The organism is Streptomyces sp. NPDC058773, assembly GCF_042746015.1.
In the GTDB taxonomy this organism is placed as follows: Bacteria; Actinomycetota; Actinomycetes; order Streptomycetales; family Streptomycetaceae; genus Streptomyces.
Genome location: NZ_JBHYPE010000045.1, coordinates 1 through 55,565, shown reverse-complemented (window position 1 = coordinate 55,565; position 55,565 = coordinate 1). Strand labels below are relative to the sequence as shown.

Here is a 55,565-nt window from a genome sequence, read left to right as displayed (position 1 = left end):
CCCGTCGTTGGTCTTCTGTGCTGTTTTTCACCCGGTGTGGGTTCCCTGGGGCGGCCCCGGGTTCGTACAGCGTCTCGTACGAACCGGGGCCGGCCCCTTTGCGCGGCCGCGTCCCGGATAATGGCCCCCTTACCACCCCCCGCTCTGAAGGAGCCACTTCATGACCCCACCGGTCGTCCATTCGCTGCGCGAGCAGATCCGCGAGCACATCCTCGAGGGGATCGTCAGCGGCCGCTGGCAGCCGGGTGAGCGGATCGTGGAGCGGCGGATCGCGGTGGAGCTGGAGGTCAGCCAGACGCCCGTACGGGAGGCGCTGCGCGAGCTGGAGTCGCTCCAGCTGATCGAGTCGGCGCCGAACAAGGGCGTACGGGTGCGGAATCTGACCGCCGACGACCTCAAGGAGAGCTACCCGGTGCGGGCCGGGCTGGAGCAGGTCGCCGCCGAGCTGGCCGCGGGGCGGCTGGCCGAGGACACCGCGGCGCTGGAGCGCGAGGTGGCGGCGCTGCGCGAGGCGGACCGGGCCGGTGACGGGGAGGCACAGGTGCGGCACACGGTCGCCTTCCACCGGGAGATCGTGCGGGCGGCCGGCAACTCCGTGCTGCTGCACACCTGGGAGTCGCTGGGTATCGAGGTCTGGACGACGCTGTCGATCCGCTGGTTCAGCCCGGAGCCGCGCTCGCACGCCCAGGATCACCAGGAGATCGTGGACGCGTTCCGGCGGCGCGATCCGAAGATCGGCGCCCTGCTCAAGTCGCATGTGCTGAGCTGCGCACCCCGGGTCTGAGGCGGCGCCGGGAGGGGCCGGCGGAAGCCCTTTGGAAGCTGGCACGGGGTGCCCAGAAACGCGGCACCCCGTGCCGACCTGCGGTTTTTCTTTGATTGAGCGTTGATCGATCATCGATCAGGGGCGTATCGTCCTCCCTCGGGGCGCGACAACCCTGCCTGCCGAACTTGTGGGGGGTGTCGTCGCGGGCCCGTCCACCCTGAGGACGGCCCGGCCACGACGGCACCCCCGAGCTACCCTCCCGTCCGGAAAGGGGCCACCCATGCCCGATCCCGTGCGTTTGCCGTACAGCCAGCTCGACCAGCTCCCGGACCGCGACCCCGAGGAGACCACCGAGTGGCGCGAGTCGCTCGACGCCGTCACCAAGGCAGCGGGCCCGCAGCGTGCCGCGTACCTGATGCGCCGCGCCCTGGAGCACACCGCGCGCACCGAGGGCACGGCCCTGCCGTCCCTCCTGGAGACGGACTACGTCAACACCATCCCGACCTCCGCCGAGCCCGGCTTCCCGGGTGACGAGGCGATGGAGGCCCGGATCACCGCCTGGAACCGCTGGAACGCCGCCGCGATGGTCACCCGCGGCTCCGCGCTGGGCCTGGGCGGCCACATCGCCACCTTCGCCTCCGCCGCCTGGCTCTACGAGACCGGCTTCCAGCACTTCTTCCGCGGCAAGGAGGGCGACGGCAGCGGCGACCAGCTCTACATCCAGGGCCACGCCTCCCCCGGCATCTACGCCCGCGCCTTCCTCGAAGGCCGCCTCACCGAGGACCACCTCGACCGCTTCCGCCAGGAGGCCGACGGCGAGGGCCTGCCCTCCTACCCGCACCCCCGGCGGCTGCCCTGGCTGTGGGAGTTCCCCACCGTCTCTATGGGGCTCGGCCCGCTCTCCGCGATCTACCAGGCGCGCTTCAACCGCTACCTGGAGCACCGCGGCATCAAGGACACCGCCAACTCCCACGTCTGGGCCTTCCTGGGCGACGGCGAGATGGACGAGCCCGAGTCGACCGCCGCCCTGGCGCTGGCCGGCCGTGAGGGCCTGGACAACCTGACCTTCGTCATCAACTGCAACCTGCAGCGTCTCGACGGTCCGGTCCGCCCCAACTTCAAGATCGTGCAGGAGCTGGAGGCGCAGTTCCGCGCGGCCGGCTGGAACGTCGTCAAGTCGCTGTGGGGCCGGGCCTGGGACGAGGTCTTCGCGCTCGACACCGACGGTGCGCTGATCCGGCGCCTGGGTGAGACCCCCGACGCGCAGTTCCAGACCTACGCCACCCGCGACGCCGCCTACCTGCGCGAGCACTTCTTCGGCGCGAACGAGTCGCTGCAGGCCATCGCCCGCACGCTGTCCGACGCCAAGCTGCTGGAGCTGTTCCAGACCTCCCGGGCCGGCCACGAGCCGCGCAAGGTCTACGCCGCCTACCGTGCCGCCGTCGAGCACAAGGGCGCGCCGACCGTCATCCTGGCGCAGACCGTCAAGGGCTACACCCTCGGCGCGGGCTTCGAGTCCCGTAACGCCAACCACCAGATGAAGAAGCTCACCATGGCGGAGTTCCGCACCATGCGTGACGTCCTCGAACTCCCCATCCCGGACAGCGCGCTGGAGGGCGACCAGGTGCCGTACTGGCGCCCGGCCGACGACGCCCCCGAGATGGTCTACCTGCGCAAGCAGCGCGCCGCCCTCGACGGCCCGGCCCCCGCGCGCAAGGTCGTCGCCAAGCCGCTGCCGATGCCCGCCGACAAGACCTTCGACGCGCTGAAGAAGGGCTCCGGCAGCCAGGAGATCGCCACCACCATGGCGTTCGTCCGGCTGATCAAGGACCTGATGCGGGACAAGGAGACCGGCAAGCGCTGGGTGCCGATCGTCCCCGACGAGGCCCGTACCTTCGGCATGGAGTCCCTCTTCCCGACGGCCGGCCTCTACTCCCCCAAGGGCGCGACCTACGACCCGGTCGACCGCGATCAGCTGCTCTGGTACAAGGAAGCCAAGGACGGCCAGATCCTCAACGAGGGCATCACCGAGGCGGGTTCGCTCGCCGACTTCACCGCCGCCGCGACCTCGTACGCGACGCACGGCGAGCCGATGATCCCCTTCTACATCTTCTACTCGATGTTCGGCTGGCAGCGCACCGCCGACCAGTTCTGGGCGCTCGCCGACCAGCTGGGCCGCGGCTTCGTCATCGGCGCGACCGCCGGCCGTACGACGATGACCGGCGAGGGCCTCCAGCACGCCGACGGCCACTCGCACCTGATCGCCTCCACCAACCCGGCGGCGCTCTCCTACGACCCGGCCTTCGCCTACGAGGTCGCGGTCATCGTCAAGGAGGGCCTGCGCCGGATGTACGGCCCGGACGCCGAGGACGTCTTCTACTACCTCACGGTCTACAACGAGACCAAGGTCCAGCCGGCCATGCCGGAGGGCGTCGAGGAGGGCATTCTCAAGGGCCTGTACCGCTTCAACGAGGGCACCCGGCCCGAGGCCGACAGCCCGCAGCTCCAGCTGCTGGCGTCCGGCACCGCCATCCACTGGGCCCTGGAGGCGCAGCAGTTGCTGGCCGCCGACTGGGGCGTGGCCGCGGACGTCTGGTCGGCCCCGTCCTGGACGGAGCTGCGCCGCGACGCCCTGGAGTGCGACGCCGCCCGTATGGACGGCGAGGACCGGATCCCGTACGTCACCCGTGCCCTGGCCGGCGCCCCCGGCCCGGTCGTCGCGGTGAGCGACTGGATGCGCGCGGTCCCCGACCAGATCGCCCCCTGGGTCGAGCAGGACTGGACCTCCATCGGCACCGACGGCTTCGGCCTCTCCGACACCCGCGAGGCGGCCCGCCGGCACTTCGGCGTCGACCCGCAGTCGGTCGTCGTCCAGGCCCTGGCCGCGCTCGCCCGCCGCGGCGAGATCAAGTCGGCGACCGTCAAGGAGGCCAAGGAGCGATACGGCCTCTGAGCCCACGGACCGCACGGCGGCCTGAAGGGGCGGCGGCCGGCCGCCCCTTCCGCCCCCTCGGGGGCACCCCGATCTCCCGTGCGGAGGCCACCTTCCCGCGCCCGGGGCCTCCGCACGGGAACCCACCACCGGCCCGGCCGTCCATGCCCTGACCGGCCGGGCCGGGATTTCTTCGGCCGGGCGCGGGCCGGCCCGAGTCCACCGCGCGACGCCCGGCCCCACGGGCCTTGTCAGTGCCCCCCGGCATGATGGGGACATGCGTGCTGCCCGGCTGATCAAGATGGTGCTGCTGCTCCAGACGCGGCCGTCGATGACGGCCGCCGAGCTGGCGCGGGAGCTGGAGGTCTCCGAGCGTACGGTCGCCCGGGACGTCCTCTCGCTGTCCGAGGCGGGGGTGCCCGTCTACGCGCACCGTGGCCGGGCGGGCGGCTACCGCCTCATCGGCGGCTACCGTACCCGCCTCACCGGCCTCGGCCGCAGCGAGGCGGAGGCGCTCTTCCTGTCCGGCGTGCCCTCCGCCCTCCGCGAGATGGGGCTCGCGGACGCCGCGTCCGCGGCCCGGCTGAAGGTGTCCGCCGCCCTGCTGCCGGAGCTGCGGAACGCCGCCGCGGGCGCCGCCCAGCGCTTCCATCTCGACGCGCCCGCCTGGTACCAGGAGCCCGAGACCCCCGCTCTGCTGCCCGAGATCGCCGACGCGGTCTGGGACGACCGCCGGATCGCCGCCCGCTACCTCCGCAAGGACACCGAGGTGCGGCGGGAGCTGGAGCCGTACGGCCTCGTGCTGAAGGCGGGCGTCTGGTATCTGGCGGCCCGTACGGAGGGGGACTACCGCGTCTACCGGGTGGACCGGTTCACCGCCGTGGAGCCCACGGCGGGCGGCCGGGGCGCCGGTACCGGAGACGGCGGGGGACGGTTCGACCGCGAGGAGTCGTTCGACCTCCCGGCGTTCTGGGCGGAGCGGGCGGCGCAGTTCGCCCGGTCGATCCTGCGGGAGGAGGTCGTGCTGCGGCTCTCCCCGCGCGGCGTCCGTCAACTGCCGTACGTCACCGAGCGGTCCGCGGCCCGCGAGGCGATCGCACGGGCACAGGCCGCCGGCGGCCCCGACGAGCAAGGCCGGCTGACCGTCACCCTCGCCGTGGAGTCCGACGAGGTCGCCTACGCCCAACTACTGGCGCTCGGCCCGGAGGGCGAGATACTCGCGCCCTCCGGGCTGCGTGCACGGTTCACCTCGGCCGCCCGGCGGACGGCCGCGCTGTACCCGTGCCCGGAGGGCACCGGCTGAACGCGCCCCGCGAGGACCTCGCTAGCGGTAGTCGGCCGCGCTGCCGTCCTTCCCGCCGAAGACCACGTCCTCGAAGTAGCCGAAGGCGTCGGGCCGGGAGCCGTCGGTGTCGGTGAAGCCGTACTCCTTCGCCAACTGTCCGCTGGAGAGCGACTGGCCGCTCCAGCGGCCCTTGTCGGGGTCGGCGGCCAGCGCGCGCAGGCCACGGCCGATCAGGGCCGGTGACTCGGCGATGGCGAAGTGCGGCTCCTGGGCCACCGCGTCGCGCCAGGTCTCCTCCGTCACCCCGAAGTGGTCCAGCATCTCCTCGGACCGCAGAAAGCCGGGGGTCAGCGAGACCGCCGTGCCGCCGTATTCCTTCAGCTCGGCGGCGAGGCCGAAGGCGATCCGGTGCGGGACGTTCTTGGTGACGTCGAAGCAGAGGCTGTCGCGGTAGCGGCGGTTGAACGCGTCGGTGCCGTCGGTGACTTCGACGACCAGGCCGCCGGGCCGCCGGATCATCAGCGGCAGGGCGTAATGGCTGGTGATGATGTGGGTGTCGATGCCGAGGCGGAACATCCGCAGCCCGTTCTCCAGATCGAGGTCCCACAGCCTGGTGTCGAACTCGATCAGCCGGTCACCGCCCCAGACGCTGTTGACCAGTACGTCCAGCCGCCCCTGCTCCCGGTCGATGCGCGCGGTCAGCGCCTTGACCTGCGCGGGATCGAGGTGATCGGTCGGTACGGCGATGCCGGTGCCGCCCGCCGCGGAGACCAGCTCCGCGGTCTGCTCGATCGTCTCCGTGGGCCGGCCCACCTCGCTGGTCCGCTCCCTGGTCGTCCGCCCCGTCACATAGACCAGGGCGCCGGCCCGGCCCAACTCCACGGCCATCGCCCGGCCCGCGCCCCGGGTCGCCCCGGCGACCAGTGCCACCCGTCCCGCCAGTTCCTGCTGTCCGGTCACGTACGCCACTCCTCCGTCAGGTGCCTTGTCTCTGCACGGCGACCCTGACAGCGATACCCGACACCTTCTGTCCGGATTCCGTACGCGCGGCACAGCGATCCGTTCGCCGGCCACCGACACCGGCCACCGACACCGACTCCGGCCGTGGGCACCCGTCATGGGCACCGGCCACGGACACCGGGCCGCGCCCCCACCACGGCCCCGGGCACGCCGGCACACCTACGGCCGCAGCGCCCGCACACTCCCCCCGCTCCGCAGCCGCCCCACGACCTCCGCCGGGGTGTCCGGCCCGGCCGGGGCGGCGAGGGTGCCCTCCTCCGCCGTGGCGCGGACGCCGCCCGTGGCGTCGAGTCCGCCGACCTCCTGGCTGCCGGCCGCGAGCAGGTACCACTTCCCGGACTTGGCCTGCCAGTGGATGTCCCCGACCACATGGGGCCCGAAGCGGCTGCAGGCGGCGGTGTTCACGGCCCGGCCGGCGGTCCGCCCGGGGTCGGCCGGGCGGGCGGCGGGCGGCAGGAACCGGAGGGTCACCCGGCCGGGCCCGCGCCAGGTGTCGGCGCGGGTGCATGCCCAGGTCGCGCTGCCGCCGTCCTCCGGGAGCTGCTGGCGGGCGAACTCCCACATGTTGACGGACCGTACGCCGGCGCCCCGCAGCCCGCCGAGCGAGCAGGCCGTACGGGCCCAGCTCCGCAGCGCGGGCACATCGGTCGCCTCGCCGGGCGCGCCCGCCGGGACGCCGGACGGCGGGGGCCCGGCGGTGAGGTGGACGGGGACGAGGTCGTCGAGGTCGGCCACCAGGAAGGGGGTGTTCGGGCCGGCCGTCACGATCCGGGTCGAGGTGCGGAACCGGGCCACCGGCCAGCGCCCGCAGCCGGCGCCCGCCGGGGACGGGATCGGGATGCGGTCGGTGACGCCGTCGGGCGCGACGTGCAGCCCGTGCGGCGCGGCGGCCGGCGTCAGCAGGTCGCGGGTCGTGATCTCGGAGATCCACGGCGCGAGCAGATAGCGCATCCAGCCGTTGCCGCGCCCGATCACCAGCGCGGAGGCGCCGGCCAGGTCGGCGTTGTCGACCCGGGCGAAGTGCAGTGTGGGCGTGGCGTCTTCGGGTTCGGCGTAGCGGACCAGGCGCTCGCCGTCGTGCAGGACCACCACCATGACGTTGTCGATCAGGCCCGCGTACAGCAGCTGCGGCGGGTGGCCGGGCGGCCGGGTGGAGGCGCCTGCGGCCGCCGTGATGCGGGTGTCGGGGGGCGGCGCCGCCCAGACCCGCAGCGCCCGCGCCAGCAGCTTCCGGTCACCGGCCTGCCGGCCACGGACGGGCCAGGCGGTGAAGTCGACCCGGGAGGTGTCCGCCCACTGCTCGTTGGGGGTGCGCTCCAGCCGGTCCGGGTTCAGGGCCCGCTGGGCGGCGGTCTCGACGCGCTCCGCCGGGTCCGCCGGGCCGGGCCAGGCCGCGGCGACCGCGGCGCCCAGGGTGAGCACGGCCGCCACCGCGGCCACCGCCCGGACCCGCTGCCGGCGGCGCAGCAGATCCGTCGGCCGGGTCTGCACCGTGCACGGGTCGAACTCCCCGGAGTTCAGCAGGGCCGCGGTACCCGCCTCCGTCTCCCGGTCCAGCTGCGCCGCCGCCCGCTGCGCCGCGTCCGGGTCCTCGGCCCCGGCCCGTGCCAGTACGGCGCGCGCGGTGTCCTCGTCCAGCCCTTCCAGATGCTCCAGCCCGAGGGCGGCCCGTACGGCGGCCGGGACGGTGGACAGCGCCTGGTCCAGGGCGAGTTCCTCGGCGCCGCCGGCCCGCGGGAAGAGCCGCAGGCCCCAGACCAGGGGCAGCGCCGGCAGCCACCGGCCCGGCTGTCCCTCGTGGGCCAGCGCCAGCCGCAGGGCCCGTTGCCGGACCAGGTCGTAGCCGGACTCGGGGGCCGGGCCGCGCTGCGCCGGCAGCCCGCCGTCGGGGCGGCGCAGCCGGGTGCGGGGCAGCGCGCGCTGGACCAGTCCGTGCGCGGTCAGCACGCGGCGGTGGCGGCCCATCGACGGGGGCAGTACGAGGTAGGTGAGGCGGACGAGCCGTGGATAGTGCTCGACGATGGCCGCCTCGGCCCGTTCGACATCGGCCCGGGTGCGTTCGTCCATGGGCATGGCCTGGAACAGCCCTTCGCGGAATGGGGGATATACGGTCGTTTGCCGTTGCACGCCTTCCAACGAGTGATTCTTGGGACGGTCACAAGACGGATCACCGACCGGGGTGCGCGAGCCGCGGTCCGAACACCCCGTCACCCTTCCGGACGGCCCGTCACCATTCCGGATAGCGCCCCGCCGCATCCGGGGTACTCCGCATGCGCCGGGCCCCGGCAGGGCAGATCCTGGAGCGGTGATGGACGAGACGGAGTTCTGGGAGCTGATCGACGGCTCCCGCGAGGCGGCCGAGGGCGACCCCGAGGAGCAGGCCGACGCACTGGTCGAGCGGCTGCTCGGGCTCGATCCGGACTCCGTCGTGGACTTCGCCCGCCACTTCGAGGCCCGCTACAACCGGGCGTACACCTGGGACCTGTGGGCCGCCGCTTCCCTGATGCTGGGCGGCGCCGGCGACGACGCCTTCGACTACTTCCGCTGCTGGCTGATCGCCCAGGGCCGGGAGGTCTTCGAGGGCGCACTGCACGACCCGGACCAGCTGGCCGAGCTGGTGGCCGACTTCGACGAGGCGGTGGACGGCGACGCCGAGGAGCTGGGTTACGCGGCCGACGAGGCCTACGAGCAGCTGACCGGCGGGGTGATGCCGGACCTGGAGCTGCCCCCGCCGCCCCGTGAACCGCTGGGCGGCTACCTCGACTTCGACGACGAACGGACCATGGCGGAGCGCCTCCCCAGGCTGTGGGACCGCTTCCGGTCCTAGGGCGGGTGTCCCGGGCCGCCGGGCGCCGCGTCCGGGCCCGGTGCGTCCGCCGGTCCGCCACTGCGGGCAGTATGGCTCCATGCGGATCGCGATCACCGGCTCGGCCGGACTCATCGGCACGGCGCTCGTACGCTCCCTGCGCGCCGGGGACACCTCCCGGGCCGGCGGACCGGGGGACGGCCACGAGATCGTCCGGCTCGTACGGCGGGCGCCCGCGGCCCCCGGCGAGGTGCGCTGGGACCCCAAGCGGCAGCAGATCGACACCGCCGGGCTGGCCGGCTGTGACGCGGTGGTCCACCTGGCCGGTGCCGGGGTCGGCGACCACCGCTGGACGGCCGCCTACAAGCAGGAGATCCGCGACAGCCGGGTCCTGGGCACCCGGGCCCTCGCCACCGCCCTCGCCGCGATGGACGCCCCGCCGCGCGTCTTCGTGTGCGGCAGCGCGATCGGCTACTACGGCGACACCGGGGACCGGCGTACGGACGAGAGCGCGCCGGCCGGTTCCGGATTCCTGCCGGAGGTCTGTACGGCCTGGGAGGCCGCCGCGAAACCGGCCCAGGAGGCGGGTATCCGTACCGTCTTCGCCCGCACCGGTCTGGTCGTGGCCCGCTCGGGCGGCGCCTGGGGCCGGCTCTTCCCGGTCTTCCGGCTCGGCCTGGGCGGGCGGCTCGGCGACGGCAGCCAGTACTGGAGCTTCATCTCGCTGGACGACCACATCGCGGCGCTCCGCCATCTCCTCGACACCGAGGACCTGAGCGGGCCGGTCAACCTCACGGCCCCGGAGCCGGTCACCAACCGGGAAGTCACCGCCGTGATGGGCCGGGTGCTGAACCGCCCCACGCCGTTCCCGGTCCCGGCGCCGGTGCTGCGGGTCGCGCTCGGCGAGTTCGCCGGTGACGTACTGGGCAGCCAGCGGGTCATTCCGCGGCGGCTGCTGGACTCCGGGTTCGTCTTCCGCCACCCCGGCATCACGGAAGCGGTCCGGGCCGCTCTCTGAGGGGCCACCGGCGCGGCGAGACCTCCGGCGGGCCCCGGCCGGGGCCCGCCGCGCGCCCCCGGACACCCCGCCGCACGGGCCTCCCCCTCTCTGCCGTCTCCTGTTACCCACGACGTGGCATCTCTCGCAGCTGTACCGGGCATGACACTCGGTGCCGCCATTTGGGACCGACCTCGGGAGGGGCAAGTGCTGCGCACCGTATCGGCCGTGGACGTCGTCATCGTGGGAGCCGGCCCGGCCGGTCTCGCCGCCGCCCGCCATCTGACCGGCGCAGGGGTGTCGGTCACCGTTCTGGAGGCCGCGCCACGAATCGGCGGCCGGTCCGTCACCGACCCTCTCGACGGCTACCGGCTGGACCGCTGCGCGCGGCCGCTGGCCGTCTCCGCCGCCGAGCTGCGCCGTACGCCGGGGCTCGGCGAGCTGACCCTGCGGCCGTTCGCCCCGGGGCTGAGCCTCCACAACGGCCAGCGGACGCAGCGCATCAGCGCCCCCCGGAGCACCCGGGCCGCACTCGCCGCGGCCCGCGTCCTCTCCCGCGCCGACCGCCGTTCGGAGCGCCGGACGGACCGTCAGGCCGGGCGTCAGGCGAGCCGTCAGACGGTCCGCCACGTGAGCCGCCAGGTGGGCCGCCCCGCCGACCGGCGCACCGGACAGGACACGGACCGCCGCACCGACCGCGCCGCCGTCCCCGCCATCGCTCCCGCCGCCTCCGCCACCCACGCCCCGGCCGCCGACCGCCCGGTCCGCGACACCCTGGCCGGCCGTCCCGCCTTCCCGCCGCGCAGCCATGACGCGCTGCTGCGGCCCCTGCTGGGCGCGCTGCTGGGCGATCCGCAGCTGCGCGGCTCCAGCCGGGGTGCCGCGGCGGCGCTGCGCGGCTACGCGGAGGACCGGCTGTGGCTGCCGGCCGGCGGCGCCGCGGCCGTCCCCGAACTGCTCGCCGCCGCCCTGCCACCCGGCACGATCCGTACGTCCGTGCAGGTCACCGCCGTCTCCACGACCGGTGTCAGCACCGCGGAGCACGGGCCCATCCCGTGCCGGGCGGTGCTGGTGGCGACCGGCGCACGGGAGGCGGCCGAGCTGCTGCCGGGGCTGCGGGTGCCCGCCTTCCACCCGGTGGCCGTGCTGCACCACACCGCGGCGGTGCCCTCCGGGAGCCGGGGCGCGGCGCTGCGCGACACCACGCTGATCCTGCCGACGGACGGCCCGGTCGCGTACACCTACGTCGCCGGCGCGATCGACCCGTCCCGTACGCCGCCGGGCCGGACCCTGATCACCACGGCGGTGCTGGGCGCCGCGGCCGCGCTGCCGCCGTCCGTGCTCGACCGGACGGTCCGGCCCCGGCTCGACCGGATCTACGGCGCGCACACCGAGGACCGGCAGCTGCTGACCGCCCATCACACCCCGTACGCGGTCCCCGCGATGCCGGCCCCGTACGACCCGGAGCGCCCGGTGCGGGTGCTCGCCGGCCTCTATGTGTGCGGCGACCACCGCGACACCAGCACGCTCCAGGGCGCCCTGAACTCGGGACGGCGCGCGGCCCGCGCCGTCCTCCAGGACTTCGGCCTGCCCGGCCTCACGACGGAACCGGACGCCCTGCCCACGGCGGCCTGACCTCCGGGCCGGGGGTCACCCGAGCGCCGCCACCCGTTCCCGGTACCCGCGGACCGCCGCCGCGTCCCGGTACGGCTCCAGGCGGCGCTCGAATTCCCTGACGTACTCATGGGCGCGTACGGACCGCATCTCGGAGGCCTGCAGCGCCGCCTCGGCACCCAGCGTGCAGGCCTGCTCCAGCTCGCCCAGGCCGAGCCGCGCGGTCGCCAGCACCACCCGGCAGAAGAGCCGGCTGCGGGCGAAACCGGCCGCGCGCAGCTGGAGGGAGCGCTCGGCGTGCTGGGAGGCCGCGCGGTACTGCTGGAGGTCGCGGTGGCAGTGCGCCAGCTCGTCGGCGAGCTGCGCCTCGTCGAAGAAGCGCGCCCAGTACGGGGTGTCGTCGCCGGGGCGGACGGTCTCCAGCGCCCGTTCGGCGCGGGCCAGCGCGGCGGTGCAGGCCCGGACCTCGCCGAGGACGCCGTGACCGCGGGCCTCCGCGGAGTGCAGCAGCGCCTGCACCGTGGGCGGCGCACTGCTGCCGACGCCCTGCTGGGCGACGCGCGCCAGCTGGACGGCCTCTCTGCCGTGTCCCAGATAGACGGCCTGCCGGCTCATCGTCACCAGGACGTAGGACCCGTACGCCCGGTCGCCGGCCGCCTGGGCCAGCCGCAGGGCCTGGACGAAGTACCGCTGCGCCAGGCCGTGGGCCGCGATGTCGTACGAGGTCCAGCCCGCCAGCCGGGTCAGATCCGCCGCGGCGGCGAACAGCCGGCGGCCGATGGCCTCGCCGTAGCTGCCGCGCAGCATCGGCTCGGCCTCGTGCTCCAGATAGCGCACCAGGGCCTGCCGGGCGTGGCCGCCGCCGTAGGCGTGGTCCAGCGCCCGGAACAGCTCGCCGACCGAGCGCAGCGCCGCGATGTCGCCGGAGGTCACCCGGGAGCCCTGGGTCCGGTCGACCTGGTCGTTGCGGCGCTGCCGCGGCACCGTGACCCGGCCCTGGGCGGGCACCCGGCCCGCGCCCTCGGGGACGGTCTCGCCGCGGGCGACGCGTTCGTCGGCGCGGCCGATCAGCCAGTCCCGGCTGGGCACCACGAGCCCGGCCGGGGTGAAGGCGATCTTGCGGAGCTCGGCGTGGCTGCCGGAGTCCTTGCGCCACAGGCCGCTGACGATGTCCACCGCCTCGCTGGGGGTCGCGGCGAACTCCAGCCCGGCGTACACCGGCGCACAGGCGTCCAGGCCGAGGTCCTGGGCGGACAGCCGGCGCCCCAGCCGGCGGGTGAACACCTCCGCGATGAGCGCGGGGGTGGTGCCCCGGGGCTGCTGGCCGCGCAGCCAGCGGGTCACCGAGGTCTTGTCGTAGCGCAGGTCGAGGCCGTGCTCGATGCCGAGCTGATCGACGCGTCTGGCCAGTCCGGCATTGGAGAAGCCGGCCTCGGCGATGAGTGCGGCGAGCTGGCGGTTGGGCGTGTGGTGCGGGGGTCGTTCCGTCATCAGCTTTACCGGTCTCCTGCCTTCCGGGCCGCACTGCCGGGTCCGGCGGACCCTGCTCCGGCATGCTCATCGCCCTTGTGGAACGGCGTGAATGTAACGGCCTTCGGAGGCCCGTTACCGGCCTGTGAGCCGCGTTCATCCGATCGTGTGAGCAGGGCGGGAGCGGGCGGGACACCGGCCGCCTGCGGGGACGGGAGACGGCGGCCGTACAGTGGCATGGGCGCGAAGTGGCATCAACGTTGCAGCAAAGTGCAACGAAGGTTCGAAGAGGAGCTGCCGTGACTGCGATCTCTCGGGGGGAGACCCCCGTACCCGAGGGGCTGCGCTTTGTGCATCTGGGCTTCGGCGCCGACGCCGTGGAGTACGAATCCGCCTGGCAGGAGCAGCGCCGGGTGCATGCCGCCCGGTTCGCCGACGAGGTCCCCGACACCTGTCTGCTGCTGGAACACCAGGCCGTCTACACCGCGGGGCGGCGTACCTCCGACGACGAGCGGCCGCTGGACGGGACCCCGGTCGTGGACGTGGACCGCGGCGGGAAGATCACCTGGCACGGGCCCGGCCAGCTGGTGGGCTACCCGATCCAGAAGTTGCCGCGCCCGGTTGACGTCGTCGCGCATGTCCGCCGTCTCGAAGAGGCGCTGATCCGGGTCTGCGCGGAGTTCGGGGTGACCGGCACCCGGGTCGAGGGCCGCAGCGGGGTGTGGGTGCTGGGCGACCCGGTGGAGGAGCGGGCGGCCCTGGGCGGGCTGAACCTCGACTTCGACCCGCGGGTCACGGACGAGCTGTTCGACCCGCGGCTGAACGGCCCGGAGTACGCGCCGTCCAACGCCGGCCAGCGCCGGGAGGACCGCAAGCTCGCCGCGATCGGCATCCGCGTCGCCAAGGGCGTCACGATGCACGGCTTCGCGCTCAATGTGAATCCGGACAACACCTCCTTCGACAAGATCGTCCCGTGCGGCATCCGGGACGCCGGGGTCGCCTCGCTGGCCAACGAACTCGGCCGGGAGCTCACCATCGCCGAGGTGCTGCCGGTCGCCGAGAAGCATCTGCGGGACGTCCTCGAAGGCGCCGAGCTGCTCCCCCGCGCGGTCTGAGCGGGATGGCACCGGTCATGCACTCCAAGGACCAGGGGGAATGCGGCCCCTCCATACGGGGTTGCACCGCGCGTAAAGACGTGCGAATCAACGGGCGTACCCTGGTGTACGCCGAAGAAACGAAGTTGTAGGGAGCCGGTCGTGTCCGCAGTCGCACCCGACGGACGCAAGATGTTGCGTCTGGAGGTCCGGAACAGCCAGACCCCCATCGAGCGCAAGCCCGAGTGGATCAAGACCCGGGCGAAAATGGGTCCCGAGTACAACCACCTCCAGGGCCTGGTCAAGAGCGAGGGTCTGCACACGGTCTGCCAGGAGGCGGGCTGTCCCAACATCTTCGAGTGCTGGGAGGACCGCGAGGCGACCTTCCTCATCGGCGGTGAGCAGTGCACCCGCCGCTGCGACTTCTGCCTGATCGACACCGGCAAGCCGCAGCCGCTGGACCGTGACGAGCCCCGCCGGGTCGCCGAGTCCGTGCAGACCATGGGCCTGAAGTACGCCACGATCACCGGCGTCGCGCGCGACGACCTGGAGGACGGCGGCGCCTGGCTCTACGCCGAGACGGTCCGGCAGATCCACGCGCTGATGCCGGACACCGGCGTCGAGCTGCTGATCCCCGACTTCAACGCGGTCCCCGAGCAGCTGGCCGAGGTCTTCTCCTCCCGCCCGCAGGTCCTGGCCCACAACGTCGAGACGGTCCCGCGGATCTTCAAGCGGATCCGCCCCGGCTTCCGCTACGAGCGTTCCCTGGAGGTCATCACCAAGGCCCGCGAGGCCGGACTGGTGACCAAGTCCAACCTGATCCTGGGCATGGGCGAGGAGCGCGAGGAGATCAGCCAGGCGCTGCAGGACCTCTACGACGCGGGCTGCGAGCTGATCACGATCACCCAATACCTGCGCCCGACCGTGCGCCACCACCCCATCGACCGCTGGGTCAAGCCCGCCGAGTTCGTGGAGCTCAAGGAAGAAGCCGAGGAGATCGGCTACGCGGGCGTCATGTCCGGCCCGCTGGTCCGCTCCTCCTACCGCGCCGGCCGCCTTTACCAGCAGGCCGTCGAACGGCGCGAGGTCGAGGCGTCCAGTCAGGCGGTTTGACACTCCCGGCGCGCCTTCTTGTGAAACGTGGCACATGCTGAGGACGCGGCCCGCACTCCCCCAGGACGGAGGGCGTGGGGGCCGCGTCAACGTTTCATTGGTGTTTGACCGGCAGGTCATCCGTTGGTAACACCTTTCCGTGACGATGGATGCACGCACCGCTCCCGCACCTACCCCTGCTTCTCCGAACAGATCAGAGGGAGTCACCACCATGCAGGCCGCGCCGCTCCGCGCCACCCCCGCCGCCCCCGCTCTTCCGCGCCCCTCCGTGACCGGCGCGCTGCGTGCCGTCGAGGCCGTCCTGATGCGTGGCGGACAGCGCACCGCCCGTCGTAACGCCTGGACGTCGGTCCTGGAGGACCGCCGCCGCGCCAAGGACCGCCACGAGGCCGAGTACGTACTGGAGGCCGCGGCCACCCCTCGCCCACAGGCCACGTAGACTGCGCTGTATGGCGAGGAAGGTAAACGCTGAGGGCGCTGCCGGCGCTGCCGGCGCTGAGAACACCGGGCGGCTGAAGCAGATCGCCCTGACCTACAAGATGACCCGTCGGGTCGACTCCAAGGTCGGTCTAGTCGTCGCTGGTGTAGGCATCGTCGTATTCGGCGTTCTCCTTGCCATCGGCTTCGCGATCGGCCACCCCGTCTACGCGGGAATCCTGGGCTTCGTCCTGGCATTCCTCGCGATGGCGATCATCTTCGGCCGGCGCGCCGAGCGGGCCGCCTTCGGGCAGATGGAGGGCCAGCCCGGTGCGGCGGCCGCCGTGCTGGAGAACGTCGGCCGCGGCTGGACGGTCACCCCGGCGGTGGCGATGAACCGCAGCCAGGACGTGGTCCACCGGGCCGTCGGCAAGCCCGGCATCGTGCTGGTGGGCGAGGGCAACCCGAACCGGCTCCGCGGCCTGCTGGCCGCCGAGAAGAAGCGGATGGCGCGCACCGTAGCCGACGCCCCCGTCCACGACATCGTGGTGGGCGACGGCGAGGACCAGGTGCCGCTGAAGAAGCTCCGCACGACCCTGCTCAAGCTGCCGCGGGTACTCCCCGGTGCCCAGGTCACCGCCGTCAACGACCGGCTGCGCGCACTGGGCGACCTGATGAGCAACATGCCGGTCCCGAAGGGCCCGATGCCGAAGGGCATGCGGATGCCCAAGGGCGGCGGCAAGATGCGCTGACCGCCGGCCGGCCGGCCACACCGGCCGCCGGACCGATATCCGACCGATACGAAACGCCCCGGGGCTCTGGCTCCGGGGCGTTTCGTATGGGTTCGTATGCGATGGGGGTGCCGGGGGGCGTGGGGGTGCTTTCGGCCGGACCGCTACAGACGGACCTGTACGGCGCGCGCGAGGCGGTCGTGCAGCCCGCGCCCGTCCCGGTCCCACACCACGGCCGGGATGACGACCACCAGCAGCACCGTGCGCAGCACCACCCGCGGCACCGAGAGCCGGCCGCCGCCCTCGGCGACCACCCGCAGGCCCAGCAGCCGCTTACCCGGCGTGAAGCCGACCGTGCCGACCGTCAGGACACTCAGCACCGCGAAGACCAGCAGCGCCCAGTTGCTCGCCGACTGCGCCTTACCGCCGCTGAGCAGCCCGTACGCGATGAGCAGGCACAGCGCCCAGTCGATGAAGAGCGCCGCGAAGCGCCGGCCGGGGCGGGCGATCGCGCCCGGCCCCTCCTCCGGCAGCCCGAGCTGCTGCCCGCGGTATCCGAACTCGACACCCATGTCCTCGGCTGCCGCGCGGGGCCCGGAGATCCACGTACCGATTGCTCGCCTGTTGTCCACCCGACCACGGTACTGCGACCGCATACGTTCCCTTCGCGGAGGTCCGGTAAGGGCGAGCGGCCGGCTGACCGTACGGGCGGGCCGCCGGGGCGGACGGAGGGTGGGCGCACCGGCCGCGGGAGGCGCTCCGGCCGGGCGCCGGACGCCCCGGCGGGCCGTCGGGCGGGACGGCGGCAGCGGATGCCCGGAACGCCCCTCTTTGGCGCACACTGGGAGGTAAGTGCGGCCGCTGCCGGTTAACCTCGGCGAAACAAATGGGTCATGCTTGGGAAATCCCGCCTGCCTATGGTCGGGCATCGCGCCACCGCAACAGGGTCGCGTTCCGAGTAGCAATCCCGCGTCCGCCGACCGGTGACCGGGCTAGGAGGAGTTGGATGTTCCAGAACGCCGACGAGGCCAAGAAGTTCATCGCTGACGAGGACGTGAAGTTCATCGATGTCAGGTTCTGCGACCTGCCCGGTGTGATGCAGCACTTCACCATCCCGGCAAAGGCGTTCGACCCGGCCGAGGAACTCGCGTTCGACGGCTCCTCGATCCGCGGCTTCCAGGCCATCCACGAGTCCGACATGGCGCTGCGTGCCGACCTGTCGACGGCTCGCGTGGACCCGTTCCGCCGCGACAAGACCGTCAACGTCAACTTCTTCATCCACGACCCGATCACGGGCGAGCAGTACAGCCGTGACCCGCGCAACATCGCCAAGAAGGCCGAGGCCTACCTCGCCTCCACCGGCATCGCGGACACCGCGTTCTTCGGTCCCGAGGCCGAGTTCTACGTCTTCGACAACGTCCGGTTCGAGACGAAGTCGAACGAGTCCTTCTACCACATCGACTCCGAGGCCGGCGCCTGGAACACCGGCTCGGAGGAGAACAACCGCGGTTACAAGGTCCGCTACAAGGGCGGCTACTTCCCGGCCCCGCCGGTCGACCACTTCGCCGACCTGCGCGCCGAGATCTCCCTGGAGCTGGAGAAGGCCGGCCTGGAGGTCGAGCGCCAGCACCACGAGGTCGGCACGGCCGGCCAGGCGGAGATCAACTACAAGTTCAACACGCTGCTCGCCGCCGCCGACGACCTGATGCTCTTCAAGTACATCGTGAAGAACGTCGCCTGGCGCAACGGCAAGACCGCGACCTTCATGCCCAAGCCGATCTTCGGTGACAACGGCTCCGGCATGCACGTCCACCAGTCCCTGTGGCAGGGCGGCAGCCCCCTCTTCTACGACGAGCAGGGCTACGCGGGCCTCTCGGACACCGCCCGCTACTACATCGGCGGCATCCTCAAGCACGCCCCGTCGCTGCTGGCCTTCACCAACCCGACGGTGAACTCCTACCACCGCCTGGTCCCCGGCTTCGAGGCCCCGGTCAACCTGGTCTACTCGCAGCGCAACCGCTCCGCGGCCATGCGTATCCCGATCACGGGCTCGAACCCGAAGGCCAAGCGCGTCGAGTTCCGCGCCCCGGACCCGTCCTCGAACCCGTACCTCGCCTTCTCGGCCCTCCTCCTCGCGGGCCTGGACGGCGTCAAGAACAAGATCGAGCCGGCCGAGCCGATCGACAAGGACCTCTACGAGCTCGCCCCCGAGGAGCACGCGGGCGTCCCCCAGGTCCCGACCTCCCTCCCGGCCGTCCTCGACGCCCTCGAGGCCGACAACGAGTACCTCCAGCAGGGCGGCGTCTTCACCTCCGACCTGATCGAAACCTGGATCGACTACAAGCGCACCAACGAAATCGCGCCGATCCAGCTGCGTCCGCACCCGCATGAGTTCGAGCTTTACTACGACATCTAAAGAGCATGATCGGCCGACCTGGGCGGAAGCCCTGGAAACAGGCTGTGACCTGCGGAAACTCTTCTCGTGAGTTCTCGTGGTTCCCAGCTGTTTTCCACCGCCTTGTGCACCGCGTGTGCACCGCCCGGCCAGTTCTCTGACGTGATGTCAGGTTGACCAGTGAGGGTAGTTACCCGGATCCGGGTAACTACCCTCACTGGTTTGGCAATGCTTCGAGGCCGTTGCATATCAGCTGGTCAAGCCGACGGACACCCTCGCGAATCGTTGCCTTCTTGGCCCACTAGTAATGGGGCGGTCAGTGATCTGCGGAGATCTCCGCTGCAGCTCACTGTCCCGCCCTATGATTCAGTGATCCAAGTGGAGTGCATAGCGGCTGGCTGGCGCTAAGACGTGCCATCGTCGGCACGTACGGCCATCAGTACCCGTTGCAGCGCGATGATGCGCGGATCTCCATCTGGTCGGGCTTCCAGAGCGCCGTCCAGTAGCGCTTCGAGCTCGGCCTGCGCTGTACGCGGCTGTCCGGCCTCCCACAACAGCTGGGCTCGTCGGTAGCGCAAGTCCCAGACCGAGTCGTGGTCCGCGCCGCGCGTACGTGACCAGCCTTCCACGATTTCCTTGAGCTGTTCTGCGCTTTCTGCCGGTCGCCCCGCCATGCTCAGGCCCTCGCAGAGGCCCCTGCGCGCTGTCAGCGTGTCGCGATGGTCCAGCCCCAGCGTGCGTACCCGACGCTCCATGACGTCACGGAAGCGAGCAATGGCCTCCGCGAGATTTCCTTGGCGCCCCAGCACCTTGGCCAGATTATGGTTCATCGTCAGCGTATCGGGATGATCCTCTCCGAGGATGTTCAGGCATTTGTCCAGCGCGTCACGGTATTCCACTTCCGCTTCGGGGCAGCGCCGTTGAGCGGACAGCAGGAAAGCTAAGTTCCCCTGGACGGACAAGGTCTGTGGATGATCGGGGCCCATGACACGGGTACATGCCGACAGGATTTCCCTGTATGCCTCCTCGGCTTCACCGGCGGCTCCCCTGTCATCCAGAATGCGGGCGAGGGACAGCCGCGTGGCGAGCGTCTCGGGATGCTCAGTCCCGTGCCTGCGTTCCTGGATCTCCAGGATCGCTGAGTGCTCCTTCTCCGCTGCGTCGAGCTCTCCTTGCATGCGCATGGCGACAGCTAGGTTGTGGCGTAGCACCAGTACCAGGGGCTGATCGTCGGAGTGCTTGCCGTCCGCGTCCCTAAGTGCTTCGCGGTAGACGCCCGCTGCCTCGTCGAGGCTTCCGAAGTCCTTCAGTGCTGCGCCGAGAGTATTGCGGGCGGTGATCGTGTCGGGATGTGCGGGCCCCAACCTCCGCCGTTCCTCATCGACGACCTCCCGCAGCTGATGGATCGCCTCCTGCAGCCTTCCGCGTGCGAGCAGTACTGCTGCCAGATCGTGCTGGACGTCCAGGCGCGCACCTTCGTCTCCCGGTAGGGCGGTTAGCGCCTGCCACAACTGCTCCTCTGCCTCGGCGAGGCTTCCCTGTTGCAGCAGGAGCGCGCCCAGCGACGCCCGAACACTGGCAACGTTACGGTGCGAGCTGCCGAACACACGCTCCTGAAGAGCGAGGACCGTGCGCATCTCGGACACCGCGTCGTCCGTTCGCCCGACTCGTGCCAAGGCCATCGCCCACTCGAAGCGGGCATTGAGCGTGATCGTGTGTTGCTCCCCGTGGCGCGCGGTCGCTGCGTCCAGGATCGACCTGTACTCCGATTCCGACTCAGTCAGTTCACCCAGGGAACGCAGTGCCGCAGCATGACTCTCGCGACCTGCTAGCACGTTGGGGTGATCGTCGATGAGTTGCTTCTTCTGCGCGTCGGTGAGTTCGGCGAAGAGCGCCGCGGCGCTCTTCGCATCGAGTTCCCCTTGCCGCGTAAGCAGTACGGCTAGGTTGTGGCGTGCATCGAGCGTCTCGGGATGATCGGACCCCAGGATGCGTGTCCGCGCGTCAAGCACCGCCCGGATCTCAGCTTCCGCCGCAGTGAACTGCTGACGCAGGATGAGCGTGGTGGCCAGGTTCGCACGAGTGGTCAGCGTGGAGGGGTGCTCGACTCCGAGGACCTCTGCTTCAAGTTCGAGAACCTGTTGGAAGACCTCCTCGGCGTGCGCGTTCTCGCCTTGGTCGCGCAGCGAAATCGCGAATTCGTGCTGGGCTTCGAGGACATCGGGGTGCTTCTCGCCTAGCTCGGCCCGCAGCCCTTCCAGTACCTGTCTACCCTCGTCCGCCGCTTCGTCAAGGCGCCCCATGCTCCTGATGCAGATCGCACGAGCGTGCCGTGAGCGCAGAGTAGTGGCTGCCTCCGCGCCGAACAGCCGGGTCTCATGGCGGATCACCTCGTCGTACTCGTGTTCCGCCTCCTTGAGCTTTCCTCGCTGACATACCGCCCTCGCTCGTTGGTAGCGCACGGACAGGGTGGTGGGATCGGCCGCCCCGAACTTCCTGACGCACTCCTCCACAATGCGGTCGAGTTCGGACTCAGCCGCCTTCAGATCGCCCATCTCCTTGACCGCGATCGCTCGGTGCCTGCGAATGTTCACCCCGATCCAGGGGGCAGCTTCCGCGGAATCGGCACGCTTCAGCGCTTCGTCCGCCAGTTCGCAGGCCCCTACGTAGTCGCCCCGGAAGTGCAGATGGGAAACGGCGACCCCAGCACCGATCAACACGCCGTTGAGACGGTCGTCAGCAGCGGTACCCCATCGCGGCAACCGGCACATCATGACCAGCCAGTGCGGGATGAGTCCCTGCCACGCCGGCCAGGAACTCGGATCCCGCGGATTTTCGAGGTACGGGGTGGCTGCCACAAGCAGATCCGCGGCCGAGTCCCACACCTCTCGGTAGTCCCCGGGCTCCGCGAGGAGCGGAGCGACCGACACCTCGGCCACGAGTCGGTGGATCTGGTACGCGGGTTCCGTCGAATGCGTGTCGACCCCAATGAGGCCGAACCTGCGGAGGCCACCCAGGGCCGTTCTGATTGCCCGAGGCTGAACGTTCGCGGGCCACATCTCCAGAGCCGCGACCGTGGACGGATCGAGCAAGGCGTTCGGCAGGGATGCGGTCGGAGCAAAGCAGGACAGCAGCTGCAGTAAGCCACGGGCGTGAGCCGTGCCCTGTCGTTCGAGGAGGGAGAGGGACAGCTCCCACGTACCCGCAATGGTCCGGCGGGTCCGCTCCTCCTCACTACGTAGATCCCCTTGCACACCCTCCGTGGCGTCGTCCAAAAGCAAGGGAGAATCCCCGAGCGCGTCGATGTACTCGGTGAAAGTCTCTGCTTCGGCCAGTGGATCGCCGTGCGCCATGCCCAGGTACGTGCCCGCCAAGTGCAACGCGAGCGGCAAGGACCCCAGCCGCTCGGCCAGGTCCGCGGCGGAGTCCGTGTCACCCGCCTCGGGAGCCAGTTCCCCGAGGACTCGGCCCGCGAATTCGAGTTCCAGAACCTCAAGTCGGTGGAAGTGCGCAATCCGGCTGCCCCAGGATCGGTCGTTGCCGTCGCGCGTGGTGACTAGGACGCCCTGTGAGCAGCCGACCGGGGGCCTGGCCCAGCCCGTGGCGTCGGCCAGTGCAGCACCCGGGCAGGACAATACGTCGAGATCATCGGCATCGTCGAAGACGAGCAGCCATGGGCGGTCCAGGGTCACCAGATGGCGCCACACCAGGTCGGCCGCGGGCCGTCCGCCCTTCTCCCACGCATGGGCGACGTGCTCGGCCGGAGCCCCGGCGAGGAGGGCCGCGTGGCGCATCCCGTCAGCCACAGCCGCTGCGGATCCGGCCTGGATCCAGAAGACCTCGACGCCGGCCTCCTTGGCCCGCTGAGCTGCGCTCAGGGCAACCGTCGTCTTCCCCACCCCGCCCATTCCGGACAGGACTTGGATACGCGGGTGCTCCGCCCGCTTGGCCTGCGCGAGGGCTGAGAGGGTTTGGTCCCGGCCCAGCACGGCCTCCGGGAGCCTGCCGTAGGGAGCCTCCACCGACCCCAGTGCGAGCAGTTCCTGGGGGGTGGGGGTGGGGGTAGTGAGGCTCATCCCCATGTTGATGATGGCGCCGCGAAGGTCCGCCCCCGGGGCATTCAAGCCCGTCGAGCCGATCACGCTGTTAGCCGTTGTGTCCCGAGCAGGGTCGGGCGGGTTTGCAGTCACTGCCCCTGCTCGGACCGGCCAAAGGACATGTCGATCGCGCCGTTGAACGTCGCTCCAGGTGCGTTCAGGCCATGGGAGTCGCGCACGGTGTTGATGGTGCTGCCTGCCGGCCGGGCCAGGAGGGACTGCAAGTCTTCCAGCTCGCGCCGGAATTCCGGGTAGGCTGCGGCCTCGCGACGCAGCGCCTCGCTGACGACGGCGACAGCATCCGGATCGTCTGCGTCTTGCCCCTCCAGTACGGCAACGATCCGGTCGTCGCTGGAAAAGCGGTCCCGTAGGCGCCGCCAGAGATCCGACACGACAGCCTCACTCAGGCTTCCACTGACACCGCCCAGTGCGGCCAGCGCCAGCTCGGAGAACGCTAAGTCCATCTGTACCCCCAGGAGTTACTCACATCGGCGTGCCTGGCGGTCACTCTAGTGGCGTGAAGCTGGCCCGGCATGTTGCGCCCTGGAAGTGTCCGCGTGGGTACAGGGGACAGGATCAGGTGCCGTCGTAGACCCAGGTTCGGCCGGTCTGTCGGTACTCCTCCACGGGGATCGGTTCGACGCCAGTTCGCATGCGGGTGGCGTACAGCAGCCCGTCGAGGTGGTCGATCTCGTGATGGATGAGGCGGGCGAGGCCGCGTTCGTAGACGGTGGTCGTGGTCTCGCCGGTCAGGGTGGTGGCCTCCACCGTGATCTCCAGTGGGCGGGGGACGAGGCCGCGGACGTCGAAGAAGCTCAGGCAACCCTCGTACTGCTCATCCATCTGACCAGAGCAGGTGGTGATCCGCGGGTTGAGCAGGGTGATGGCGGGACCGTCGCCGGGCGGTTGGACGACCGCAGCAGCGCGTCCGATACCGATCTGCGGCGCCGCGATGCCCATGCCCTTGGCGAAGGGATGGACCTGACCGACCCGTTCCATGGCGGCGAAGAGCTCGTCCGTGATGCGTTCTGCCTCGTCGCGTTCGGCGGGCAGGTCGAAAGCGCGGGCCGGTTCGGTGAGGATGCCGGCACCGTGTTGGACGACGCCGAGGTCTCGCATCTGTTGGCTGGGCCGCACGTCAATCACCTGAACTCCCCTTGATCTGAGTCGCGTTCGGTCCGTGCCCGAAACCGCCACTCCAGACGGTACCGAGCGTGCAGGGCGGGTGTGGTCGTGATCCACGTGAATTGCCGTAGTTCACCGTCGTCGCTGCGGACGGGAGGGGTTCGCAGCGGGGAGGCTTCGGCGGTCATGGAGGTCTCGGTGCCCCACACGACGGGGTCAAGGACGGCGGGGAAGGCGAGCTGGACTTCGAGTTGTTCGGTGGGCAGGCGGACGGCTCGCTGGAACCAGTTGCCCCATTTGTCGTCGCCGACGGTGTAGGCGTACTCGATCCACACGGACTCGCCGGGGTAGAGGGGGAAGCGACCGTGTTCGTTGTCGAACAACAGCCACACCTCCTTGAAGGCGTCACGGTCGTGTTTGGCCTGCCACCGCATCGCCTCGCCGCGGCAGGTGGCGGTGAGGTCGAGTTCGTCCCAGGTCAGCGGATGGGCTCGATAGTGCGCGTTCGACTGCTCGGGGTCGCCGGGGTAGCGGTCCACGGAGATACGGATCAGGTAGCGGGTCACCGGCTCCTCGCCTGTGTTACGCAGCCGCCGGCGCATGGTCAGCCGGTACGAGGTGCCGTCGTACTGCAGCCGTGCCGCGTCGTGTTCGACGACGAGGGCCGATCCGGTCGCATACGGCTGGTCGGGCCCTCGCTGGGCGGGCGGAGCCGCCGCCGGCCGACGCGAACGGGCCTTTGCCTGCTCGTAGTCGCACCAGCGTCTCCAGATCGCCTTCCCGGCGTTCAGGGCCTCGTCGGCGAGACGTGAGTACTCCTCGCTGGGCTTGTGGCGGCCCGACTCCACGTGGCTGACGTAGGACGGGTCGAAGCCCATGGCCAGCGCCAACGCCCTCTTGGACATGCCGCGTACTTCCCGCCAGCGCGCCACCTCGGCCGCGTAGTCCTCGGCCGCCTGCTCGGCGGTGATCTCCTCGCCCTGCGCTTCCATCGAAGCCCCGCGTCATCGTTGGTGAGCATGAATGAACCGTGAGTGATCCCAGTTCACCATCCCGTCACGGTCTGCGTCGCCGCTTTCCTTCCCTTACTGGCCCGGATCGACCCCGGGCGGATGAAGGAGGCGACGCACCATGCGCGTGCTGTACTTGCTCAACATCTCCAACCCCGACCGGCTTTCGGCCGACTCAGGGTGGATCTTCGCGGACCTGCTCGCCCCAGCGCTGGCGGATGCCGGAGCGGAGGTGACGGTCGCGGCCCCGGCTCCGGCCGGGGATGCACGCTGCGGATTCCATCAGACGAAGGTGCCGGGGACGAAGTACCGGGCCCGCTTCTCCGCGGACATCGACGAGCTGGTGGCGCTGATCCGGGCGGAGAAGCCCGACGTGGTCGTGGCCAATCAGATCGAGGAGGCCCCTGCGATCCGCACCGCCTTACTGGAGGCTGGATCCAACGCCCTGCTGGCCGGCTACTGCCACTACCTGCCGTTCTCCTTCACGGGCGGCGGCCAGCTCCAGCTCGATCCGTCCCTGAACGACGCGGCGCTTGGGCGATCGGTGCTGCTGGCATTCGCCGCCGGACTGGCCGCCTGTGACAGGGTGCTGGTCCACTCCCCCACGGCGGCGTCCTGGGTGTCGGCGGCAGCTGCCCGGACCACGCTGGACCTCGGCGGGAAGCTGCGAGTGGTGCCCGCCCCGCGTGACGAGCGTCTGGTACGCGACCCCGCCACCACGCGGTCCGCCTCCGGCACCGCGGCGATCGGTGTCTACAACCACCGGCTGTACGCGCACTACGGCACCGGACAGTTCGTGGACCTGGCCCGCGACCTGGCCGCGTTCGGCACGGTCAGGCTGCGGGTCATGGACCTGTTCGGCCAGCGCCGGGCGGAGCGCAAGGGCCTGGACGACAGCCCCGAGAAGATGCGTGACCAACTCGCCGCCCTACCGCACGTGCAGGTCGTCTCCGACCGGGGCGACCGCGTCCGATACAAGGACCTGCTGGCCGACGCGCACTTCGGCATCGCCCCGTTCCGTCCGGGCTGCCCCTGGTCGATGAGCGTGATCGATTGCCAGGGCATGGGCCTTCCGGTCATCTCGCCCCGCCTTGGCTGGCTCGCCGAGCACATCGACCCCGAGCTGTGCTTCACCACCACGGCCGAGGCCGTCGCCTTGGCCGAACGGCTCGCCACGGACCCCGAATTCCATTCCCTGCACGCCAAGCGGGCCCACGCCTCCACCGCCGACTTCACCCCCGCCCTGATCGCGGCCCGCTACCTAGAGGCCGTCTCGTGAACAGCTACGACGCGGTTCTCCTCTCGTACGACGAGCCGATGGCCACCTCGCTGCACTCCCGGCTCCAGCGCACACTCGGCGGGGCGGTCAAGCGCCTGCATGGCGTACACGGGATGCGCCGGGCCTACCGTCTGTGTGCCGAGGTAGTCGACCACGAGCAGTTCTTCCTAGCCGACGGGGACTTCGCCATCGACACCGGCTTCGACCCCGCCTCGGTGGAGCCGCTGGACGAGGGCGCGTCGATGCGGGTGTGGCGGGCGGTCAACCCGGTGAACGGTTTGACCTACGGCTACGGCGGGCTCAAGCTCATCCGCCGCAGTGCCCTGCGCGAGATGGGCGAGGCCGTGGATGTGCTCGCCGCCCTGCCCGGACGGATCGAGTTCGCCCAGCAGACCGCGGGGATCACAAGGTTCAACCAGAGCCCCTTCCACGCGTGGAAGGCCGGTTTCCGCGAGTGCGCGATGCTCGCCCGCAGCAGCGAGTACGGGATGGCCGACGACGACGCCCGCCGGCGGGTGGAGGCGTGGACGACCAGTCACAGTGGCGAGTTCGCCGCCTACGCGGCCACCGGAGCCCGGGATGGCGTCGCTTTCGCCCGCGAAGCCGCCTGCGCCCCGCAGCGGTTCGGCCATCTCAACGACCCTGCCTGGCTGCGGGCAAGGTTCACCACCGCCCACGGAGACCAGGCGGTGGCCGGATGACCGGCCCGCTCGTGCTCATCGAGCCGTACGCGAACCGCCTGGGCGGGCATCACCAGCGCACGCTGGTGGCCCTCGCCACGGTCCGATCCGGCAGCCTGGTCATCGCCCCGCACGGGATTGCCACCGAGACGGTCGGCGCCCTGCGTGAGGCGGGGGCCCGGTTGGTCACCGGACCGTCCGGGCATCAGGCGCGCGTGCTGCTGGCCGCCTCCCGGCTGGCAGCCAGCATCTCCGCGGCCGGACAGCGATTGCTCCGGTCGCGCCGCTGGCCCCGCCGGATGCGGCGGTTGCCGCACCAGGTCACCCTTATCGCCCGTTGCCTCACCGAAGGGGCAGCGTTGCGGACCGCGCGTCGGCTGGAGTCCCGGGCCGACGCGGTGGTGATCCTGACCGCCAGCGAGGCTCTGCACGGAGCTGCCGCCCTCCTGAGCGACCAGCCGCACCTGCGGTTCGTCCACGAGGCGGTCACCGACGAGGACACCGTCGTGCGGCTGCTCGGCCGGCTCGCCCGCCGGGGCGAAGGGCGAGTGATCGCGGTGTATCCGACACAGGCCGTGGCTGACCAGTTCGCCGCGGCCTTCCCCCGCCTGCCCGCCGTGGTCGGCGCTTTCGCGGTCGACGACGGCCACCGTCTGACCGCAGGCGAACGCGAGGGCGGCCGTGCCGCGTTCAACGTCCCCTCCTCCGAGGCCGTGGTGTGCCTGGTGGGCGGGTGGTGGCCCTACAAGGACATCGCCGTCATCGACGCCGCCCTGTCCCGGCTCAAGGAGCCCCTGCACCTTGTGGTCACCGGTTTCCCCCTCGACGAAGCACTCCTCCAGCGGTGGCGGGCCCAACCCGGCCTGCGGGTGCACACCCTGCCCGGCCCGGTCAGCGAAGCCGTACTGCGGCTCGTGTACGCGGCTGCCGACGCCGCCCTCGTCACCCGCCACCGCGGGACCGGCAAGGAGTCGGGGCTCGTCATGGATGCCGCCCGCCTCGGGGTTCCCCTCATCGTCTCCGACCACGACCCCGCCCTCACCGCGCGTCTTCGCAGCCGGCCCTGGGCCCTGACGTTCCCCGCCGGCGACCCGGCCGCCCTCGCCGAAGCCCTGCATACCGTCATCCGCCAGCCACCTCCGCTGCCCGGCCCCGAAGCTCCCGGCCTGCTGGGGATGCGGTCGGCCGCCGAGCAGGTCGGCTTCCTCACCCGAACCTTCGCCTCACTGCGTACGAAGGAGTCCCGATGCTGAGCACCCCTCCCGCGCTGATCGCCGTCGTCGGCCCCGTAGAACCCGCGCTGCTGGCCGCCTGGGTCCGCCACTACCGGTGGCTGGGTGTCGAGCGATTCCTGATCGCCTTCCACTTCCCCGAGCATGTGCCCGACCAGCAGCGGCACGAACTCCAGGCCGCCAGCCGCGAACTGGGCATCATCCCCACCGGCACCAGCACCGGCCCGTGGCACGAGCGCACCAACACCCGGCTCAGAGACGCCCTGCGGCACCGGGCCGGCCCGGGCTGGCACCTGCTCGCCGACGCTGACGAGTTCCAGCAGTACCCCGCCCCACTGAGTGAGGTGATCGCCCAGGCCGAGAAGTCCGGGCACCGCGTGGTGGGCGGCCTGATGCTCGACCGGATCTCCGCGAGCGGGCGCCTGACCGGCTGGCGGCCCGAAGGCGGACTGGACCTCGCCTATCCCCTCGGCGGGCACCTCACCCATCGACTCCTGCACGGAGATCCGCGCAAGATCGTGCTCGCCCGCCACGATGTCACCGTGGCGGGCGGCAACCACAGGGCCCCCGGGCAGCGTCCGGATGCCGACCGCATCTGCGCGGTTCACCACTTCAAGTGGCGCTCGGGCGTCCTGGACGACCTCCGCCGCCGGGTCAAGCACTTCTCGACCGGCACATGGCAGGAAGAGACCCCGGCCGTGCGCGACGAGGCCGACCGCCTCCTGTCGCACGTCGGCCGACACAGCGGCGTGATCAACACTAGCGATCCGCGGTTCGCCTTCCGCCGGGTGAGCCTGGACCGCATGCCGTTCAACTGGCCCAGCGAGGCCCGCAGCATCGTCACGGCCTGGCGACCGCACGTCGCGCACCAGCCAGAATTGGAGACAATGAAGGCGCCCACGCACAGCTCCTCGTGGAAGGGATGACCGCGTGCCCCTCGCCGTTCTCCTGGCCGGCATTACCGGCTCCGGGAAGACCACCGTCGCCCAAGCCCTGGCCGACCACGGCTACACGCGACTGTCCGTGGACGAGGAGGTGCACCGCCTCCACGGCCGATACGGCGTGGACTATCCCGAGCACACCTACTTCGAGCGCGAACGGCCCGTGGTCGAGGCGGTCCGAGCACGGTTCGTCAAGGAACTGGAGGCCGGGAACGACGTCATCCTGGACCACGGGCTGTGGCGGCTCTCAGATCGCGACGCCTGGCGTCAGGCTGCCCGCGAAGCGGGCGGCCACCCGGTCGTGGTCTACCTCCCTGCCGGCAGGGAAGAGCTGCTGGCACGCCTCGCCGAGCGCAACCAGCGCGAGGACGCCAACGCTCTCACCGTCACCCCCGAAGCCCTTGACGACTTCTTCGCCCGATTCGACCTCCCGGCCGACGATGAAGAGGTCATCGTCTACACCGGAGACCTGGACGCACTCGTGGTGGCGCTGTCTTCGGTCAGGCACAGGCAGGGCTGAAGCAGGCCCGCTTACGGCTCGATATCACCGACCATGGCGTGGTCCGCCACGCGCTTGGCGTTGGCTGCGATCGCTGCTCTGCTCGCGCACTGTCGTGGGCGCGGGCGGAGGTGCGGAGGCGAAGGACGTGGCGCTCACGGTGCTTCGCCTGCGCGCTGCTTGCATGCGCTTGTTCGGCTGGGCGGTGATCCGCCACACCAGGACCTGTGCCGGTGAGTCCGCGGTGGCGAGTTCACGCTCGGCGGCAACTTCGCTCAGGAGTTGACGGGGATTGTGGCCGGAGGTCTCGGCGCGGGCGAGCGTGGTGGTGAGGGCGGGCCAGAGAGGATCAGCCAGGATCTGGTCGGCGTGGTCGGGGATTGCCTGGCGCACGGTGGACTCGAATCGGTCGATGGTCTGCTGGCCTGGGGCTCGGCGGGAGAGATCTGCCAGGACTGGCGCGCTGGCCTGCTGGTAACCGGCCCGCAGGTGGAGGAGTGCCTGTTCAGCTGCGGCGGCCTGCTGCTGGTGGCCGCGCTGCGCGTGCCAATTGGCGGCGGCGCGGGCCAGGTGGAAGGCCGCGAAGATGAGGGCAATGGCGAGCCCACCTGGCTCGTCTCTGGCGTAGGCGAGTTCCCTGGTGGCGTCCCGCAGGGAGGTGGCCGCCTGGTGGTCGGCTCGGATCGCAGAGCGGCGGGCACGGTTGAACGCCATTGCTGCTGCCTGTAGTTCAGCCTGGTGCGGGCCCTGTACGGCACGGGCCAGGTTGTGCAGGGCGTCGCTGAAGGCATCCAGTTGGCCCTGGGCTGCGGCGTCGTTACCCGAGTCGAGGACGCTGTGGGCTGTGCGCACAGCCCACTCGGCACCGCGCCATGTCATGTGGGGGTCGTCGATGTGCTGCGGGCGGTGGGTTATGTCCTGGGTGGGGAGGCGTTCGCACAGGCGGTTGAGGGACAGGTCGGGGGCGAGTTTGGAGCCGCCGTACCAGGCCGGCTCGCCTCGGGCAGTGTCGCCGGGGGCGGCCAGGCTGTAGCCAGTCACCTCTCCGGACTCCGGGCCGATGCGCTGCTTGACCTGGATGCCGAGCGACGTGAGAACGGTGAAGTAGTCGTCAACGCTGCGTACAGCGGCAGCGACGGTGTACGCCTGCTCGCGCAGCCACTCCCTCGCAGTGACGCCCTGGCTCTGACGCTTGGCCTTGGCACGTTCGGCGCCGGTCGGTGTGGGAGGTGCGGTGAGGTCCCCGGGCTTCAGGCGGCGCAGGCCGAACTCGGCCTCGATCTTGCGGCACTCCTGCTGTGCCCGCTGGCCGTCGCGGTGGGTGCGGGGGCGTCGGCCGTCGGCGCGGACGGTAGTGGCGAGGATGTGGATGTGGTCGTCCGCATGCCGTACGGCGATCCACCGGCACGCCTTCTTGTCGCCCTCGGGCGCGATACCGGTGGCCGCCACTATGCGGCGGGCGACTTCTGCCCATTCGGTGTCGGTGAGGTAGCGGTCGCCGGGGGCGGTGCGTACCGGGCAGTGCCACACGTGCTGCGGTGGTTTGTGGCCGCCCAGCTCGCGGGTGCGCAAGTCGACATGGTGGTCCAGGCGCCTGGCGAGCTGACTGTAGGTGGCCTCATGGTCGCGGCCGGGGTCAGGGGCGCCGGCCATGTCCCATGCGGCGACGATGTGCGGGTCGGTGTGCTCGTCCCGCCGCCCAGGGCCGAAGAGGTAGTTGATCAGGCCGAGGGTGCTGGAGCCGGTGGAGACGTCAGGCACCATGGCTGGCCCCCTCCGCCAGGAGCTGGTCGATCAGCCCATAGCTGTTTTCGACGGCGTGCTCGACGCGGGCCAGCACTGTCTCGGCGTGCTCGGGAACAGTCCCTCGGTGGATGGCTCCGGTGATCTGGTTGAGGTTGCTGCCGATGCGGTTCAGCGCGACGGTGTGAGCCTCGACGGCCTCGATCAGCGGGCGTATGGGATCGTCCTCCGGGCTGCCGACCATGCCCGCCTTGCCAAGGGCGACAGCGAGTGCGGCGTCGCCGACGAACCCGGCGAACTTCTGACCCCGCCGCTCGGCCTCCTTTGCGATGATGCGAGCCGCAGTCAGCGTGAAGCGGATGGTCTTTTCCTGGTCGCGCCTTTCGGTGGTGCGCTTGCGGTTCATCAGCGCGGGCAGCACCGGGGCGCTGGGCTCGCGCCACGAAGGCTGCTCATCGGAAGGCGTCGTATCGGCAGGCTGCTCAACGGGTGGTCGGGCATCGGCAGACTGCTCGCGGCAGGGGGCGGCGCAGTCGGCGACGGGTGCGGTGCTGGGCTCGGTGGTCCCCTCCTCAGGCTCGGGTGCCCGCTGGCGCCCGGCCTCTTCCTCCGCCACCCCTGGGGTGGGGGCAAGCGCGGACGAAGCCTCGTTAGAGGCTCGTTCGCTCCAGCTTGCTGCTGTTCGGCGGGCCAGCGTGAACAGTCCCCTGCGGGGGCGGGAGGGGGCGTCGTCCGTGTTGTTGTCGTGCATGGTGGTGCTCCGATGGCATGGGGGCAGGGCCTCGTCACGTCCGTCGCATCCGTCCCGTGGCTGGTCAGGACGGGTACGGACTCGGCCGCAGGTACGGATAACTCCGTCCCGGCGAGGAAGCCCGTCCCCGCGCTGACCTGCGCGGGGACGGACGGGACGGACTGAAACGGACCCAGGGGTTGGGTGGATCAGCGGGCGGGCTTGGGGCCTACAGTGCCGCCGGGCGGGCCGACGGGCAGCGAGCCGGTCGGAGGGACGGGCAGCTTGCCCTGGGCCGGGCGTACGGGCGTGGACTCGTGCCCGGCTGCAGGGGCCGGCTGGGCGGGGTCGGGGCAATAGCGAGCCCAGGCATCGAGGAACTGGTTGCGGGCGTACGCCTTGGCCTGACGGCCCTGCTCGAAGCGATAGTTCGCCGGGCGGATGCCGAAGTCCCGCAGCAGTGCCGACAGGTGGAAGGCGGTCAGCCCTTTGGTGCCGTAGTCCGGCCATGGAGATTCAGCATCTGCCAGGAGAGCGGCCAGCAGATCCTGTGAGCGCAGGGCCTCCTTGTTGCCCTCCTGTTCGAAGATGCGGCGGACATCACGCAGCAGCCGCGTCTTCAGGGTTGTCTGCTCGTCCTGGACGGCCTCGTGCCGAGTCATCGCCAAGCAGGCGGCGCGGGCGCTGGTGGGCCAGTGGCCACCGGCCAGGTCGGCGACGATGACCAGCGGCTCCCAGGTGTCCGCAGCCCGGTCCTCAACCGGCATCTTCGGCACCAGACCGACAGCCGTGCCACGCAGCGGTGTCAGCCACGCGGCCAGCCGGTCACGCACCGCGTGCAGTTCAGGCAGGGAGTACCGCGAGCGGAACGGGGTGATCCGCTCACCCGGTTTGCGCTTCTGCATGCGAAGCACGACCGCCCTGTCCATGATCGTGTCGGGCAGGTCGCCGATCCCGGCCAGCGCGGCCATGGCGAAGGTGGGAAACGCCGTCGGCTTGTGCTCCGGTCCGGAGATGCGCCAGGCCGGCCGATTGCGCTGATGCCCGGCGTTCAGCAGGCCGCGCAGATCCTCCTTTCGCCCGCCTTGGGACCGAAGATGGTGTCGGCCTCGTCCACCAGCAGCGTCGGCGGGTTCTTGCCTATGACGCGGAAGACCACCGCCGGTGAGGTGTTCACCGTCATCATCGGCTGAGACACGGTCTCGTGAAGCACATCCAGGACACGGGACTTGCCACACCCCTTGGTCGGTCCCACCACCGCCAGACGCGGTGCGTGCTGAAGGGCGGGCTGGATGTGAGAGGCCGCCACCCACAAGGTGACCGCCGTCAGGGCCTCCTCACTCGGCAGCACTACATACCGGCCGATCGCCGCCTGCAACTCGTCCAGCAGCACGGCTCCGTCACCGGTCGCCTCGGCGCCGGGGCCCCCACGGTCCCCGGTCCCCGAACCGTCATCCGGGACCACGGTCCCGCTCTGTACCTGCTCGGTCCCCACGGGACCGTCGGTCCCCGCAGCTCGTTGGGGACCATGGTCCCCTGCCGCACGGTCCCCTGGTTTCATCCCCGCGCGCTGGGGACCGGTCCCCACATTGGGGGCCCGGGGACCGGGACCTGGCGCATGGTCCGCGTTCGGGGACGGCACTGGTCCATCGGACCGGAATGGTCCACATCCTGTGGTCCGGTCCGCGCGCCGCTGGCCTTCATCTCTTCCTCGTCAGCGAATGTCTGCCCTGTGGTCTGTGCTAGGTCGTGGGGCCAGGGCGCGCCCTTCGGCGGCAGCGGAGCAACACGCTGGTGCGGCTGGTCCCCGGTCCCCGCACGACGGGACCGGTCCCCGGCATCCGGACCGAGGGGGCCGCCCCCGCTGTGGAGACCATCGCCGATCCCCTGGCGAGCGGACCGCGACTCGGCTCGGTCCCCGTTGCCCGGGACCGTCCCCTGCCCGGGGACCGCCACGGGCGGCCAGACAACCTTGGGGCGGGCTTCCGCCTTGGCGGATGCGCTCGAAGCGCGTGAGGACGTAGGGTCCTCCATAGACGTTCCTCTCTGGTGAGGGGCAGGACGGGCTAGGTTCCGCCCCTCACCGGTTCAGTCGTTCAGGGATGGGCGATGCGTAGGGGAATCTCCGGCCCCCGGCGTTGGCGCGCCGAGGGCCGCGCTGCTTCCCCAAGAGTCATGCCGTGAGGTCGTACGAGGTCTGCTGGTCGACCCAGTTGTCGACCTCGCGCCAGCGGTAGCGCAGGTGTCGGCCGACCTTGTGGACCTTCGGGCCGATACCCCGGTACTTCCACTGGTAGAGGGTCTTCACCGGCACCCCGAGGTAGGCGGCGATCTCAGCCGGCGTGGCGAGCGGGCCGCGCGCGGCGGCCGTGGCGGGGCGGGGGAATCCGTTGGGCAAGGGCGTTCCATATCGGTTGCAGGCGACGGGCACGGGAAAGAAAGCCACACGATTCGGGCTCTGTCCACGCGCCTCTCTTGGCATTCCACGGAAGCCCCAAATGGCTGGGCAATCGAAGGAGTCATAACTGTAAGAGCGAATCGGCCGTTGACCAAAAAGTTCTCCCTCACGTCCAGTTCTCCCGCGAAAGTCCGCGTAGGCGCGCAACGGTCCGTCGCCAGGCAAGTCGCAGGCCAGGAGCATCTGCGGTGGCCGCCAATACCTGGAACCGCCGCAGCGGCGCGGGACTCTACCACCCAATTCTCGATACACCGAACTACCCGTTCCTGCCGAAGCACCCAGCGTCTGCAAGTTCTGTAGAGTTTTAGAACTAACTATTGCCATGGCAGCAGATTTCGAGTTACAGATATCCGCCATGGCTACTTACCCCACCGAAATCGCACTGACGGGAATCGGTGCCGCCCGCAGTATCGAGGCGCCTGTGCGGCGTGCCGTCTCGCCCAGCGGCAGCTCGCTCAGCGCTGCACTGCCCTGGGCCGCCCGATGACCAACATCGACATGAGCCGCACGAACGCGGTCGTCACCACTGCGAAGTCGACGGCCTGATCGCCATCGCCGCCGCCCTCGGGGAATCCCCAAATGCTCTGCTCCCCCGGTGGGCGACTAACGGCGCCGTTCCCCACTCCGCGATCCAGCCCTTCAACCACATGCAGGAGGCCCTTCTTGGCTGAACCGTACGACCGCTGGCACAAGAAGCGCCCGCAACCCGGCGACGAGAAGTGCACGACCCACGGCAAGGTGCCGTCCCGTGAACACGGACGCGGAAAAAGGTGGCTGGCCCGCTGGCGTGACCCCGAAGGGCAGCAGCAGAGCGAGAGCTTCGAGCGGTATGAGGATGCCCGGCAGCACCTGACGCGGATGCTGGGGACCGTCGACGACGGTACGTACATCGCCCCGAAGAAGGGCGACACGCCGCTCAAGGCGGTGGCCAAACAGTGGCTGGAGAACCAGACGTTCGACAACCCACGCACGTACCACCAGTACGAGTCCCGTGTCCGCAATCACATCAACGAGCCGCTGGGAGACCTCAAGCTGCGGCAGATCAAGCCCTCCACTAGCCAGACCTGGATCAAGCGCCGCCTTCAAGTGCTCGACGAGACCACCGTCGGCCTGATCTTCACCCACCTCTCCTCCATCCTGGCTATGGCGGTGGACGACGACCTGATCCCGAAGAACCCGTGCGAGACCGGTTCGGTCAAGCGTGTGAAGCCCCGGCGGTCGAAGAGGTCCGCCAAGGACGTGCCGCTCTCCTGGGAGCAGACGGACGACCTGCGCAAACAGCTGCCTGACCGATACCAGGCCACGGTCGACTGTGGCCGCGGGCTCGGCATGCGACAGGGCGAGATATTCGGCTTCAGCCCGGACGAAGTCGACTGGTCGAAGGACGACAAGACCGTCTGCATTCGCCGGCAGATCACGCATGACCGGGGCACGCTGGTCTTCGCACCGCCGAAGGGCGGCACCAAGGACGACCCTAAGGACCGGTATGTCCCCCTCGACGGGGATCTGGCGACGCTCTTTCGCGATCACATGCGGGAGTTTCCGCCAGTCGAGGTCACGCTCCCGTGGCTGGAGAAGGGTGGCGAGGTCGTCACCGTCCGCCTGATGTTCACCACGCGCGAGCGCAAGGCGCTCAACAAGAACTACTTCAACTACCTCTGGAAGGCGGCCCTTGAAGCCATCGGCGTCATCGCGGCGGTGCACGACAAGCCCATTGGCAAGGGCCGCAAGTGGGAGGAGTGCCGCGACAAGATGATGCACTCCCTACGGCACCTGTTCGCCTCCGAGGCGATCAACGAGGGCGTCGACGTCTATATCCTTGCCGATCTGCTCGGGCACGAGGATCCCGCCTTCACGCTGCGCCGCTATGTACACCGAGTGACGGGTGCGGTCGGGAAGGCACGCAGGGCTATTGGCCAGCGATATCGAGCCGCTGCATAGCCTTCTTCTCCGTCTGATTCCGTTCCTCAGCAAGGCGGTTGGGCAAAAGTAACCCCCCTCTGACTGGACATGCCCGACGATGGTCGGGACTACCGTGACCAAGAGTGCAGTGGCGAGGGGTACGACATGCGCGTTGAGGTTCGTGTCGAGTCAGGGGACAACGAACTCCGTTCGTTGCTCAACTGGCTTCGCAGCGACCCAGACATCAGGCGTTCCGCTGCGTTGGAGCTGCGCGAGCAACCTCCTCAGGAAGGCCAGATGGGGACCGCGGCCGACGTCTTGCAACTGGTCACGGAGAACGGATGGAACGCTGCGAACTTTGTGCTGGCGCTTGCCGCCTGGAAGCGGACCCGTCCGCGAGCCTCACGCGTCATGGTCCGGCGAGACGACCTTGTCGACGCCCTTACCGATTGCAGTGAGGAACAGATCGCACGCATCATTCGCCTCCTTCAGGAAGATCAGGGCGGGGGCGGGGAGGGCGCGGGACGTTGAGCGTGCTACCAGATCCCGGTGCCTCGGGGGCAGTACTGATCGGGACGAGCGCGTACGACTTCCTTGAGGACCTCCCTGCTGTTTCCAACAACCTCAGCTCCCTTGCGGAAGCGCTCTGCGGACCGAAGTCTTGGAACCTTCGTCAGGACAATTGCACCGTCCTCGCCAACCCGGTCAGTGCTGAAGCCGCGATGGATGCCCTACGGAACGCCACCGCGACGGCCCGGGACACGTTGCTCGTGTACTACGCGGGTCACGGACTGGTCGACCCCGAAGGCGAGCTCTACTTGGGGCTTCCTCGCTCCAGACAGCAGCGGGTGGAAACGGGGATCCCATATAACTGGCTCCGTAGGGCTCTTCTAGAGGGGCAGGCAGAGCGCACTGTCGTCGTACTCGACTGCTGCTACAGCGGCCTTGCCCTCGGAATGATGGGGCCCTCAGATCTAGCTGCCCAGGCCGACGTGGAAGGGACCTACCTGCTGGCCGCATCTTCGGAGACTCGTCAGGCACTCGCCCCACCTGGGGAGACCCACACAGCATTCACGGGAGAGCTTCTCAGCATCTTGGCTACTGGGATTGCGGGCGGCCCCGAGAAGCTGGACCTGGACTCCGTGTTCCGGCAGTTGCGTACAGCCCTGACAGCGAAAGGCCGTCCTGTTCCACAAGGACGAGGTCGCAACAGCAATGGGCGACTCGCGCTCGGCTGGAACCCCGCCTTCAGTCGGACTCCACTGGTGAGTGCGAGAGGAAGCCAGGCTGACCGCCGATTGTGGCCGGACCCTGCGGCCATCTGGACCGTTGAAGGCTTCTTCTCCGCATTGGGACATGTGCGCGCAGTGAGTGGACTCACGCACGCCGCCGTCAGCCTCAGCTCCGGTGGAGAAATCGCCGCCGGAACAGTCAGCAGTCTCCTCAATCGCAAGGACCTGCCGAAGACATGGAAGACGACGGGGATCTATCTGACCGCCTGCGGCGTACCGGACGAGCAGGTCGACGGCTGGAGACGCTCCTGGGAGCGCCTCCGGGCGGAGGCACCCACCACCGAGTCCACGGGCCCGGTGGCGGGTCGCGACCAGGCTCGCGGCAGCCGCGTTGCATCCATTTGGGAAAGAGTCATCCGCCGCCGCAAGGGTCGCCACGACGCTTGAACCGGCATGCCCAGGACCCTGCGCGGGCTAGCGGGCTGGAGATGCCGTCTCGTGATGCCCCGTTCGCTGCGGGCCAGGCGTCGCCTTGCTGCCCTCGCCTCCGAAGAGAGTGTTCCAACCGGCGATCAGTACGAGCGCGCCGACCACGAACACCCAAAGCGCAGGCTTCTTCGCCCGGCTGGAGGCATTCGACGGCCTTACATAGTGCCCTGCCCGGTAGTAGCCCTTCTTGCTCTGCGTCACTGCGCCAACACCCCCGATTCACGTGCACTGCATGTCAGCTGTGGAGTGTGGCAGAGCGCCAAGTCCATCCTCCGGCACATTGGAGACGGCGGCTGGATCTGATCGGCGAATGACGCTCACCACAGGCTTCCCGCCAACACGACCGCGAGAAGCGCGACCTGTAGACGGCTCCACTTGCCCAGTGTCACCGCCGGCATGTGCACCGGGTGAGCACCCACCTGCCCAACCGGAGGGCACCTGCGCAAATCAGAAGGGGCCCAACGGTTGATTCCACTCTTGGCGGCCATACCGTTCGGGAACGCCGCTTGCGGCCCTGCGATGTCTCGGGCAGCAACGGCCGGACGAACTGCCAGCTAACAGCGGATAGTTGGGCATGCAGGCCAGCATGGGCGGGCCGCCGTACCGTTGCCCTCACGGATGCGGGTGCGTGAGCGGACCGCACCCTGATACGTAGCTCAGGGGAAGCTATCTGCTGCAGCGATGTGGCTCAGCCCGTCATGGGCGCTCCGCTTACTGCCCCGCATCGCGGTCGGCCATTCGTCTGCCATGTCGGAGTGCTGCTATACAGAAGTAGCTCTCGATGCCGGGCGTGGTCTGCCGTGTCTTGGGCGATGTCGGGTCGAGTCCCGGCTCGACAAGTTCAGCTCGCGCTTCGAGGTCCCTACGGGATCTCGCCCAGGACCTCAGCCTCTTCACAACGTGCGATTCGGGCTTGAACGTCGGGATGATCCCAGAGCTCTTGGGGCAGCATCGTGGAATGGTAAATCTGGGCGACCTTCAACTGTTCGACTGTCACTCCGGTTGCATACTCAAGATCTGAGCCAGTGAAGTCCGTATGGCGAAGGTCAGCGTTGGTCAGGATGGTCCCTGCAAGCCTCGCAGCGCCCACGATTGTTCCGGCCAGGTTCGCACCGTTGAGGTTTGCACCTTCGAGGCTTGCGCGGTCGATGATAGCGCCAGATATGTCCGCGCCCGCAAGCTCAGCGTCACGCAGATCGGCCCGAATTAGATTCGCGGCGCGCAGTTTCGCCGCGGCGAGGTAGGAGCCGCTGAGGTCTACGCTGCGGAGCGTCGCTGACTCCAACTTCGCAGCCCAGAAGTTGGTCGAGGAGAGATTTGCTCCGCCGATTAGATGCGCCCCCGAAAGATCGACCATTTGGAGATCGATTGGCGCCTCGGACTCCAGCACTGGTCTGAAGGCAATCACCGAGACCGCGGCGTGGATATCCTCGGGCAATGAGGGTCTGCTCCCGCTCCCGTCGGCCAGGTGAGGCTTGAGGCGTCCTTGTCTGCGAAGCCGCTTGATGTCCTCCTTCCTCGACGAAGCGGAGCCATCCTCAAAGGACACCGGGCAGGCGTGTCGAATGTAGGCAGTGAGTACGTTGACTACCGTGGTGTGGTCTTTCTCGCTGTCGTCCATGATGCGTTGCAGCGAGTAAATGCCTCCAAGCCGCTCGGTCAGGTTGTCCGACCCCAGGAGCTTGATCGCCTCAACGTATCGGTCGGTGACCTGCCCCTCGCGTGTTAACTCGGCCTGCTCGCGGTCCTTCTCTCGTGCATGTTCGAATTGTTCTTGGCTGTGCTGGTAGAGCTTCTCGGCGTGCCGGTGACTGCGGTGCGTGTACCAGAGACCGATACCGGCGACGATGCCGGCGCCGAGGGCGACGAGGGCGGTGCGGACGCCAGCTATGACGACGCCGTCTGCGGGTTGGAGGTCGTGCTCACGGAGGTGTCCGCCGTCGAGCCACCAAGGGCCGCGCCACAGCAGCAGGGCGTAGCCGACGACAGCAAGGACGATGCCAGCGCCTATGAGGGTGCGCTTCGCCTTGGGGCTCATGCGACTGATCCTCCCAGTTCGGTACGCAACTTGGTACGCAGGTTCCACACGGCTGTGCTGCCAGGGATGACGGCATCGGCGAGGTCGCAGAACGTCCCAACGGAGTGGTGGTCGTCGAGGATTGGATCCTTGGTGTTGATCTGGGGCAGATCCTTCTGGATCTTCTCGCGGACCTCGTCCCAGCGCTTCGCCCATACTTCGACATGCCACTTGATCATGTGGTCCAGGAATTTGACCGCCTTCTGGGTCCCGTTGAGCCGCTCCTGCCCTTTGAGTGACTCGCGACCAGCGAGGATCTGCTCAAACTGCCACAAGAGCGCGAAGTAGTCGTTCATCACCTGCTTCGTCTCGGCCGGCGTGACCGGGTGCTTGCGCCGGTAGAACTCAAGGGCGCTGCGGTGCGCAGAGGTTTCCTTTGAGGTGAGGTCCGCGTAAAGGCGACGTGCGAGCTCGAAGGCCTCGCGGCTGCTGTTGCCGCGCGCTGACAGAAGGGAGACAGCAGCGGCTGTGAGGGCGACTATCGCAGAGATGACGGCAACGATAATGGGTGTTTCCATGCCGCGGATGATGTCCGCGGCCGAGGTCGCCGAATCGCTGAACTGGACTGTTCAGAGCATGATTTGAGCTTCATCGGCGAGCCCGTCCAGCTCGCTCCGGCGAGACGTGGTCCGCTCCAGCTCGGACGCCCCCGTTCCCTCCCCACGATCTGGTGGCGTATCCGCACGGCGACGGATCGTAGGCGGACCCTCGCGACAGGCGCAGCAGAACCCGGGAACCGCACCGGCCGCCCGTCGGACCGCACCCGGCACTCCGCCGCGCCCACGATGTGCACCGGAAGTGCATCCATCCAGCCTTCAGACGCTATCTGTGCAGGTCAGAGTACTTCTCATGCTGTACTACGACATCTGAGGAGCGAGGTCGGGCGGACCTGGGCGGGAGCCTGGAAACCGGCCGTGAACTGCGGAAACGGTGGGTGCTCAGCAGTGCTCTCTGCCGCTGCTTGCCTTCCGCTCCCCTGCACACCGAGTGTGCACCGCCCGGCCAATTCCCTGACGTGATGCCAGAAACGCTGCGAGGGCCGCTACCCCGACCATGGGGTGGCGGCCCTCGCAGGTTCGTCCAGGCTCTTCGCACGATGCGCCCCCGCGGCGGCGAGTACGGGATGGCCGACGGCGACGCCCGTCGGCGGGTGGTGGCGTGGACGACCAGCCACAGCGGCGAGTTCGCCGCCTGCGCGGCCGCCGGGGCCCCGGGGAGGGTGTCGCCTTCGCCCTCGAAGCCGCCCGCGCCCCGCAGCGGTTCGGGTCAGGCCGCCTGGTACTGAGCGTCGTTCGCCGGGAGCTGCTCCTCTGCCCAGACGATCTTGCCGTCGGCCGTGTACCGGGTGCCCCAGCGGCCGGCCAGCTGCGCCACGAGGAAAAGGCCGCGGCCGCCCTCGTCGGTGGTCCGTGCGTGGCGCATGCGTGGTGAGCTGCTGCTGACGTCGGAGACTTCACAGATGAGCGCATCCTGCCGGATCAGGCGCAGCCGGATGCCTCCGTTGCCGTAGCGGATGGCGTTGGTGACGAGTTCGCTGACGATCAGCTCGAAGGTGAAGATCAGGCCGTCCAGTCCCCAGGCGGTGAGGCGGTCCGCGGTCAGCGTGCGGGCGTCTGCGACGACCGTCGGGTCGGAAGTCAGCTCCCAGGTGGCCACTTGGTCCTCGCAGAGGGCATGGGTACGCGCGAGGAGCAGGGCGACGTCGTCGTCGGGGGCGCCGTTGAGCACGTCGTTCAGGACGGTTCCGCAGAGTTCGTCGAGCCGCGCCAGGGGGGAGGCCAGTGCGGTGCGCAGCCGGGCAAGGCCCCGGTCCATGTCCTGGTCGCGGGTCTCGATCAGGCCGTCGGTGTACAGGGCGAGGACGCTGCTGTCGGCGATGTCGAATTCAGCGGATTCGAAGGGCAGGGCGCCCAGGCCGAGCGGGGGCCCTGCGGGCAGGTCGGGGAAGGTCACCGAGCCGTCCGGGGTGACGACTGCGGCAGGAGGGTGGCCGGCGCGGGACATGGTGCACTTGCGCGTGGCCGGGTCGTAGACGACGTACAGGCAAGTGGCGCCGAGCGCGGCGGGGGCCAGTGACGGATCGGCGGCCTGTTCCTCGTCGATCAGACGCAGTGCCAGGTCGTCGAGGTGGGCCAGCAACTCGTCCGGAGGCAGGTCCATGTCCGCCAGGGTGCGAACAGTGGTGCGAAGCCGTCCCATAGTGGCGGCGGCATCGATCCCGTGGCCCACGACGTCACCGACGACCATGGCCACCCGCGCCCCTGACAGGGATATCACGTCGCACCAGTCGCCGCCCGCACCATCGGAGGCATGGGCGGGCAGGTAGCGCCAGGCGACATCGAGCGTGCTGCCGCCGGTGAGACTGCGCGGGAGCAGGCTGCGCTGCAGGGCCAGCGCGGTACTGTGCTGCTGGGTGTAGCGGCGGGCGTTGTCGATGCTCACCGCCGCGCGAGCCACTACTTCCTCCGCGAGGAGCAGGTCGTCCTGCTCGAAGGGGTCGCGCAGCTGCCAGCGGATGAACCGGACGACGCCCAGAACATCGCCGAGGGCGAGGATCGGGACGAGTATCAGGGAGCAGAATCCGAATTCCGCGATTTTCGCGGCTCGGGCCGGGTCTGTTGCGAACCAGCTGCGAGTTGAGGCACCCGGCATGGCTTCCAGGCGGGAGCGCCCGTCAAGCATGCACTGCATTTCGGGTGAGTGAGGATGGAATTCGACTGTCTGCCCGGTCTCCGCGACCGATTCGGGAACGCCTTCGTGGACCGACTGCTGGCCCGCACGGCGCATCTTGAGCGGATGGAGGTGAGCCCCAGGACGCGGTGTGTCGCCGCGGATCACCGTTTCCATGAGGTCGACGGCGACGAAGTCGGCCAGTCGCGGCACGCTGATGTCGGCCAGGATCTGCGCGGTGTCCATGACGTCCAAGGTGCTGCCGGTCTGCGCCCCGACCTCGTTCAGCAAAGCGAGCCGCTCCCGGGCCCGCCAACGGTCGGTGACGTCGAGGACGATGAAGGACACGCCCAGTACCTGGTCCGTTGCGCTGTGGAGCCGGAAGGCGGACAGCGAGTAGGCGTGCGGCCGATGAGGGTATGCCTTCCTCCCGCCTCGCAGCAGGTGATCGACCAGGGGCCGACCGGTATCGAGCACCTCCCGCATGAGCGACTCGATCCCCTCGACATCCAGCCGGAGATCCAAAAGAGGCAGCACGTCCCGCAGGCGCTTGCCCAACCGCTGCTCACGAGGGACGCCCCCGAGGCGCTCCAAGGCCTCGTTGACCCAGACAAAGCGCAGATCCCGGTCCAGCACGGCCATACCTGCCGGTGAAAGGGCGAGAATCCGCTCCAACATCGGCGGGTCCACATGCCACCACTCGTCGGAGGGCCCCGGGCTGCGGCCCGCTGCACCTGCACTGTCAGAGGTATCCATGTGGACCGCACCATCGTCCGTGAAAGGCCATACCTGACATCTCCGGCGCGCTGGGCTTCCAGACGCGCTGGAGGCTTGTGATTCAAGGATCTCACCGGCGTCCGAACCCGTCGCTCCGTGTTCGGGCGCTCACTTCTTCACACGGCGCAGCACTCCGGCTCCCTGGGCAGCAGCCTCCGGTGTACTCGTCGAATTCCGGTGGGCACTTTCCTTGGAGGGTGGCGCTGAACATGACTTTGTAGTCGGCCTTGGCATCGCTGCAGGGGATGGTGAAGAGGACTGGGTCCGCGTGGGTGCCACGGTTTTCCGGGCAGTCGCCGGCGACCGCATCGCGGGCCTCTTTCACCGGGGGCTTGCCGTCGTCGGTCACCACGGTCAGTACCCAAACCCCGGTGAAGACCGCGATCACGATGCCGAGCGCGATGAGCGGCCGGAGCCAAGGACGTCGCTCCGGCCCCGTCGGAACGAACATCGGGGCGGTGGACTGCTGAACCGGCGGCGGCCCGTATGCGGGCTGCTGACCATGGATGAACGGACCCGCGGCAGGTGGCCCGTACGCAGGCGGGCCGGGCTGCCGGCCATAAGGGCCCGGTGCTTGTGGTGGCGGTGAGTACGCGGACATATGGATCCCCTGGGGTGATGCGGCCTGGCACGTCAGCTCGTCGAGATCGCCCTGCCCCTGGGAATCTGCGCGATCGTCTTCGGGGGAACCGACCTGTTCGGGACGCGGGGTGAGGAGGGTGCTGACCGTCGTTCGGCGCGGGTGGGGGTTGTGCTGGGGGCGGTGACTCTGGCGGTTCCGGTCGTGTCGGTGGTGTGGCTGGAGTGGTCACTGCGCCGATGACGCCCTCGGGTTCGGCGCGAAGCGGCTCACTTGCCATCCGCTCCGATAGCCGTCAGCCCCTTCTCCGTGGGCCCGTACACCTGGTCGTTGTCGGCCCAGAAGGCCACGGGGGAGGTCCAGGAGGCGGTGCTGCCGGTGAGTTCGTAGGTCCAGTGGGCGTTTCCGGTGTGGGGGGAGAGCGCCCAGAGTTGGGACTGGGCCCAGAGGTAGAGGGCGTTCTCGGTGGGCTGGAGGGCGATGATTCCGGAGCGGAGCATGGGGAGGGAGCCGGCCCAGCGGACGGCGCCGGTTTCGGCGTTGAAGGCGTGGACGACGACGTGGTTCTGGAAGTCGGGGCCGGCGGTGTAGACGGTGGTGTTGTCGGGGGAGGCTGCCACGGCGTGGGCGGGGACGCGGTCGGGGGACTTCCAGGCGACCTGGCCGTTGTCCGCGTCGACGGCGTAGAGGCGGTCGGCCAGGTAGAGGAAGCGGCCGCCGGCTGAGGAGTGCGGGCCGTCGTGCCACGAGACGAAGAAGGCGTCGTTCCCGTGGCCGGAGGTCTGGCCGCCGCCCGGGGCGGGCTGTTGCCAGCGGGGCTTGCCGTCGGCCTCGGTGTCCAGGCCGGAGAGCTGCGGCGCGCTGCGGTCGGGGTTGCTGCTGGTCCACAGCAGGCAGGTGCCGGAGGACGGGACCTTGAGGGAGTTCTGTCCCATGGTGGTGTTCTTGACGGTGGTTTCCCAGCGGAGCTTGCCGGTTGCCGGGTTCACGGCCCAGATGAAGCTCTTCTCGGCGAACAGGCCGGCGCCCCGCATCGGGTCGGAGCGCAGTTTGGAGAGTTCGGAGCGGAGCTTCTTCATGTCGGAGGACAGACGGCTCTCGGACATCGTGCCGGTGACGTAGACCGTGTCGTCGAGCATGCCGGGCAGCCAGGCGGTGGCCACGCCGGTGTCCGGGCCGCCGGTGGTCCAGGCGACCTTGCCGGTGGAGAGGTCCACGGCGCGCAGCACGCAGGCCGGTTCCGGTACCCAGCTCCGCCGGCCCGGCATCTTGATCGTGCCCACGGCGAACGCCATGCCGTGGCCGACGGCGACGGGGCAGCCGCCCATGCCGCCGGCGGACGGCGCCGAGGAGGAATTGGCCAAGGGGCCCCACGTGGGGCGGCCCCCCTGGTCGAAGGCCCAGAGGTGTTTGCCGCTGACGGCGACGACCGTGCCGTCGCCGCCCGCCACCTGGGTCAGGGGTTCGGTGAGGGGAGCCGTCCAGCGCGGGGTCGCGACGGTGCGGGTGGCGAGTGAGCGGGTGGGGTCTTTGAGGGAGGGGGCGGAGGACGAGGTGCCGCCGGGGGTTCTGTTCCAGAGGGAGAGGGCGAGGGTGGTGCCGCCGCCCGCCAGCGCCACGGTGCCGCCGGCCAGGCCGAGCAGGAGCTTGCGGCGGCTGACGGGCGGGGTGGGGGCCGGGGGCGTGTCCGGGAAGTCCGGGCCCGGTCCGTGGACGGGAACCGGGGCCCCGGGCGGGTTGCTGTGGCCCGCGGACGGGGACGGTAACGCGCCCGGGGCGGGGAGGAGTTGGGTGGCCGGGGTCGGGGCGGCGGCGTCGGGCGGTGCGGGGAGGCGCCGGGTCGGGCCCGGGGTGGGGAGTGGTGGGGGCGCCATGACGGCGGAGGTCGCTTCGATCGCGGCGGTCAGCACCGGGGGCAGCCAGGCGCCCGGTGTCGCCGACTCCGCGTCCCGGTCGAGGAATGCGACGAGCTGGCGCGGCGTCGGGCGGTCGGCGGCGTCCTTCGAGAGGCAGGCCGCGACCATCAGCCGCAGCCCGTCCGGCACCGTGGACAGGTCCGGTTCGTCGTGCACCACGCGCCGCAGGATGTCCGGCGCCCGGCCGGTGCCGAACGGGCTCGCTCCGCTCGCCGCGAAGGCGAGGGTCGCGCCGAGCGAGAACATATCGCTCTGCGGTGAGAGCGGTTCCCCTTTGCCCTGCTCGGGAGACATGTACGCGGGCGTGCCGAGGACCACTCCGGTGGTCGTCAGCGCGGTGCCCTCGGCGGCCCGTGCGATGCCGAAGTCGATGACGTACGGGCCGTCGAGGGCCAGCAGCACGTTCGCGGGCTTCAGGTCCCGGTGCGTCAGGCCCGCGGCGTGGATGGTCATCAGTGCCTCGGCGATGCCCGCCGTCATGGCCCGGAGCGCCGTCTCCGGCAGCGGGCCGCCGATCTCCACCGCGCGGTGCAGGGAGATCCCCGGCACGAAGGCCGTCGCCATCCACGGCACGGCGGCGTCCGGGTCCGCGTCGACGACCGGGGCGGTGAAGGCCCCGGAGGCGGCGCGGGCCGCGGAGACCTCCGCATGGAAGCGGCGGCGGAAGCCGGGGTCGCCGGCGAGTTCCTGCCGGATGAGTTTCACCGCGACGGTGCGTCCGCCGGCCGACCGTCCGAGGTAGACCGTGCCCATGCCGCCCGATCCCAGGCGGCCGAGCAGCGTGTACGGGCCGACCCGGGGCGGATCGGAGGGGTCCAACGGCTCCATTCTCAGGCTCCGTTCGCATGCAGTGCGGCGACTGTGGTGGCCGTCGGGTCCGAGAGGCACAGGCGGCCGTCACCGGCTGTCCACGCCAGTTTCGTGGGATCGGTTCCCTTCATGCCGGTGTATTTCCAGCGGGGCTTGCCGTTCGTCGCGTCACATGCCCAGACGACGGAGTCCGCACCCATCCGGTAGAGGTTTCCGTCGGCGTACAGGATGCGGGCGCCGAGGGACCGGGAGTCCTTGGAGTCGGCCGGGAGCGGGGTCTTCCACCGTGTCCGGCCGGTTCCGCCGTCCAGGGCTCCCAGGGAGTAGCCGTTGTCCTTGTCCTGCCAGAGGGCGTACAGGACGCGGCCGTCCTTGTCGGTGGCGATGCCGTTGCCCCGGAGGGAGGCCGGGGCGACGGCGCCCGCCGCCGTCCACACGCTCTTTCCGGTCGCCGGGTCCAGGGCCGACATCCGCATGGTGCCGTCGACGACGATGAAGTGCTGTCCGGCGGCGTCGACGGTGTGCGGCTCCCTCTTCGTCGTCCAGGCGACCCCGCCCTTGGTATCGAGCGCCCGCAGCCGGGTGGGGCCCGCGAAGAGCGCGTGGTCACCGCGCTGCGGCAGGGCGGAGAAGATGAAGTCCGCGTCCTCGCCGTGGAAGAAGGCCGTTTTACGGGTGGTGAGGTCCAGCGCCCAGACGTGGTAGCCCGAGGGGGTGGGGCCGCCGTGGTCTTTCCCGTCCCCGAAGCCGATCAGATACGCCGTGCCGTCCATGACACCGCAGAAGCGGAGCACTCCCTGGGTGTGCGGCCGGTCCAGCGTGGCCGTCCAGGCGGCCTTCCCCTTGTCCAGGTCGATCGCGACCACGGCGCTCCGCACGGCCATCGACTTCATCGCCATCCCCGCCACGTACAGGCGGTCGCCGTCGGCCGCGGCGATGACGTTCGGCAGCGATCCCTGCACCGAGAAGGCGATGCCGTGCTCGGTGCCGTCCACGGTCCACTTCGTCCGGCCCGCGTCGTCGAGCGCCAGGATGCGTTCGAGGGTGGGGCACACCACGAGGCCGTGGGTCGAGAGCACCTGGGGGCAGGCCGCGGACTGTTTCGTCTGCCCGGCCCCTGAGCCTGTCCCCGAGGGCTTCACCTTCCAGGCCAGGGTGGCTTCGGGGACGTCGTTGCCGGAGGGGCGGGGGCGGCCGCCGGGCTCGTCGTCGGCCGCCCCGGAGCCGCTCAGGGCCAGTCCGAGCCAGGTGCCGGCCCCGGCGACCGCGAGGGTTCCGCCGGCCAGGCCGAGGAGCAGCTTGCGACGGTTGGGGTTGGGTCGGCCGGCGGGGTCGGGGCCGTCGGCGGGGTCGGAACGGTCCGCATCCGGGCGGTCCGCACCCGCGCCCCTCGGCTCCGGGCGGCCCGACTCCGGACCGCTCGACTCCGGACCGCCCGCCGGGCTACCGGGCCCCTGCGTGACATGGCCGAACGCCAGGGTCGGCGGAGGCTCCGGCAGCGTTGTCATGACGGCCCGGACGGCGATGATGTCGGCGGCGACCGCCTCCGGGAGCCAGCCGCCGGACGGAACGGGGTGGCCCTCCCGCTCGACGCACTCGGACACCTGGCGCGGGGTCGGCCGGTCGCCGGGGTTCTTGGCGAGGCAGGACGCGATCAGGTCCCGCAGCCCCGCCGGGACGGCACCGAGGTCCGGTTCGGTGTGCACGATGCGGAACAGCACCCCCGCCGCCGCTCCCGCACCGAACAGGCTGTCGCCGCGCGCGGCGAAAGCGATCGCCGAGCCCAGCGAGAACACATCACTGGCGGAGCTGAGCGGCTCCCCCACCGCCTGCTCCGGCGACATGTACGGCGCCGAGCCGATGATCGCGCCCGTGGAGGTCAGCGCCGTGCCGTCGACGGCACGGGCGATCCCGAAGTCGATGACGCGCGGTCCGTCCAGCGCCAGCAGGACGTTGGCGGGCTTCAGGTCCCGGTGGATCAGCCCGGCGTCGTGCACGCCGGCCAGCGCCTCCGCCACACCGGCCGTCAGCGCCCACAGCACGTTCCCGGGTAACGGGCCCCGGGTGGTGACCGCCTGGTCCAGCGAGACGCCGACGACGAAGGTGGTCGCCATCCAGGGGATCCGGTCCTGCGTATCGGCGTCCACGACGGGGGCCGTGAAGGCGCCGGAGACCAGCCGGGCCGCCTCGACCTCGCGCTGGAACCGGTCCCGGAACGCGTCGTCCCGTGCCAGATCCGGCCGTACCACCTTCACCGCGACCGTGCGGCCCCGGGCCCGGCCGAGGTACACCGCGCCCATCCCTCCGGCCCCCAGGCGGCCCAGGAGTGTGTAGGGCCCGATCTGCCGCGGGTCCGCGGCACCGAGCTGCTTCATCGCATCCCCCTTCAATGAGCCCCCACAGGCTACTGCCGCAGGCTCCGCAGCCCACCCCGGTTCGGATCAACCGCTCTTCCCAACACCCCGTGTTCCGGCCGGTGTTGGCGCCGGAGGCTCGCCGGGGCGCGGGAGCGTCGCCCTCGCTGACCGGGATTGACGGGCCGGCCTCCGGTCCGCCCGGGCGCCCTGCCACCGGGCACCGGGGCGCCCTCCGAGACAGACTGGCGATATGCCTGAATTGCCGGAAGTTGAATCGCTCGCCCAGTTCCTCGCCGACCGCCTGGCCGGCCGGACCGCCGGCCGGGTGTACCCCGTGGCCGTGCACGCGCTCAAGACCTATGACCCGCCGGTCACCGCGCTCGAAGGGGAACCGTTCGCGGGGGTGACCCGGCACGGGAAGTTTCTCGATCTCCGCGTCGGGGCGCTGCATCTGGTGGTGCACCTGGCCAGGGCGGGGTGGGTGCGGTGGCGCGACCAGCTGCCCGGGGTGCCGCCGCGGCCCGGGAAGGGGCCGCTGGCGCTGCGGGTGCGGCTCGCCGGGCCGGACGACGGGGCGGGGTTCGAGGTGACCGAGGCGGGGAGCCAGAAGCACCTCGCCCTCTATGTCGTACGCGATCCTCAGGAAGTGCCGGGAGTGGCGCGGCTGGGGCCCGATCCGCTCGGTGCGGGCTTCACCCGGGAGGTCTTCCGGGGGCTGCTGGAAGGGGAGCGCCGGCAGATCAAGGGCGTGCTCCGGGACCAGAGCGTGCTGGCGGGGATCGGGAACGCCTACTCGGACGAGATTCTGCACGCGGCCCGGATGTCGCCGTTCAAACCGGCCGAGACGCTCTCCGACGAGGAGCTGGACCGGCTGTACGCGGCGGTCGGGAGCACGCTCGGGGAGGCGGTCGAGCGGTCCCGCGGGCTGGCCCTGAAAGACCTCAAGGCGGAGAAGAAGAGCGGACTGCGGGTGCACGGGCGGACGGGCGAGCCCTGCCCGGTCTGCGGGGACACCGTCCGCGAGGTGTCGTTCAGCGACTGGTCCCTGCAGTACTGCCCCACCTGCCAGACGGGCGGCAAGCCCCTGGCGGACCGGCGGTTGTCCCGGTTGCTGAAGTAGCGGGGACGGCCACCGGCCCGCCCGGGGGTCAGCCCGCGGACGGGCCGGACGCCAGCAGTTCGCGCAGCTCGGCCACCACCTCGCGGAGCCGGCCGGCGAAGTCGTGCATCGGGCCGGCCACCGCCAGCGGGGTGCTCAGGTAGAGGTGGAAGCGATCGGGCAGCAGGACGTAGGCGACGCCGATACAGCGGCTGCTGGTGGAGCCGAAGCCGAAGTACTGGATGTGCTGGGACGGGGCGGAGCTGGTGCTCAGGTAGTCGTCGCGCATGGTCAGCCAGCCCGGGGACCGGTAGAGGGCGGGCTGTTCGGTGACGCCGAGTTCCGCGCCGCGCCGCCGCTGGATCAGCTCCAGCTCCCACAGATGCTGCTCGGGCGCCTGCCCGGCCTGGCACTCCTTGGCGCGCGCCACATGCTGCGCGGCGGCGGCCCGGAACGCGGCCCGGCGGTCGTCCGCGGAGGCCGCCGGGTCCTCCATGGCGGCGACGAACGCCTGGATCTCCGGGGTGACGACGCGCATCGCCTCGGTCCGGCCGTGCCGCCACTGGCGGGTGGCGATCGACTCGTAGGTGGCGCCGAGGTGACCCTTGGCGCGCTGATGGGCCAGCTGGAAGGCGAGCTGGACGAAGGCGTCCGGCGAGACGCCCAGCGCCTTGGCGGTGGTGCTGCCGAAGTCGTCGAAGGCGACGGTGCGGGTGGCGGTGGCCGCCCCGTACTCCGCGAAGGCGTCGGCGGCGGCGCGCACCCGCTCCCGGAGGGCGTCGTCCAGCGCGAAGCGGACCGGCTCCACGGGCGGGAGGCCCTGGGAGCGGGCGCCGGACCGGCGGGAGTGTTCCTCGGCCGGGGCACCGAGCAGGGCGTCGGTGAAGCCGAGGATGGTGGTCCCGTCCAGCTCGCAGTGCTCGACGTTGATGCCCGCCCGGCCGTCGGCGAACACGATCAGGGACACCGCCTTGTCGAACCAGCGGTTGCCGTGGTCGCCGTGGAGCAGCTGGTCGCAGGCCTCCTGCGGGTCCGCGGGCGCGAGGTCCTCCAGGCAGACGCAGAACAGCGCGGTCTCGATCGCGTCCAGGGCGTCCGCGTTGCGGGGGTCGTGGGCGCGCAGGGTCTCGCGGGCGGCGGCCCATTCCGCGCGGGCCATGGTGGTGAGGTGGCCGACGGAGGTGCCGGGCGCGGCCGGTTCGGCGCCGGCCTTCTGCACGGCGCGCAGCCCGGCTTCGAGGTCGTCCAGGCCGCACGGGACGCCGTCCGCGCCCAGCACGTCCATCCGGAAGGTGTTGCCGCGGTGGAAGACCACGATGTGCCGGGCGTCGGACGGGCCCGGCCAGGCGTCGCTGTACGGGGTGCGGACGGTGTCCTGCTGCGCCCCGGGAATCCGGGTGGCGGAGAAGAGGTACTTGTTCTGGACCATGGACTGCGGGATGCCGCGCTGCACCGCCGGCGGGAGGAGCTCGGCGTCCAGCTGCCGCTTGTGGGCGACGGCGCCGGCGATGAGGCCGGCCGCCCGCTCCACCTGGGACACCGGCTGCCCGGGGGCGGGGTCCTGGAAGAGGAAGAAGAAGTTGGCGTTGAGCGCGATCCGGTCCCGGCGGCCCAGATAGCGGTACGGCCAGAAGGTGTCGAGCCAGCTGTGGACGCCGTCCGCGACGTCGTACTCCTCCAGCGCCGCCTGCAGCACCCGGCCGGGGCCGTCCGGCCGGAGGAAGGCGGCCACCTCCGCCTCGGTCGCCGTCCGCTGCTCATCGGTCAGCAGCGGTGCGCACCAGGCGAGGAACCTCTCGCAGCTCGCTTCCAGTGTGGGCAGCGGTACCCGCGGGAGGCTGTCCTCCTGGGCAAAGGTCGGCATGACGGCCCTTTCCTGACGGTGGTTCAATTCTGCTCTCTCGATTCGGCTCGTGGGGACCTGTGCTGTCACTCGTCCATGGTCGCGCCGTCACCCACCGTGTCCGCTCGTTCGTGGCGCGCGGAGCGGACACGGTGGGTGACGATGGGGGGCCGTGCCGCCTGCTAATCCAGCAGCCGGTCGCCGCGGACGGCCCGGCCCTCGGCCGCGGTGTGGGCGGGCAGGACCCGGCCGAAGAGCTGCCGGGTGCGGGCCACGCTGCCGATGACGCCCGGCCGCTCGCTGTAGGCGAAGATCGCGGAGTGGCGCGCGACCTCGCCGCGCACCGGACTCACCCGGTGGAGGGAGTAGCGGCCCCTGAACAGCTGGAGGTCGCCGGGGTGCAGCGGGAGGCGCCGGATCAGCCGCTCGCCCCGGCCGTCGAGGACGTCCCGGACGTCGTCGAAGCGCTCGTCGTGCGCGGACCTGATGTTCGGGCAGTACTCGAAGACGCCGCCGTCCTGTGCCTGCCGGGTGAGCATGCTGACGGTGAACTCGTTGGTGTCGAAGTGCCAGGGGTGCTCCATGCCCGGGGCGACGACATTGAGCACCAGGCCGGAGAGCGGGTCGGCCAGCTCGTGCAGCCGTGGCAGTCCGAAGCAGCGGGCGAGGAAGTCCTGGAAGACCGGGTCGGCGTAGAGCCGGCTGATCAGGGACCCGGCGGGGACCCGGTCCCGGGGGACGAAGGCGTTCCCCCGCTGGAAGGTCCGCCGGCCGGGGTGGCCGGCGGGCAGGTCCGCGTCCACCGCGATGTTGTAGACATTGACCGTCTCGACGTCGTGGTGCGCCTGGGGGGCGATGGCGGCACACTCCTCCTCCAGGGCCGTGCGGAGCGCCGGGCGGACGAAGTCCGGCAGCACGGTGCAGCCGAGTGTCCGCAGTTCGTGCCGGGCCCGGGAGATCACGGCCTGTCCCCCGGCGCCGTCGGGTTCCGGCAGGGGGTACCGGGCGGTGTCGACCACCTGGTCGAGCGTGAGGGCTTGCGCAGTGCTCATTCGATCCTCTCCACATCCGGGCAGACCGTGGCTCCTCGTTCGGCAACTCCACTGAGGAGCAGCAGAGTTGAAGCTCCCACAGCGCCGCCGGGTTGTCTGTGACACGTCGCACTGCGCGACCCGGCAACTGCGCGCCGTGTGGTGGGTAACCCGGGCACCCGGCGGATGACGGAGTCGTCCGCGTCACCGTCTTATGCAACTTGTTGCACAACAGCTCCGGCTGGTCTACAACTACTGCCACGACCACCGCGCCAGGAGGCCCCCCATGAGCCAGTACCCGCACCTGATGAGCCCGCTCGACCTCGGGTTCACCACCCTGCCCAACCGGGTGCTGATGGGGTCGATGCACATCGGGCTGGAGGAGGCCGAGAACGGCTTCGCGCGGATGGCCGCCTTCTACGCCGCCCGTGCGCGCGGCGGCGTCGGCCTGATGGTGACCGGCGGTATCGCGCCGAACGAGGCGGGCCGGCCGTACGACGGCGGCGCCAAGCTCACCACCGAGGAGGAGGCGGCGCAGCACCGGACCGTGACCGAGGCGGTGCACGCCGCGGGCGGGAGGATCGCGATGCAGATCCTGCACTTCGGCCGGTACGCCTACCACGACACCCTGGTCGCGCCGAGTGCGCTCCAGGCTCCCATCAGCCCGTTCACCCCGCACGCGCTCACCGACGACGAGGTCGAGCAGACCATCGGGGACTACGTGCGGGCGGCGGAGCTGGCCCAGTCCGCCGGGTACGACGGGGTCGAGATCATGGGCTCCGAGGGCTATCTGATCAACGAGTTCATCGTCGGCGCGACCAACCGGCGCACCGACCGGTGGGGCGGCTCGTACGAGAACCGGATGCGCTTCCCGCTGGAGATCGTCCGCCGCACCCGGGAGCGCGTCGGCACCGACTTCATCCTGATCTACCGGCTCTCCATGCTGGACCTCGTCCCGGGCGGCTCCACGCTGGAGGAGGTGGTCACCCTCGCCAAGGAGATCGAGGCGGCGGGGGCCACGATCATCAACACCGGCATCGGCTGGCACGAGGCCCGTATCCCCACCATCGTGACTTCGGTGCCGCGCGGCGCCTACACCTGGGTGACGAAGCGGCTGATGGGCTCGGTGAACATCCCGCTGGTCACCAGCAACCGCATCAACACCCCCGAGGTCGCCGAGGAGTTGCTGGCCGACGGGCGCGCCGACATGGTGTCGCTGGCCCGGCCCTTCCTCGCCGACCCGGACTTCGTCGCCAAGGCGCGGGACGGCCGGGCCGAGGCGATCAACACCTGCATCGGGTGCAACCAGGCCTGTCTCGATCACACCTTCAGCGGCAAGATCACGTCCTGTCTGGTCAACCCGCAGGCCTGCCACGAGACCGAGCTGGTGCTCTCCCCCACCCGGCGGCGCAAGCGGCTCGCCGTGGTCGGCGCCGGTCCGGCCGGGCTCGCCTGTGCGGTGTCCGCGGCCGAGCGCGGCCATGCGGTCACCCTGTTCGACGCCGCGGCCGAGATCGGCGGGCAGCTGAACCTCGCCAAGCGGATTCCGGGCAAGGAGGAGTTCGACGAGACCCTGCGCTACTTCCGCCACCAGCTCGGCGCCCACGGCGTGGACGTACGGCTGAACTCCCCGGTCACGGCCGCGGACCTCGGGGCGTACGACGAGGTCGTGGTCGCCACCGGGGTCACCCCGCGCACCCCGGAGATCGAGGGCGTCGACCACCCCAGCGTCGTCAGCTACCTCGATGTGCTGCGGGACGGGGCACCGGTCGGCGACCGGGTGGCGATCCTCGGGGCGGGCGGTATCGGCTTCGATGTCGCGGAGTTCCTCACCGACGCGGGCGATGCGGCGAGCCAGGACCCGGAGGCCTACTTCCGCTCCTGGGGCGTCGACACCGCCTACGGCGACCGGGGCGGACTGCGGGCACCGGAGCGCCCCAAGAGCCCGCGGCAGGTGCATCTGCTCCAGCGCAAGACGTCGAAGGTCGGCGCCGGGCTCGGCAAGACCACCGGCTGGATCCACCGTGCGGAGCTGCGGCACCGGGGCGTGACCACCGTCGCCGGGGCGTCGTACGACCGGATCGACGACGAGGGCCTGCACCTCACGGTCGACGGCACGGCCAGCACGCTCGCGGTGGACACCGTGGTGCTGTGCACCGGGCAGGAGCCGCGCCGGGACCTGTACGAGGAGCTGCAGTCCGCGGGCCGCACGGTGCACCTCATCGGCGGTGCGGATGTCGCCGCGGAGCTGGACGCCAAGCGCGCCATCAAGCAGGGGACGGAGCTCGCGGCGGCCCTGTGAGCAGGCGGGGCCGGGGGCGCGGCGGGCGGTGCGAGCCCTGTCTCTT

General features: G+C 70.4%; 40 protein-coding genes and 1 pseudogene. 21 read left to right on the top strand and 20 right to left on the bottom strand.

Going from position 1 to position 55,565, the window contains the following annotated elements:
• Positions 1 to 160: 160 nt before the first annotated feature.
• The 3 genes from ACFW5B_RS29010 to ACFW5B_RS29000 all read left to right on the top strand — a co-directional run bounded on the left by ACFW5B_RS29010 (position 161) and on the right by ACFW5B_RS29000 (position 5,001).
• Complete coding sequence (locus ACFW5B_RS29010) at positions 161 to 784, top strand: GntR family transcriptional regulator (RefSeq protein ID WP_093482803.1); 624 nt, start codon at positions 161 to 163, stop codon at positions 782 to 784.
• A 262-nt stretch (positions 785 to 1,046) separates the two neighbouring features.
• A complete protein-coding gene (gene aceE / locus ACFW5B_RS29005) occupies positions 1,047 to 3,719 on the top strand; it encodes a pyruvate dehydrogenase (acetyl-transferring), homodimeric type (protein WP_386445804.1) in 2,673 nt (890 codons plus the stop codon).
• 256 nt (positions 3,720 to 3,975) lie between these two features.
• Positions 3,976 to 5,001, top strand: coding sequence for a helix-turn-helix transcriptional regulator (locus ACFW5B_RS29000; RefSeq protein ID WP_386445801.1), 1,026 nt, complete (start codon positions 3,976 to 3,978; stop codon positions 4,999 to 5,001).
• A 21-nt stretch (positions 5,002 to 5,022) separates the two neighbouring features.
• Here ACFW5B_RS29000 and ACFW5B_RS28995 read toward each other — a convergent pair whose 3' ends face one another.
• Positions 5,023 to 5,943 carry an SDR family oxidoreductase gene (locus tag ACFW5B_RS28995; protein WP_386445798.1) on the bottom strand — a complete coding sequence of 307 codons (921 nt, stop codon included), beginning with the start codon at positions 5,941 to 5,943 and terminating at the stop codon, positions 5,023 to 5,025.
• 219 nt (positions 5,944 to 6,162) lie between these two features.
• A complete protein-coding gene (locus ACFW5B_RS28990) occupies positions 6,163 to 8,070 on the bottom strand; it encodes a hypothetical protein (RefSeq protein WP_386445795.1) in 1,908 nt (635 codons plus the stop codon).
• Positions 8,071 to 8,311: 241 nt separating this feature from the next.
• Here ACFW5B_RS28990 and ACFW5B_RS28985 point away from each other — a divergent pair, with 241 nt between their 5' ends.
• The 3 genes from ACFW5B_RS28985 (at position 8,312) to ACFW5B_RS28975 (ending at position 11,441) form a co-directional block, all read left to right on the top strand.
• Positions 8,312 to 8,830 (top strand): DUF4240 domain-containing protein, encoded by a 519-nt coding sequence (locus tag ACFW5B_RS28985; RefSeq protein WP_386445792.1) that lies wholly within the window; start codon positions 8,312 to 8,314, stop codon positions 8,828 to 8,830.
• Positions 8,831 to 8,909: 79 nt separating this feature from the next.
• Complete coding sequence (locus ACFW5B_RS28980; RefSeq protein ID WP_386445789.1) at positions 8,910 to 9,827, top strand: TIGR01777 family oxidoreductase; 918 nt, start codon at positions 8,910 to 8,912, stop codon at positions 9,825 to 9,827.
• 186 nt (positions 9,828 to 10,013) lie between these two features.
• Entirely contained in the window at positions 10,014 to 11,441 is a 1,428-nt protein-coding gene (locus tag ACFW5B_RS28975) for an FAD-dependent oxidoreductase (RefSeq protein ID WP_386445786.1), read from the top strand.
• A 15-nt stretch (positions 11,442 to 11,456) separates the two neighbouring features.
• Here the strand turns inward: ACFW5B_RS28975 and ACFW5B_RS28970 are convergent, their stop codons facing one another.
• The gene (locus tag ACFW5B_RS28970; RefSeq protein ID WP_386445783.1) at positions 11,457 to 12,911 is read right to left on the bottom strand and encodes a regulator; all 1,455 of its coding nucleotides are present in this window, start codon (positions 12,909 to 12,911) and stop codon (positions 11,457 to 11,459) included.
• Between the two features lie 278 nt (positions 12,912 to 13,189).
• On the opposite strand from ACFW5B_RS28970, the gene lipB reads away from it, so the two are divergent.
• From lipB to ACFW5B_RS28950, 4 genes are all read left to right on the top strand, one after another.
• Positions 13,190 to 14,005 (top strand): lipoyl(octanoyl) transferase LipB, encoded by an 816-nt coding sequence (gene lipB, locus ACFW5B_RS28965; protein WP_386445780.1) that lies wholly within the window; start codon positions 13,190 to 13,192, stop codon positions 14,003 to 14,005.
• Between the two features lie 141 nt (positions 14,006 to 14,146).
• Entirely contained in the window at positions 14,147 to 15,097 is a 951-nt protein-coding gene (lipA, locus tag ACFW5B_RS28960; protein WP_386445777.1) for a lipoyl synthase, read from the top strand.
• A 211-nt stretch (positions 15,098 to 15,308) separates the two neighbouring features.
• On the top strand, positions 15,309 to 15,536 hold the full coding sequence (locus ACFW5B_RS28955) for a hypothetical protein (protein ID WP_386445774.1): 228 nt from the start codon (positions 15,309 to 15,311) through the stop codon (positions 15,534 to 15,536).
• 10 nt (positions 15,537 to 15,546) lie between these two features.
• A complete protein-coding gene (locus ACFW5B_RS28950; RefSeq protein ID WP_386445772.1) occupies positions 15,547 to 16,266 on the top strand; it encodes a DUF4191 domain-containing protein in 720 nt (239 codons plus the stop codon).
• 143 nt (positions 16,267 to 16,409) lie between these two features.
• Here ACFW5B_RS28950 and ACFW5B_RS28945 read toward each other — a convergent pair whose 3' ends face one another.
• Entirely contained in the window at positions 16,410 to 16,877 is a 468-nt protein-coding gene (locus ACFW5B_RS28945) for an RDD family protein (protein WP_386445769.1), read from the bottom strand.
• A gap of 374 nt (positions 16,878 to 17,251) precedes the next feature.
• On the opposite strand from ACFW5B_RS28945, the gene glnA reads away from it, so the two are divergent.
• Positions 17,252 to 18,661: a type I glutamate--ammonia ligase gene (gene glnA / locus ACFW5B_RS28940; protein WP_386445766.1), complete on the top strand. Its 1,410-nt coding sequence runs from the start codon at positions 17,252 to 17,254 to the stop codon at positions 18,659 to 18,661.
• A gap of 383 nt (positions 18,662 to 19,044) precedes the next feature.
• Here glnA and ACFW5B_RS28935 read toward each other — a convergent pair whose 3' ends face one another.
• From ACFW5B_RS28935 to ACFW5B_RS28920, 4 genes are all read right to left on the bottom strand, one after another.
• On the bottom strand, positions 19,045 to 22,782 hold the full coding sequence (locus tag ACFW5B_RS28935; protein WP_386445763.1) for a tetratricopeptide repeat protein: 3,738 nt from the start codon (positions 22,780 to 22,782) through the stop codon (positions 19,045 to 19,047).
• A 44-nt stretch (positions 22,783 to 22,826) separates the two neighbouring features.
• The gene (locus tag ACFW5B_RS28930; RefSeq protein ID WP_386445761.1) at positions 22,827 to 23,201 is read right to left on the bottom strand and encodes a hypothetical protein; all 375 of its coding nucleotides are present in this window, start codon (positions 23,199 to 23,201) and stop codon (positions 22,827 to 22,829) included.
• Between the two features lie 112 nt (positions 23,202 to 23,313).
• A complete protein-coding gene (locus ACFW5B_RS28925) occupies positions 23,314 to 23,883 on the bottom strand; it encodes a peptide deformylase (protein WP_386445758.1) in 570 nt (189 codons plus the stop codon).
• The gene (locus ACFW5B_RS28920) at positions 23,880 to 24,854 is read right to left on the bottom strand and encodes a multiprotein-bridging factor 1 family protein (RefSeq protein WP_386445755.1); all 975 of its coding nucleotides are present in this window, start codon (positions 24,852 to 24,854) and stop codon (positions 23,880 to 23,882) included. The genes ACFW5B_RS28925 and ACFW5B_RS28920 overlap by 4 nt, the downstream gene beginning before the upstream one ends.
• 139 nt (positions 24,855 to 24,993) lie before the next feature.
• Here ACFW5B_RS28920 and ACFW5B_RS28915 point away from each other — a divergent pair, with 139 nt between their 5' ends.
• The 5 genes from ACFW5B_RS28915 to ACFW5B_RS28895 are packed head-to-tail and all read left to right on the top strand — an operon-like array spanning position 24,994 to position 29,524.
• On the top strand, positions 24,994 to 26,151 hold the full coding sequence (locus tag ACFW5B_RS28915) for a glycosyltransferase (RefSeq protein WP_386445752.1): 1,158 nt from the start codon (positions 24,994 to 24,996) through the stop codon (positions 26,149 to 26,151).
• Positions 26,148 to 26,852: a hypothetical protein gene (locus ACFW5B_RS28910; protein ID WP_386445749.1), complete on the top strand. Its 705-nt coding sequence runs from the start codon at positions 26,148 to 26,150 to the stop codon at positions 26,850 to 26,852. The genes ACFW5B_RS28915 and ACFW5B_RS28910 overlap by 4 nt, the downstream gene beginning before the upstream one ends.
• Complete coding sequence (locus ACFW5B_RS28905) at positions 26,849 to 28,084, top strand: glycosyltransferase (RefSeq protein ID WP_386445746.1); 1,236 nt, start codon at positions 26,849 to 26,851, stop codon at positions 28,082 to 28,084. The genes ACFW5B_RS28910 and ACFW5B_RS28905 overlap by 4 nt, the downstream gene beginning before the upstream one ends.
• Positions 28,078 to 28,989 (top strand): glycosyltransferase family 2 protein, encoded by a 912-nt coding sequence (locus ACFW5B_RS28900; protein ID WP_386445743.1) that lies wholly within the window; start codon positions 28,078 to 28,080, stop codon positions 28,987 to 28,989. The genes ACFW5B_RS28905 and ACFW5B_RS28900 overlap by 7 nt, the downstream gene beginning before the upstream one ends.
• Before the next feature lie 4 nt (positions 28,990 to 28,993).
• Positions 28,994 to 29,524 (top strand): AAA family ATPase, encoded by a 531-nt coding sequence (locus ACFW5B_RS28895; protein ID WP_386445740.1) that lies wholly within the window; start codon positions 28,994 to 28,996, stop codon positions 29,522 to 29,524.
• A gap of 24 nt (positions 29,525 to 29,548) precedes the next feature.
• On the opposite strand, the gene ACFW5B_RS28890 is transcribed toward ACFW5B_RS28895, so the two are convergent.
• From ACFW5B_RS28890 to ACFW5B_RS28875, 4 genes and pseudogenes are all read right to left on the bottom strand, one after another.
• On the bottom strand, positions 29,549 to 31,267 hold the full coding sequence (locus ACFW5B_RS28890) for a relaxase/mobilization nuclease domain-containing protein (protein ID WP_386445737.1): 1,719 nt from the start codon (positions 31,265 to 31,267) through the stop codon (positions 29,549 to 29,551).
• The gene (locus ACFW5B_RS28885; RefSeq protein ID WP_386445812.1) at positions 31,257 to 31,862 is read right to left on the bottom strand and encodes a hypothetical protein; all 606 of its coding nucleotides are present in this window, start codon (positions 31,860 to 31,862) and stop codon (positions 31,257 to 31,259) included. Before ACFW5B_RS28885 ends, ACFW5B_RS28890 begins: the two co-directional genes overlap by 11 nt.
• 323 nt (positions 31,863 to 32,185) lie before the next feature.
• Positions 32,186 to 33,441, bottom strand: a pseudogene (locus ACFW5B_RS28880) (DUF3631 domain-containing protein).
• 708 nt (positions 33,442 to 34,149) lie between these two features.
• Positions 34,150 to 34,374: an AlpA family transcriptional regulator gene (locus ACFW5B_RS28875; RefSeq protein ID WP_262039717.1), complete on the bottom strand. Its 225-nt coding sequence runs from the start codon at positions 34,372 to 34,374 to the stop codon at positions 34,150 to 34,152.
• Positions 34,375 to 35,097: 723 nt separating this feature from the next.
• Between ACFW5B_RS28875 and ACFW5B_RS28870 the strand changes: the two genes are divergently transcribed.
• The 3 genes from ACFW5B_RS28870 (at position 35,098) to ACFW5B_RS28860 (ending at position 38,015) form a co-directional block, all read left to right on the top strand.
• Positions 35,098 to 36,375, top strand: a complete 1,278-nt coding sequence (locus ACFW5B_RS28870) for a tyrosine-type recombinase/integrase (RefSeq protein WP_386445734.1) — start codon at positions 35,098 to 35,100, stop codon at positions 36,373 to 36,375.
• 126 nt (positions 36,376 to 36,501) lie between these two features.
• Entirely contained in the window at positions 36,502 to 36,867 is a 366-nt protein-coding gene (locus ACFW5B_RS28865; RefSeq protein WP_386445731.1) for a hypothetical protein, read from the top strand.
• A 2-nt stretch (positions 36,868 to 36,869) separates the two neighbouring features.
• Positions 36,870 to 38,015, top strand: a complete 1,146-nt coding sequence (locus tag ACFW5B_RS28860; protein ID WP_386445809.1) for a caspase domain-containing protein — start codon at positions 36,870 to 36,872, stop codon at positions 38,013 to 38,015.
• A gap of 904 nt (positions 38,016 to 38,919) precedes the next feature.
• Here ACFW5B_RS28860 and ACFW5B_RS28855 read toward each other — a convergent pair.
• From ACFW5B_RS28855 to ACFW5B_RS28830, 6 genes are all read right to left on the bottom strand, one after another.
• Positions 38,920 to 40,095 (bottom strand): pentapeptide repeat-containing protein, encoded by a 1,176-nt coding sequence (locus tag ACFW5B_RS28855; protein WP_386445728.1) that lies wholly within the window; start codon positions 40,093 to 40,095, stop codon positions 38,920 to 38,922.
• A complete protein-coding gene (locus ACFW5B_RS28850; RefSeq protein ID WP_386445725.1) occupies positions 40,092 to 40,652 on the bottom strand; it encodes a hypothetical protein in 561 nt (186 codons plus the stop codon). The genes ACFW5B_RS28855 and ACFW5B_RS28850 overlap by 4 nt, the downstream gene beginning before the upstream one ends.
• Positions 40,653 to 41,400: 748 nt before the next feature.
• The gene (locus ACFW5B_RS28845; protein WP_386445722.1) at positions 41,401 to 43,560 is read right to left on the bottom strand and encodes a SpoIIE family protein phosphatase; all 2,160 of its coding nucleotides are present in this window, start codon (positions 43,558 to 43,560) and stop codon (positions 41,401 to 41,403) included.
• A 91-nt stretch (positions 43,561 to 43,651) separates the two neighbouring features.
• On the bottom strand, positions 43,652 to 44,032 hold the full coding sequence (locus ACFW5B_RS28840) for a hypothetical protein (RefSeq protein WP_386445720.1): 381 nt from the start codon (positions 44,030 to 44,032) through the stop codon (positions 43,652 to 43,654).
• Positions 44,033 to 44,430: 398 nt separating this feature from the next.
• Complete coding sequence (locus tag ACFW5B_RS28835; protein WP_386445717.1) at positions 44,431 to 46,905, bottom strand: PQQ-binding-like beta-propeller repeat protein; 2,475 nt, start codon at positions 46,903 to 46,905, stop codon at positions 44,431 to 44,433.
• 2 nt (positions 46,906 to 46,907) lie between these two features.
• Complete coding sequence (locus ACFW5B_RS28830) at positions 46,908 to 49,262, bottom strand: PQQ-binding-like beta-propeller repeat protein (protein ID WP_386445714.1); 2,355 nt, start codon at positions 49,260 to 49,262, stop codon at positions 46,908 to 46,910.
• A 232-nt stretch (positions 49,263 to 49,494) separates the two neighbouring features.
• On the opposite strand from ACFW5B_RS28830, the gene ACFW5B_RS28825 reads away from it, so the two are divergent.
• Positions 49,495 to 50,364 carry an Fpg/Nei family DNA glycosylase gene (locus tag ACFW5B_RS28825; protein ID WP_386445711.1) on the top strand — a complete coding sequence of 290 codons (870 nt, stop codon included), beginning with the start codon at positions 49,495 to 49,497 and terminating at the stop codon, positions 50,362 to 50,364.
• 28 nt (positions 50,365 to 50,392) lie between these two features.
• On the opposite strand, the gene ACFW5B_RS28820 is transcribed toward ACFW5B_RS28825, so the two are convergent.
• On the bottom strand, positions 50,393 to 52,207 hold the full coding sequence (locus ACFW5B_RS28820; protein ID WP_386445708.1) for a choline/carnitine O-acyltransferase: 1,815 nt from the start codon (positions 52,205 to 52,207) through the stop codon (positions 50,393 to 50,395).
• Positions 52,208 to 52,368: 161 nt separating this feature from the next.
• Positions 52,369 to 53,238, bottom strand: a complete 870-nt coding sequence (locus tag ACFW5B_RS28815) for an arpA protein (protein WP_386445705.1) — start codon at positions 53,236 to 53,238, stop codon at positions 52,369 to 52,371.
• Positions 53,239 to 53,503: 265 nt separating this feature from the next.
• Between ACFW5B_RS28815 and ACFW5B_RS28810 the strand changes: the two genes are divergently transcribed.
• Positions 53,504 to 55,519, top strand: coding sequence for an FAD-dependent oxidoreductase (locus ACFW5B_RS28810; protein WP_386445702.1), 2,016 nt, complete (start codon positions 53,504 to 53,506; stop codon positions 55,517 to 55,519).
• Positions 55,520 to 55,565 lie beyond the last annotated feature (46 nt).

What these genes read in the sequence shown, in the direction of transcription:
- ACFW5B_RS28865 (WP_386445731.1), top strand. Translation starts at nt 36,502, where the DNA reads ATGCGCGTTGAGGTTCGTGTCGAGTCAGGGGACAACGAACTCCGTTCG.
- ACFW5B_RS28905 (WP_386445746.1), top strand. Translation starts at nt 26,849, where the DNA reads ATGACCGGCCCGCTCGTGCTCATCGAGCCGTACGCGAACCGCCTGGGC.
- ACFW5B_RS29000 (WP_386445801.1), top strand. Translation starts at nt 3,976, where the DNA reads ATGCGTGCTGCCCGGCTGATCAAGATGGTGCTGCTGCTCCAGACGCGG.
- ACFW5B_RS28930 (WP_386445761.1), bottom strand. Translation starts at nt 23,201, where the DNA reads ATGGACTTAGCGTTCTCCGAGCTGGCGCTGGCCGCACTGGGCGGTGTC.
- aceE (WP_386445804.1), top strand. Translation starts at nt 1,047, where the DNA reads ATGCCCGATCCCGTGCGTTTGCCGTACAGCCAGCTCGACCAGCTCCCG.
- ACFW5B_RS28950 (WP_386445772.1), top strand. Translation starts at nt 15,547, where the DNA reads ATGGCGAGGAAGGTAAACGCTGAGGGCGCTGCCGGCGCTGCCGGCGCT.
- ACFW5B_RS28890 (WP_386445737.1), bottom strand. Translation starts at nt 31,267, where the DNA reads ATGGTGCCTGACGTCTCCACCGGCTCCAGCACCCTCGGCCTGATCAAC.
- ACFW5B_RS28845 (WP_386445722.1), bottom strand. Translation starts at nt 43,560, where the DNA reads ATGGATACCTCTGACAGTGCAGGTGCAGCGGGCCGCAGCCCGGGGCCC.
- ACFW5B_RS28955 (WP_386445774.1), top strand. Translation starts at nt 15,309, where the DNA reads ATGCAGGCCGCGCCGCTCCGCGCCACCCCCGCCGCCCCCGCTCTTCCG.
- ACFW5B_RS28900 (WP_386445743.1), top strand. Translation starts at nt 28,078, where the DNA reads ATGCTGAGCACCCCTCCCGCGCTGATCGCCGTCGTCGGCCCCGTAGAA.
- ACFW5B_RS28830 (WP_386445714.1), bottom strand. Translation starts at nt 49,262, where the DNA reads ATGAAGCAGCTCGGTGCCGCGGACCCGCGGCAGATCGGGCCCTACACA.
- ACFW5B_RS28985 (WP_386445792.1), top strand. Translation starts at nt 8,312, where the DNA reads ATGGACGAGACGGAGTTCTGGGAGCTGATCGACGGCTCCCGCGAGGCG.
- ACFW5B_RS28835 (WP_386445717.1), bottom strand. Translation starts at nt 46,905, where the DNA reads ATGGAGCCGTTGGACCCCTCCGATCCGCCCCGGGTCGGCCCGTACACG.
- ACFW5B_RS28820 (WP_386445708.1), bottom strand. Translation starts at nt 52,207, where the DNA reads ATGCCGACCTTTGCCCAGGAGGACAGCCTCCCGCGGGTACCGCTGCCC.
- ACFW5B_RS28855 (WP_386445728.1), bottom strand. Translation starts at nt 40,095, where the DNA reads ATGAGCCCCAAGGCGAAGCGCACCCTCATAGGCGCTGGCATCGTCCTT.
- ACFW5B_RS28850 (WP_386445725.1), bottom strand. Translation starts at nt 40,652, where the DNA reads ATGGAAACACCCATTATCGTTGCCGTCATCTCTGCGATAGTCGCCCTC.
- ACFW5B_RS28915 (WP_386445752.1), top strand. Translation starts at nt 24,994, where the DNA reads ATGCGCGTGCTGTACTTGCTCAACATCTCCAACCCCGACCGGCTTTCG.
- ACFW5B_RS28810 (WP_386445702.1), top strand. Translation starts at nt 53,504, where the DNA reads ATGAGCCAGTACCCGCACCTGATGAGCCCGCTCGACCTCGGGTTCACC.
- glnA (WP_386445766.1), top strand. Translation starts at nt 17,252, where the DNA reads ATGTTCCAGAACGCCGACGAGGCCAAGAAGTTCATCGCTGACGAGGAC.
- ACFW5B_RS28825 (WP_386445711.1), top strand. Translation starts at nt 49,495, where the DNA reads ATGCCTGAATTGCCGGAAGTTGAATCGCTCGCCCAGTTCCTCGCCGAC.
- ACFW5B_RS28840 (WP_386445720.1), bottom strand. Translation starts at nt 44,032, where the DNA reads ATGTTCGTTCCGACGGGGCCGGAGCGACGTCCTTGGCTCCGGCCGCTC.
- ACFW5B_RS29010 (WP_093482803.1), top strand. Translation starts at nt 161, where the DNA reads ATGACCCCACCGGTCGTCCATTCGCTGCGCGAGCAGATCCGCGAGCAC.
- ACFW5B_RS28990 (WP_386445795.1), bottom strand. Translation starts at nt 8,070, where the DNA reads ATGGACGAACGCACCCGGGCCGATGTCGAACGGGCCGAGGCGGCCATC.
- ACFW5B_RS28970 (WP_386445783.1), bottom strand. Translation starts at nt 12,911, where the DNA reads ATGACGGAACGACCCCCGCACCACACGCCCAACCGCCAGCTCGCCGCA.
- ACFW5B_RS28980 (WP_386445789.1), top strand. Translation starts at nt 8,910, where the DNA reads ATGCGGATCGCGATCACCGGCTCGGCCGGACTCATCGGCACGGCGCTC.
- ACFW5B_RS28815 (WP_386445705.1), bottom strand. Translation starts at nt 53,238, where the DNA reads ATGAGCACTGCGCAAGCCCTCACGCTCGACCAGGTGGTCGACACCGCC.
- ACFW5B_RS28920 (WP_386445755.1), bottom strand. Translation starts at nt 24,854, where the DNA reads ATGGAAGCGCAGGGCGAGGAGATCACCGCCGAGCAGGCGGCCGAGGAC.